Origin of the sequence: Pseudomonas sp. USTB-Z (assembly GCF_019691255.1) — a bacterium.
Taxonomy (GTDB): domain Bacteria; phylum Pseudomonadota; class Gammaproteobacteria; order Pseudomonadales; family Pseudomonadaceae; genus Aquipseudomonas; species Aquipseudomonas alloputida.
In genome coordinates, this window is the sequence record NZ_JAECZP010000004.1 from 285340 (window position 1) to 342204 (window position 56865).

55 protein-coding genes, 1 tRNA gene and 1 pseudogene (2 of these 57 cut by a window edge) are annotated in these 56865 nt (G+C 61.5%); 29 read left to right on the forward strand and 28 right to left on the reverse strand.

Annotated features, from left to right (window positions below):
• Window positions 1-495, reverse strand: partial view of an L-serine ammonia-lyase gene (locus I8746_RS07210; RefSeq protein WP_121783533.1) — the start only. Its footprint begins 882 nt before the window's first position; the window shows 495 of its 1377 coding nt (coding positions 1-495); its start codon is at window positions 493-495; the stop codon falls past the left edge of the window.
• A 146-nt stretch (window positions 496-641) separates the two neighbouring features.
• Between I8746_RS07210 and I8746_RS07215 the strand changes: the two genes are divergently transcribed.
• Window positions 642-1583, forward strand: coding sequence for a LysR substrate-binding domain-containing protein (locus I8746_RS07215; RefSeq protein WP_012052371.1), 942 nt, complete (start codon window positions 642-644; stop codon window positions 1581-1583).
• 33 nt (window positions 1584-1616) lie between these two features.
• On the opposite strand, the gene I8746_RS07220 is transcribed toward I8746_RS07215, so the two are convergent.
• From I8746_RS07220 to I8746_RS07270, 11 genes are all read right to left on the reverse strand, one after another.
• On the reverse strand, window positions 1617-3038 hold the full coding sequence (locus I8746_RS07220; protein WP_004374281.1) for an undecaprenyl-phosphate glucose phosphotransferase: 1422 nt from the start codon (window positions 3036-3038) through the stop codon (window positions 1617-1619).
• Between the two features lie 177 nt (window positions 3039-3215).
• Window positions 3216-3968, reverse strand: a complete 753-nt coding sequence (locus tag I8746_RS07225; RefSeq protein WP_221100390.1) for a WecB/TagA/CpsF family glycosyltransferase — start codon at window positions 3966-3968, stop codon at window positions 3216-3218.
• Complete coding sequence (locus tag I8746_RS07230) at window positions 3968-5155, reverse strand: glycosyltransferase family 2 protein (protein ID WP_221100391.1); 1188 nt, start codon at window positions 5153-5155, stop codon at window positions 3968-3970. Before I8746_RS07230 ends, I8746_RS07225 begins: the two co-directional genes overlap by 1 nt.
• The gene (locus I8746_RS07235) at window positions 5152-6354 is read right to left on the reverse strand and encodes a glycosyltransferase (RefSeq protein WP_221100392.1); all 1203 of its coding nucleotides are present in this window, start codon (window positions 6352-6354) and stop codon (window positions 5152-5154) included. The genes I8746_RS07230 and I8746_RS07235 overlap by 4 nt, the downstream gene beginning before the upstream one ends.
• A gap of 49 nt (window positions 6355-6403) precedes the next feature.
• Window positions 6404-7408 (reverse strand): VirK/YbjX family protein, encoded by a 1005-nt coding sequence (locus tag I8746_RS07240; protein WP_221100393.1) that lies wholly within the window; start codon window positions 7406-7408, stop codon window positions 6404-6406.
• A gap of 9 nt (window positions 7409-7417) precedes the next feature.
• A complete protein-coding gene (locus tag I8746_RS07245; RefSeq protein WP_088513216.1) occupies window positions 7418-8395 on the reverse strand; it encodes a glycosyltransferase family 2 protein in 978 nt (325 codons plus the stop codon).
• A gap of 5 nt (window positions 8396-8400) precedes the next feature.
• Window positions 8401-8925, reverse strand: coding sequence for a serine O-acetyltransferase (locus I8746_RS07250; protein ID WP_014859598.1), 525 nt, complete (start codon window positions 8923-8925; stop codon window positions 8401-8403).
• Window positions 8926-8933: 8 nt separating this feature from the next.
• The gene (locus I8746_RS07255; RefSeq protein ID WP_088513217.1) at window positions 8934-9890 is read right to left on the reverse strand and encodes a glycosyltransferase family 2 protein; all 957 of its coding nucleotides are present in this window, start codon (window positions 9888-9890) and stop codon (window positions 8934-8936) included.
• Window position 9891: 1 nt separating this feature from the next.
• A complete protein-coding gene (locus tag I8746_RS07260) occupies window positions 9892-10500 on the reverse strand; it encodes an acyltransferase (RefSeq protein ID WP_014756650.1) in 609 nt (202 codons plus the stop codon).
• Window positions 10501-10603: 103 nt separating this feature from the next.
• Window positions 10604-12070 (reverse strand): GMC oxidoreductase, encoded by a 1467-nt coding sequence (locus I8746_RS07265; RefSeq protein WP_012052379.1) that lies wholly within the window; start codon window positions 12068-12070, stop codon window positions 10604-10606.
• Window positions 12071-12306: 236 nt separating this feature from the next.
• Window positions 12307-13683, reverse strand: a complete 1377-nt coding sequence (locus I8746_RS07270) for an oligosaccharide flippase family protein (RefSeq protein WP_012052381.1) — start codon at window positions 13681-13683, stop codon at window positions 12307-12309.
• Between the two features lie 95 nt (window positions 13684-13778).
• Here I8746_RS07270 and I8746_RS07275 point away from each other — a divergent pair, with 95 nt between their 5' ends.
• From I8746_RS07275 to galE, 3 genes are all read left to right on the forward strand, one after another.
• Complete coding sequence (locus I8746_RS07275) at window positions 13779-15305, forward strand: O-antigen ligase (protein ID WP_221100394.1); 1527 nt, start codon at window positions 13779-13781, stop codon at window positions 15303-15305.
• 5 nt (window positions 15306-15310) lie between these two features.
• The gene (locus tag I8746_RS07280) at window positions 15311-17911 is read left to right on the forward strand and encodes a cellulase family glycosylhydrolase (protein ID WP_221100395.1); all 2601 of its coding nucleotides are present in this window, start codon (window positions 15311-15313) and stop codon (window positions 17909-17911) included.
• A 105-nt stretch (window positions 17912-18016) separates the two neighbouring features.
• A complete protein-coding gene (gene galE, locus I8746_RS07285) occupies window positions 18017-18982 on the forward strand; it encodes a UDP-glucose 4-epimerase GalE (RefSeq protein WP_012052384.1) in 966 nt (321 codons plus the stop codon).
• 63 nt (window positions 18983-19045) lie between these two features.
• Here galE and I8746_RS07290 read toward each other — a convergent pair whose 3' ends face one another.
• From I8746_RS07290 to I8746_RS07330, 9 genes are all read right to left on the reverse strand, one after another.
• Complete coding sequence (locus I8746_RS07290; RefSeq protein ID WP_012052385.1) at window positions 19046-19852, reverse strand: CpsD/CapB family tyrosine-protein kinase; 807 nt, start codon at window positions 19850-19852, stop codon at window positions 19046-19048.
• An 11-nt stretch (window positions 19853-19863) separates the two neighbouring features.
• Window positions 19864-21426 (reverse strand): Wzz/FepE/Etk N-terminal domain-containing protein, encoded by a 1563-nt coding sequence (locus I8746_RS07295; protein WP_012052386.1) that lies wholly within the window; start codon window positions 21424-21426, stop codon window positions 19864-19866.
• Window positions 21427-21445: 19 nt separating this feature from the next.
• Window positions 21446-22561 (reverse strand): hypothetical protein, encoded by a 1116-nt coding sequence (locus I8746_RS07300; RefSeq protein WP_012052387.1) that lies wholly within the window; start codon window positions 22559-22561, stop codon window positions 21446-21448.
• 24 nt (window positions 22562-22585) lie between these two features.
• Window positions 22586-23143 (reverse strand): polysaccharide biosynthesis/export family protein, encoded by a 558-nt coding sequence (locus I8746_RS07305; RefSeq protein ID WP_004374240.1) that lies wholly within the window; start codon window positions 23141-23143, stop codon window positions 22586-22588.
• Window positions 23144-23404: 261 nt separating this feature from the next.
• Window positions 23405-23581: an EPS-associated small membrane protein EppA gene (gene eppA / locus I8746_RS07310; RefSeq protein WP_004374238.1), complete on the reverse strand. Its 177-nt coding sequence runs from the start codon at window positions 23579-23581 to the stop codon at window positions 23405-23407.
• 249 nt (window positions 23582-23830) lie between these two features.
• A complete protein-coding gene (locus I8746_RS07315) occupies window positions 23831-24373 on the reverse strand; it encodes a helix-turn-helix domain-containing protein (RefSeq protein ID WP_012052388.1) in 543 nt (180 codons plus the stop codon).
• Between the two features lie 76 nt (window positions 24374-24449).
• Window positions 24450-25868 carry a short-chain fatty acid transporter gene (locus I8746_RS07320; protein ID WP_004576289.1) on the reverse strand — a complete coding sequence of 473 codons (1419 nt, stop codon included), beginning with the start codon at window positions 25866-25868 and terminating at the stop codon, window positions 24450-24452.
• 153 nt (window positions 25869-26021) lie between these two features.
• Entirely contained in the window at window positions 26022-26678 is a 657-nt protein-coding gene (locus I8746_RS07325) for a CoA transferase subunit B (RefSeq protein WP_004576290.1), read from the reverse strand.
• A gap of 35 nt (window positions 26679-26713) precedes the next feature.
• Window positions 26714-27412 carry a CoA transferase subunit A gene (locus I8746_RS07330; RefSeq protein WP_004374230.1) on the reverse strand — a complete coding sequence of 233 codons (699 nt, stop codon included), beginning with the start codon at window positions 27410-27412 and terminating at the stop codon, window positions 26714-26716.
• A 140-nt stretch (window positions 27413-27552) separates the two neighbouring features.
• On the opposite strand from I8746_RS07330, the gene I8746_RS07335 reads away from it, so the two are divergent.
• From I8746_RS07335 to I8746_RS07425, 19 genes are all read left to right on the forward strand, one after another.
• Window positions 27553-28458 carry a LysR family transcriptional regulator gene (locus I8746_RS07335; RefSeq protein WP_004374224.1) on the forward strand — a complete coding sequence of 302 codons (906 nt, stop codon included), beginning with the start codon at window positions 27553-27555 and terminating at the stop codon, window positions 28456-28458.
• The gene (locus I8746_RS07340; RefSeq protein ID WP_221100396.1) at window positions 28446-29267 is read left to right on the forward strand and encodes an aldo/keto reductase; all 822 of its coding nucleotides are present in this window, start codon (window positions 28446-28448) and stop codon (window positions 29265-29267) included. The genes I8746_RS07335 and I8746_RS07340 overlap by 13 nt, the downstream gene beginning before the upstream one ends.
• 302 nt (window positions 29268-29569) lie before the next feature.
• Entirely contained in the window at window positions 29570-29899 is a 330-nt protein-coding gene (locus I8746_RS07345; RefSeq protein WP_003254778.1) for a ribbon-helix-helix domain-containing protein, read from the forward strand.
• 94 nt (window positions 29900-29993) lie between these two features.
• A complete protein-coding gene (locus I8746_RS07350) occupies window positions 29994-30215 on the forward strand; it encodes an FmdB family zinc ribbon protein (protein ID WP_003254776.1) in 222 nt (73 codons plus the stop codon).
• Between the two features lie 93 nt (window positions 30216-30308).
• On the forward strand, window positions 30309-32084 hold the full coding sequence (aspS, locus tag I8746_RS07355) for an aspartate--tRNA ligase (RefSeq protein WP_221100397.1): 1776 nt from the start codon (window positions 30309-30311) through the stop codon (window positions 32082-32084).
• Between the two features lie 114 nt (window positions 32085-32198).
• Window positions 32199-32945, forward strand: coding sequence for a YebC/PmpR family DNA-binding transcriptional regulator (locus tag I8746_RS07360; RefSeq protein ID WP_003254770.1), 747 nt, complete (start codon window positions 32199-32201; stop codon window positions 32943-32945).
• Window positions 32946-33130: 185 nt separating this feature from the next.
• Window positions 33131-33655: a crossover junction endodeoxyribonuclease RuvC gene (gene ruvC / locus I8746_RS07365; protein ID WP_003254769.1), complete on the forward strand. Its 525-nt coding sequence runs from the start codon at window positions 33131-33133 to the stop codon at window positions 33653-33655.
• Window positions 33656-33764: 109 nt separating this feature from the next.
• Window positions 33765-34382 (forward strand): Holliday junction branch migration protein RuvA, encoded by a 618-nt coding sequence (gene ruvA, locus I8746_RS07370; RefSeq protein WP_003254768.1) that lies wholly within the window; start codon window positions 33765-33767, stop codon window positions 34380-34382.
• On the forward strand, window positions 34379-35425 hold the full coding sequence (ruvB, locus tag I8746_RS07375; RefSeq protein ID WP_003254766.1) for a Holliday junction branch migration DNA helicase RuvB: 1047 nt from the start codon (window positions 34379-34381) through the stop codon (window positions 35423-35425). The genes ruvA and ruvB overlap by 4 nt, the downstream gene beginning before the upstream one ends.
• 125 nt (window positions 35426-35550) lie before the next feature.
• The gene (ybgC, locus tag I8746_RS07380; RefSeq protein ID WP_003254764.1) at window positions 35551-36003 is read left to right on the forward strand and encodes a tol-pal system-associated acyl-CoA thioesterase; all 453 of its coding nucleotides are present in this window, start codon (window positions 35551-35553) and stop codon (window positions 36001-36003) included.
• 2 nt (window positions 36004-36005) lie between these two features.
• The gene (gene tolQ / locus I8746_RS07385) at window positions 36006-36701 is read left to right on the forward strand and encodes a protein TolQ (RefSeq protein WP_010952367.1); all 696 of its coding nucleotides are present in this window, start codon (window positions 36006-36008) and stop codon (window positions 36699-36701) included.
• Between the two features lie 14 nt (window positions 36702-36715).
• Complete coding sequence (tolR, locus tag I8746_RS07390; RefSeq protein ID WP_003254760.1) at window positions 36716-37168, forward strand: protein TolR; 453 nt, start codon at window positions 36716-36718, stop codon at window positions 37166-37168.
• Window positions 37168-38286: a cell envelope integrity protein TolA gene (gene tolA, locus I8746_RS07395; RefSeq protein ID WP_012051476.1), complete on the forward strand. Its 1119-nt coding sequence runs from the start codon at window positions 37168-37170 to the stop codon at window positions 38284-38286. Before tolR ends, tolA begins: the two co-directional genes overlap by 1 nt.
• 26 nt (window positions 38287-38312) lie before the next feature.
• The gene (gene tolB, locus I8746_RS07400) at window positions 38313-39584 is read left to right on the forward strand and encodes a Tol-Pal system beta propeller repeat protein TolB (protein WP_012051477.1); all 1272 of its coding nucleotides are present in this window, start codon (window positions 38313-38315) and stop codon (window positions 39582-39584) included.
• A gap of 54 nt (window positions 39585-39638) precedes the next feature.
• On the forward strand, window positions 39639-40139 hold the full coding sequence (gene pal, locus I8746_RS07405) for a peptidoglycan-associated lipoprotein Pal (RefSeq protein WP_003254755.1): 501 nt from the start codon (window positions 39639-39641) through the stop codon (window positions 40137-40139).
• A 6-nt stretch (window positions 40140-40145) separates the two neighbouring features.
• Window positions 40146-40952: a tol-pal system protein YbgF gene (gene ybgF, locus I8746_RS07410; RefSeq protein ID WP_003254754.1), complete on the forward strand. Its 807-nt coding sequence runs from the start codon at window positions 40146-40148 to the stop codon at window positions 40950-40952.
• Between the two features lie 168 nt (window positions 40953-41120).
• Window positions 41121-41768, forward strand: a complete 648-nt coding sequence (gene queE, locus I8746_RS07415; protein WP_003254753.1) for a 7-carboxy-7-deazaguanine synthase QueE — start codon at window positions 41121-41123, stop codon at window positions 41766-41768.
• Complete coding sequence (gene queC, locus I8746_RS07420; RefSeq protein ID WP_076403786.1) at window positions 41768-42460, forward strand: 7-cyano-7-deazaguanine synthase QueC; 693 nt, start codon at window positions 41768-41770, stop codon at window positions 42458-42460. Before queE ends, queC begins: the two co-directional genes overlap by 1 nt.
• 60 nt (window positions 42461-42520) lie before the next feature.
• Window positions 42521-42596 (forward strand) — tRNA-Lys (locus I8746_RS07425).
• A 93-nt stretch (window positions 42597-42689) separates the two neighbouring features.
• Here I8746_RS07425 and I8746_RS07430 read toward each other — a convergent pair.
• The 4 genes and pseudogenes from I8746_RS07430 to I8746_RS07440 form a co-directional block, all read right to left on the reverse strand.
• The gene (locus tag I8746_RS07430) at window positions 42690-43649 is read right to left on the reverse strand and encodes a cation diffusion facilitator family transporter (RefSeq protein WP_014589999.1); all 960 of its coding nucleotides are present in this window, start codon (window positions 43647-43649) and stop codon (window positions 42690-42692) included.
• Window positions 43650-43791: 142 nt separating this feature from the next.
• Window positions 43792-44547: a methyl-accepting chemotaxis protein gene (locus tag I8746_RS27485; RefSeq protein WP_370626846.1), complete on the reverse strand. Its 756-nt coding sequence runs from the start codon at window positions 44545-44547 to the stop codon at window positions 43792-43794.
• A gap of 102 nt (window positions 44548-44649) precedes the next feature.
• Window positions 44650-45858 (reverse strand): annotated as a pseudogene (mcpU, locus tag I8746_RS27490) (methyl-accepting chemotaxis protein McpU); the annotation flags it as partial.
• A 66-nt stretch (window positions 45859-45924) separates the two neighbouring features.
• Window positions 45925-47277, reverse strand: coding sequence for an APC family permease (locus I8746_RS07440; RefSeq protein ID WP_014755594.1), 1353 nt, complete (start codon window positions 47275-47277; stop codon window positions 45925-45927).
• Window positions 47278-47723: 446 nt separating this feature from the next.
• Here I8746_RS07440 and I8746_RS07445 point away from each other — a divergent pair, with 446 nt between their 5' ends.
• Together I8746_RS07445 and nadA are read left to right on the forward strand one after the other, a co-directional pair.
• Window positions 47724-49232, forward strand: a complete 1509-nt coding sequence (locus tag I8746_RS07445) for a YdgA family protein (protein WP_161775041.1) — start codon at window positions 47724-47726, stop codon at window positions 49230-49232.
• Between the two features lie 274 nt (window positions 49233-49506).
• On the forward strand, window positions 49507-50565 hold the full coding sequence (gene nadA, locus I8746_RS07450; protein ID WP_003254747.1) for a quinolinate synthase NadA: 1059 nt from the start codon (window positions 49507-49509) through the stop codon (window positions 50563-50565).
• A gap of 171 nt (window positions 50566-50736) precedes the next feature.
• On the opposite strand, the gene I8746_RS07455 is transcribed toward nadA, so the two are convergent.
• Window positions 50737-52173: a M48 family metalloprotease gene (locus tag I8746_RS07455; RefSeq protein ID WP_003254746.1), complete on the reverse strand. Its 1437-nt coding sequence runs from the start codon at window positions 52171-52173 to the stop codon at window positions 50737-50739.
• A 122-nt stretch (window positions 52174-52295) separates the two neighbouring features.
• On the opposite strand from I8746_RS07455, the gene I8746_RS07460 reads away from it, so the two are divergent.
• Together I8746_RS07460 and I8746_RS07465 are read left to right on the forward strand one after the other, a co-directional pair.
• The gene (locus I8746_RS07460) at window positions 52296-52535 is read left to right on the forward strand and encodes a sulfurtransferase TusA family protein (protein WP_003254745.1); all 240 of its coding nucleotides are present in this window, start codon (window positions 52296-52298) and stop codon (window positions 52533-52535) included.
• A gap of 20 nt (window positions 52536-52555) precedes the next feature.
• A complete protein-coding gene (locus I8746_RS07465) occupies window positions 52556-53626 on the forward strand; it encodes an AI-2E family transporter (RefSeq protein WP_003254744.1) in 1071 nt (356 codons plus the stop codon).
• Between the two features lie 117 nt (window positions 53627-53743).
• On the opposite strand, the gene I8746_RS07470 is transcribed toward I8746_RS07465, so the two are convergent.
• Both I8746_RS07470 and I8746_RS07475 read right to left on the reverse strand, forming a co-directional pair.
• Window positions 53744-54217, reverse strand: coding sequence for a peroxiredoxin (locus tag I8746_RS07470; RefSeq protein WP_003254742.1), 474 nt, complete (start codon window positions 54215-54217; stop codon window positions 53744-53746).
• An 11-nt stretch (window positions 54218-54228) separates the two neighbouring features.
• Window positions 54229-54789 carry a glycine cleavage system protein R gene (locus I8746_RS07475; RefSeq protein ID WP_003254741.1) on the reverse strand — a complete coding sequence of 187 codons (561 nt, stop codon included), beginning with the start codon at window positions 54787-54789 and terminating at the stop codon, window positions 54229-54231.
• A gap of 259 nt (window positions 54790-55048) precedes the next feature.
• Between I8746_RS07475 and dapA the strand changes: the two genes are divergently transcribed.
• Complete coding sequence (dapA, locus tag I8746_RS07480; protein ID WP_003254739.1) at window positions 55049-55936, forward strand: 4-hydroxy-tetrahydrodipicolinate synthase; 888 nt, start codon at window positions 55049-55051, stop codon at window positions 55934-55936.
• Between the two features lie 15 nt (window positions 55937-55951).
• Window positions 55952-56865 carry the 5' portion of an outer membrane protein assembly factor BamC gene (gene bamC, locus I8746_RS07485; RefSeq protein ID WP_221100399.1) on the forward strand. The gene runs 208 nt beyond the window's last position, so 914 of the gene's 1122 nt are visible here — the first part of the coding sequence; its start codon is at window positions 55952-55954; the stop codon falls past the right edge of the window.

The following is a 56865-nucleotide window of genomic DNA, read 5'->3' on the forward strand; positions in this document are numbered from 1 at the left end:
ATTCGTTTCGTTTGCCGGCGCATCGATTTCGGCTTGCTCGACGATGAAGCCGCCACCCACCGAAAAATAGGTCTGGCTCAACAGGCTGTGCTGCCCGTCCATGGCTTCCAGGCTCATGGCGTTGGGGTGATAAGGCAGGCTCTCGTCGAGCAGCAGCATGTCACGGCCATAGTCGAAGGCCAGCGGATGGCTACCGTCGAGCATCAGGCAGTGCTCTTGCAGGACCTGTCCGATGCGCGACTCGATCGTGGACGGGTCGATACGGTCCGGCCACTGGCCCATCAAGCCTAGCAGGCACGCGCGGTCGGTGGCATGGCCAACCCCGGTAGCCGACAGCGAGCCATACAGCCGCACTTGCACGCGCGTTACCCGCGCCAGCACCCCCTGCTCACGCAAGGCCTGGGCAAAGGTGGCCGCCGCCCGCATCGGGCCCACGGTATGGGAACTGGACGGCCCGATGCCAATTTTGAAAAGGTCGAAAACACTGATAGCCATGCTAATGCCTGACCCTACCCTGATATGCATCCAGGATAGGGGTGTCTGAAGAAATTGAGCGTTATTGCGAATTTGCGCGATACTGCCGCGCTGGCTCACGGATGACCAACGAAACTTCCTAAGCAAGCCTTTAGTGGTACTAAACGATGCGACGACAACTCAACGGTCAGATGTTCGTCTGGCTGCATGTTTTTGCCTGCGCAGCCCGGCACTTGTCCTTCACCCGCTGTGCCGAAGAGCTGCACATCACCCCGGGCGCGGTCAGCCAGCAGATGCGCCAGCTGGAAGAGCGCCTGGGCTACCGGCTGTTCCTGCGACGGGCGCGCGGCGTGGAGCTGAGCGCCGAGGGGCAACGCCTGGCCCAGACGGTGGCGGAAGCCTACGGCAGTATCGAAGCCGAACTGCTGCGGCTGGACGCGGGGGAAATCCGCGGCACATTGCGTGTGCGTTCGATCCCCTCGTTCCTGGCCAAATGGCTCACGCCGCGCTTACCGCGTTTTCAACAGCGCTACCCGGATATCGAACTACGCCTGGTCGCCGAAGACAGCGCCCAGGCGCTGACCCCGGGTGACTTCGACCTGGCCATCGACCTGAACGATGGTAGCTACCCAGGCATGCTCTCGACGCCGCTGCTGGACGAGCAGATCTTCCCGGTGTGCTCACCTGCACTGCTACGCGGGCGCCCGCCGCTGCACGGCCCCGCTGACCTGGCGCACTACCCGCTGCTGCATGACATCACCGCCTGGCGTGGCAGTTCGGAATATGCCGAGTGGGAGTTCTACCTGGAAGGCATCGGCGCCGCCGGCCTGGATGTGCGGCGCGGGCACACTTTCAACCGCAACCACCTGACCATCGAGGCGGCGATTGCCGGTATCGGCGTGGCGATTGCACGACGCACGCTGCTCAATGACGAACTGGAGCGCGGCGCACTGATCGTGCCCTTTGGTGTACCGATCGCCAACCACAAGCGTTATGTGGTGCATTACCCGCCAGGCGGCTTGAACCAGCCAGGTGCGCGGGCGGTGCATGACTGGCTGGTGGAAGAAGCGCGGGGGTTCAGGGCGTTGCATCCGTTGAACAAGGAATAGCCACTTGGGCGCGCTTGAGCAGGAGCGCTTCGCTCAATAAGCCTGCTTACCGGTGAAGGCATTGAGCGTGCGCACCAGGATCACGAAGTCCAGCCACAACGACCAGTTGTTGATGTACTCGATGTCCGAGTCGACTCGCTGGATCATTTGCTCGATATCCTTGGTCTCCCCCCTGAACCCGCGCACCTGCGCCAAACCTGTCATGCCGGGCTTGATATTGTGGCGGGCAAAGTAGTCAACGATATCCTGCGAATACAAGGTGTCATGTTGCAAGGCATGCGGCCGCGGCCCTACCAGGGACATTTCCCCGGTCAGCACATTGAACAATTGTGGCAGTTCATCAAGGCTTGTACGCCGGATAAAGGCGCCGACCCGGGTCAACCGTGGGTCATTCTTCTGCGCCTGCTTGACCACACCTGCTTCCGGTTGGTGAACATGCATGCTGCGAAACTTCCAGATACGGAACGATTCTCCTGTCCAGCCGGTACGTTCCTGGCGGAAGAACACCGGCCCGCGGCTGTCGATCTTGATGGCCAGCGCAACAGCCAGCAATACGGGTGATGCAAACAGCAAAATCAACGCGGCCAGCACCCGGTCCTCAAGGTTTTTCAAGAACAGGCTCATGCCCGTCAAGGGTGTCTCCGACAAGGTCAGCACCGGAATGCCGGCAATTTCCCGCACGCTGTGGTTGATCAGGCGCAACGAGAAGATATCCGGCACCCAGTTCACCGCAATGCACTTGTCGAGCAACTTGAAGTAAACGTCGTTGATGACCTCGGAGCCACCCAGTGGCGTCACCAGGTACACCGTACGAATGCCGTGTTGGGCCACCAGCTCGTCGAGGTCGCCAATATGCCCCAGCACTGGCAGGCGCTGCTTGCCCTCGGCACTCTCCAACCCCTGCCCATCGCCTTTGTCGAGCAGCACGCAGCCCAGCACTCGTTCGCCAAACCACGGGTTGTTGCTGATTTTCTGATACAGGAAGTTGGCCAGGTCACCGTTGCCGATGATCAGGGCATTGTCCAGGCGCGCATGCGCACTAAAGCGCTTTTGCAGTTCGCGCACGGCAAAATGCAAGAATAGCTGGGCGACATAACCAATGACGAACAGTTGCACCACCAATAGCCGTGAATAGGTTTCGCTCTGTTTGGTCAGGAAAGCCATGACGACCAGGAAGCAAAACGTTGCCGACCAGGCCTTGAACAGGCGGAACGCCTTGATCGAAAGCCCGACGTTGGTGCGGTAGATGGCGTAATGATCATAAATGACTGCCAGTGCGCCAATCAGCAACAGCAGCATGATCACGTAATCGGATGTGATATAGCCGAACTGGTCGTAGATCAGGTACCAGGCAATACCGGTGACGGCAATACCATCGAGGCCGGCCTGAATGGCGTTACTGACACTGCTTCTTCTCTGGAGTAAGGAACGACTGCTTCTGGGTTCGAAAACCATTTCAGACCTCATCAAAATGAGCGTAGCAAGTGCCTTCCATCAAACAGCAAGTTTTGAAAACAGGTTACGCAAAGCCCGTGCAGCAGGCGCGTGGCGCTCTCAAGCGATTGATATCACTGTAGCAGCCACCCGCTGCTGGCGTACCCGGAATCACCGCTTGTGCGATCGTTGACCGATTCATAGGGCCCGCCTGGTCGAAACCGCCGCCCGCCGGTACAGCAGGGTGCGCAACAGGAATAGCGGATTGCCCACCACGTATCGCATGAACAGGCGCTTGGGTTCGCGCAGCAGGCGGTACAGCCACTCGCCCCCCAAACGCCGCAACCATTCGGGGGCACGGCTGACCTTGCCGCCGAGGAAGTCCAGGATCGCCCCACCGCACACGATCAGGCATGGCCCGCCAGTGACTGCCAACTCCGCTGCCACCGCTTCTTGCTTGGGCATGCCCATGCCCAGCACGATCAGCTCGGGTTGCTGCTCGCGGGCCAACTGCAAATAGGTTTCAAGGCTGGCGAAACCATCGTGAACCGACACCGGCACGATGCCAAACTCGGCTTCACAGCGCCGCACGGCCTGGTCCAGGTAGGGTTGCCGGGTGCCCCAGAAGGCGACCTTGCGCCCTCGGTAAGCAGCCATGAGCCTGGGAATGAAGTCAGTGCCGTTCATGTTCAGCCCGGGTTCCAGGCCCAGGCGGCGATACAGAATCGCCATGCCGGCGCCATCGCGCAGCAGCACATCTGCGGCCGACAGTGCCTGGCTGTAGCCACCATCGCGCACCACCAGGTTCATCGCATGGGCGTTGACGAAGCCCAGCACGGTGCCCGTATCCGGCGTAGCCAGGCGGTCGAGAAGGCGCTGCACAGCGGCGCCATCAGCGATCACTTCCAGCTGGTCGATCACACGCTTCCAGCGATTCTGCCACTGATCCATCAGTCGTTATCCCGTTTTGAACGCACCCATTCAACCTGGCGCTTGATCAGGAAACTCAGGTACAAGGGCATTTTCCTGGCCGCGTAAAACGGCGCGTACAACAACACCGAGAACGGTATCACTTCACGGCAGAAGCGCGCCCAGGCCAACGTCACAGCGAAGGCCAGCAAGGCCAAACCGGCAAAGGCGAGCCACGCGGGCGCCGCCAGGCCGAACAGCAGGTACGCCAGCCAGGTCACCAGGTTAAGCCCGAGCAAGGTCAGTACCAGCAACGCCAGGGGCGGCACCAGCAGGTCCAGGGTCAAGGCCGCCAGGCTAGCGTTGCGCTGGGTGATTGCAGCCATCGCCCGTTTGGGTGCGTCGGCAAGCATCAAGCCCAGATGGCCATGCTCCCAGCGGGTGCGTTGGCTGTTGAGGCCTTGCTGGCTGAGCGGGAACTGGCTAGTGACCAGTGCCTCGGGGCAGAAAGCAGGCGGCTTACCCTGCTGGCAAAGGTCCAGGCCCAGCTTCACATCCTCGACCAGATGACCATTGGCCAGGTTGATCAGGCTCAGATCGTGCCAGCCGAACGCCATGCCCGCGCCCATCAGCTGGCATGGCAGGCCCAGGCGCGCCCAGCCGCGTGGCCGCACCAGGTTCTTGACCCGCCAGGCAAACTCGGCAACTTGCACCCGCAACCCGGCACCTGCCGGTGCACGCATCAGGTACAGCGACTGTACCGGGCGGGCGAGTGCGTGGCAGCGGCGCGCCAGGCAATCGATCGCCCCCTCGCCCACCTGGCAGTCGGCATCCACCACGATGACCACCTCGGGCGGCCGCTGAGCCAGATGGCGCACGCCGAAATCCAATGCGTAACCTTTGCCGCGCAACCGCGTATCGTGGCGCTCTACCACTTCGGCGCCGGCCTCACGTGCCAACTGGGCCGTGTCATCCGAACAGTTGTCCGCCACGACCAGCAAGCGGTCGCCGTCCAGCAGTTGCGGCGTAACGCTCGCCAGCATCGCGCGAATGATCAATGCCTCATCGTGGGCGGGCACCAACACCGCCACTCGCGGGCGCTCGCCAATGCCCTTGGGCCTCGACCGCGCCGGCAGGCAAGCCAGCAACACTTGCAGCACCAGCACCAACACCGGTACCAGGACGATGATCGCCAACAGGCCCAGTAACCAACCCAATACACTTATCATGCGTATGCCTTGAAATAGCTGGCCAGCCTGGCCGCCTCGGTGTCGATGTCATGCCGTTGCACCACACGCTGGTAGGCCACCTCGCCCATACGCTGCAGTACCTCGGCCGGTTGCGCCAGGCAGTCGGCCATGGCTGTTGCCAGCTCGTCCACGGCGCCGGCAGGGAACAGCCAGCCGTTCTCGCCAGGCCGCACCAGCTCGGGGATACCCGCTACATAGGTGGTGAGCACGGGCCGGCGCAAGGCCATGGCCTCCATGATGACCACGGGCAAACCCTCGGCGAAACTGGGTAGCACCAGCGCACGGGCGGCCAGGATTTCCTCACGTACCTGCGCACTGCTGATCCAGCCAGTGATACGCACTTGCTGCTGCAAGCCGTGCCGGGCAATCAAGGCCTCGATCTGCTCGCGCATTTCACCGTCACCCGCCAGCACCAGCTCGAAGGTGATCGACCGGGCAGCGAGACAGCGCGCCGCTTCGAGCAACAGCAGCTGGCCCTTCTGTTCGCACAGGCGCCCAACACACACCAGCCGTGGCGCCGATGGCACATCGACTGGCGCCACCTCATGGAAACCACGCTCCAGTCCGCAATGCACCACCTTCACCTTGCCCCAGTGCTCGTGCGCCACCCAACGGTACAGCTGGCTTCGTCCGTACGAGCTCACCGCCGCGACAAAGGCGGCGCGCTGCACCTTCTCACCCATGTGCAAGAACTGTGGTTTGTCGAATTCTTCCGGCCCGTGCACGGTAAAGCTGTATGTCGGCCCGCCCAGGACGTTGGCCAGCATGACCACTTCAGTAGAGTTGGTGCCGAAATGCGCGTGCACATGTGTTGCCTCCCCAGCCTGCAACCATTGCAGCACCAGGCAGGCCTCGGCCAGGTAGACCAGGTGGTAGGGCCAGGCACGGTCGGCCCGCAGGCCAAGGCGCATGGCCAGCCCCAGCGCCTGGAAAAACCGCCGCGGCTGCGTACGCAGTACTTGCCACGTCGGTGCCAACAACCCCTTGAGCCCACCTTGCAATACGTAGCGGGTCTTGCCCCGTTCGGTTGCGTCCTCGGCATCCTGCACCTCGGCGTCCCACCCACGCAGGGCTATACGTTGCACCTCAACCCCCTGGCGCTCCAGCGCCAGAATTTCGCGACGGATGAAACTGTGGCTGACTTTCGGGTACTGATTGATGAAGTAAGCAATATGCATACGAATCCAGATCCAAACCCGCTTGATGACCAACCTTCCCTGGCAACCTTCACTTCAGGCTGTCGACTACGGGCGGCCTGTCTACTGCCGATGCACTCACAGCAAATGCATCCCCCTGTTTTCCTTGTAGTCCAAGGTTGTGGTTGCTGCTTGGCAATGCTGCCTGCAAGCGGGTGAAAACATCGTCAAGCAATGCCTGGCGGCGGCGGTACATCGCCCGTTTCTTGGCCGGAATGTCAGCTTCCGCCCGTTGAGCCGGCGCTAGAGGCAGGGTAAAAAAGTCCTCACGGTCAGACGCTGTGGCGCCATGTTCCTGCCAGATCGCGTCGTAGTTGGCCGCCAGGTCCTGGCCCTTGTCGCTGCCAAAATAGGGATGGCGATGGTGCCGGCAGGCGTCACTGACGGCATACAGCTGCGTCACACCCAAGGTCCTGCCCAGGCATTTCAACGCTTCGAGCAACAGGCTGCGTGGCCGCAACCCTTCGAAGTCCTTGGTCAGGTCACGGTAGATAGCCAGTGAGGTTTCGCTGTCGATACCTTTGTGAATACCCTGCACCGCACCGATGAACAGGCTGGTCTCACCTTGGCTGCAGCCCAGGGTGAAGGCCAGGGATGCCACACGCAGGTCGGCCTGGAACAGGTTCAGCACCAGCTCGCCTTCGCGCTTGAACCAGATTGGCCGGTCCAGTACCAGGCAACAGCCCGGCGAGTGGCTGGACAGGTCACACAACTTCAGGTTTTCGTCGCGCCCCAGCAACAGCAACGCCGGGAACTGCCCAGCCACCTGTTCAAAGTGCGAAGCCACCACATCCAGACGCTGTGGCGCCTCCCAGCATCGGCTGATGTAAGGCCATTGCACGACACCGATACAATCCACACCCAGGCGCTGCAAACCATGTGGGCCCAGCGCCGCCGTCATGCGCTGCATGAACCCGTTCAGCTCAGGCCACTGCCTGGCGATCTGCCGTGCCAACTTGTACTTGTTGTGCATCGCCCGCAACGAGTAACCCGGTTGCAAGGTAAACACGCTTTTCACGAGGGTGCCGAGCATCATGGGTTTCTCTCACTTGTACTCGATCAAAGCCGATTTGCCAGCCGCAAGGCGGTGGCGCAGGAACTTCAGCTGGCCGAGCATTTCCGGGAATTTGCCCAACACCAGAAACACAGCCTGCAGCCAGTTCTCGCGCGTCGACTTGCCGCCGCGGCGGGCCAGGCGCACGGCCTGCAGGGGGTAGATCAATAGCAAGAGCAGGCCCCAGCCGCCCAGCAGCAGGCAGGCCAGCACGATCACCAAGGGTATGCCCAGGCCCCACAACCAGGCCCGACGTGACTCACGCAGCCAATGCCGCTCGGGTGGCTGGCCATGCAGGTAGGCGCCCTCGGCATAGGCGTGCCCAGCACGCAGGCTACGCCGCCACCACTGGCTGAAACGGGTCATGCCGGCATCGTGCAGGGTCATCTCGGCAGCCAGTCGCCAGACCTTCCAGCCGTTGGCCCGCAAACGCACGCACAGTTCAGGCTCTTCTCCGGCGATCAGGTCAGGCCGGAAGCCACCCACAGCAGCAAAGGCGTCTGCCCGCATCAGCGCATCGCCGCCACAGGCCTTGGCCTCACCGACCGGGGTATCCCACTCCAGGTCGCACAGCAAGTTGTACACCGAACGCTGCGGGAAGCGCTCACGCCGGCGACCACACACCACTGCCACGGCGGGGTGCTGCTCAAGAAAAGCCTGCGCCGTGGCCAGCCAGGTGGCATTCACCTCGCAGTCGCCATCGACGAACTGTACCAGTTGCATCGATGGCAACAGGCGCTGCAAGGCGGCAAAACCTTCATTGCGGGCGCGTGCGGCGGTGAACGGGATACTCATGTCCAGCGCCAGCACCGCCACGCCAAGGTTGGCGGCCAACTGCAGCGAACCATCGGTGGAGCCCGAGTCGACGTAGATGACTTTGTCCGCCCCGTGCGCCAGCGAAACAAGGCAGCGCTCGAGACGCTGGCCTTCATTGCGGCCGATTACCACCACCCCGATCACCGTTGCCATAGGCCTCACTCGACCGATGCCGCGGCGGCCGGTTGCCGGGCCTTGATGATGGCCGGCACCCCCACTGCCAGTGAATTGTCAGGCACATCTACCAGCACGACGGCATTGGCGCCGATGATCACGTTGTTGCCGATGCGAATACTGCCCAGCACCTTGGCCCCGGTGCCGATGTCGACGTTATTGCCGAACACCGGGGCAATCGGCTCGTCGACATTCTTCAGGCCCACCACCACGCCGTTGCGGATACGGCAGTCATCGCCGAAGCGGGCATAGCCGCTGACAACGATGCCACCAAAATGATCGATGACGAAGTTGCGCCCGATCACCACCTCGCACGGCAGTTCGATACCGGTGATGATCTGGACGAATTTGAACAGCACCTTGTAGATGAGCGAGCACAGTTTGCGCAGCAGTGCCGGGCGCAGCGTATAGCGCCAGCGGCCAAAGCGGTACACCAGCAATACCCAGAAGCCCTGGGCGCCCCAGTCCCCGCCATGGGCACGCAGGTCGGCGCGAATATTCTCGAACATGGCTCCACCTACCTTGTCGGTTGGCTGGCGTACCGGGTCTTGAACAGCAAAGACCAGGTTGCCCGGCAATGACGCCAGCAGGCCTGTATGGCGCCCCAGCCGCGTCGTTTCAACAGCGCCTTGAGTGCCAGCACCAAGTCGCCCAGCGTCACCAGCAGCATGTGCAGGGCAAGCCCCGCCACCCCGTGATGCTTGCGAAAGTACAGCAACTCGCTTTCGATCTGATAGGACGAGATCTGCCGGCTGGCAGCCTCCAGCTCCGCCACCGACTTGGAGCTTTCGCCACCGATATGCACCACCGTGGTATGCGGGTAGAACACCACTTTCCAGCCCGCTTCCTTCACCCGCTTGCAGTGGTCCACCTCCTCGTAATAAAGGAAATAGCGCGGGTCGAACAAACCCACCTTGTCGAGTACTTCGCGGCGTACCAGGTAGAAGCAGCCGGGCAACCAGTCACACTCGCGCACCGAGGCGTGGTCCCAGTTCATGTCGTCAACCATCTTCACCCCTGGGAAGAACCGCCCCAACCCGGTACGCCCAACGAACACATTGAGCGGCGTGGGGAAGTAGCGACAGCTTGGTTGCAGGTCGCCATCGCGACCCTCCAGGCGCACCCCCAGTACGCCGCACTCCGGGTGGGCATCCATGTAGTCGAGCGTTTTTTGCAGCGAGTCGGCGGCAACGAAGGCATCGGTATTGAGCAGCAAGGCGTACTTGCCCTTGAGGTGCGCCAACAACTGGTTGTTGGCCCGGCCGAACCCCACGTTCTGCTTGTTGCTCAGCAGCAGTGCCTCGGGGCACACCTGGGCCATGCGCTGCACCGAGTCATCGCGCGAGGCATTGTCGACCACCAGGTAACTGGCCAGCCGATCGCTGTCGGCCCGGCGCAGTGCATCGAACATCGGCTGCAGCAGTCCAGCGGTATTGAAGTTGACCACCATGACATCCACTGGTTTGCTAGCCATTTTAGCTGTCCCCGAAGAAATACTGGCGTCTTTGCGCCATCAGTAACGGTTCCACTTCCGGGTCGTAGGCACCGTTGCGCTGCTTCACCAGATCGATCCATGGGTAGGCTTCGCAACGTGCCTCGACCCGTTTGATCAACTGCTCGGTGGTACAAATGAACTCCGCAGGGTTGCCACCATAGACGGTGCCTGGCGGCACGTCCTTGGTCACGACCGCCCCTGCGGCCACGATGGATTCGGGCCCGATGGTCACGCGAGGCATCACGATCGCACCATGGCCGATGAAGCAATTGTCCTTGATGTCGATGAATCCGACCGAATCCAGGTGCTTGCCAAAGCGATGCTCGATCAGCAATACCACCCCGTCATGACCGATCAACGTACAGTCGGACAAGCCCACGCTGTTACCGATACGGACCAGCGACGGGTCGAGAAACTTACAGCCTGTATTGACGTAGAAATTGCTGCCGACCGAATGAAAGTTGCCCCATCGGGCCAGATAGGCCCCCCATTCGAGACCAGAAGGGTTGCAGAACCTCCTGTAAAATTTGCCCCCTCGCCCGGTTGCATGGGCGTAGTGCGCCACTGCCTTGCGTATCCATCCCTTCATACTGCCTGGCCTCGCGATCTGAACAATCTGGAGTATCCTGAGGCGTTCCGGTCTCGTTCTTCTAGGTGCTGACCGCATCGCACTCACCCGTGTACAACCTGCATCACGCAGCGGCGCTGCTGGCCGCTTTCATCTTGTTATCGAGGTGGTCGGCCAGCCGCAAGGCAAATTGCAACAGCGGCATGGTCGGGTTGGAGGCGCCGCCCTTGGCAAAAATGCTGCTGCCGGCGACATACAGGTTTTCGGTACCGAACACCTTGCAATTGGCATCGACTACACCGAACTGTGGCGAGGCGGCCATACGCGTGGTGCCCATGTGATGGGCATGGGGCGCCATTTTCAGCGGAATCGAGGTGTCGTAGACGAAATCGTTGAGTTTGACGAACCCCAGATCCATGTCGGCGAACTGCTTGGCCAGTTCGCTACCAATGCACTTGATGGTGTGCCGATCTTCGGCGCTCAGCACCCAATTGACATTGACCTTGGCCACGCCCAGCGCATCCTTCTCGTCCAGCAGCGAAATACGGCTGTGCAGGTTGGGGAACTGCTCGATCATGGTGCTGATCACGCCGTCACCAGGGCAACTGAACTTGGCGACGAAGGCGACCTTGTTGGCAAACCCCATGTCGCAGGCCAGGCTCTCGAGAAAATACTTCACCTCGGCAGTGCGGCCATAGGTCTGCACATCGGCCAGCAAAACAGCAGTGACATTGCCTTTACCGGCCTTGTACTCGTCGACGAAAGCATCGGTGGTGTAGTACTGGCGCGGCTCTGGGTCCTGCCCGGACTTAAGGATGAATGTGCCCATTTCGATATTCAGGTGTTCCATGAAACACCCGCCGACCAGCCCTTCCTTGCCCACCACGCCTGCGGCCACCAAGGTCTCGCTGTTGAGCAACTGCCGGGCATTCTCGATGGCACCTGTGGCCAGAATGAAATTGCCAGCCACCAGGCGTTGACGATTGCGCTCATAGTCGGACAACACCACCGCAGCCAGGTGGCCGGAAGCCTTGTCGAACTCCAGGTCAACGCAATTACAGTGGATGAATACGTCCAGGCCTGGCGTCTGCTCCAGTGCTGAAGCGTACTTTTGCGCAAAGCGTGTCGGCGTGCTGAGCAGAAAACGGTCCGCCTCGAAGTCACCACCATTGAGGCCGGCATTCATCGCGCGAAAATCCGAGCCAGGCGCCAGATCGACGATCTCCATCGCTGCCGGCAGGAAGCCTTCGATCTCCGAGTAGGGAATTGGCCAACCCGGCAAGTCGCCTGGCGGGGCGACGGCAAAATCCGAGGGGGTGAATGGACGGCAACGGCCAGCCCAGTGATTGGAGGTGCCACCCAGGTAACGCAGGCGGGTTTCCTCGGCATACAGTTCCAGGCCGGTGGATGAGCACGCGTACAAGTCTTGCGAATACGGCGCATATTCGCGCCCCCCGCCTTCGGCGATCATGACGCTCCAGCCGGCGGCTGCCAGGCGCAAGCCCAGGGTTATACCCGCCGGGCCGGCGCCGATGATGCAGAAATCATAGTCGTCGCGCAGCGCCTTCTGCTGCTGAAAGTCCTTGATCATGCTGACGCGTTCCGGAAGTAACGGGACGGCAATACCCAACCGTTGATTACCACAAACCCAGGCTTTTCGACCGTCTTGCTGGCAACGGCCGCCGAGGCGCCAAATACCGCGCCCCCCACACTAAGCAAGACACAACTCTGGAGAAAACCTCTACGACCCAACTGCGCAGTACAAAAAGTGAGCTTCCCCATGATCCCGTGACCTGTAGCCATGAAAGTTACACTCGGCAAACTGCGCTACAGCCAGTTGAAAAAGGCCGTCAACAGTGCCCCGCATAGCGCCCCGACCAGCAACATCGGCAGTACCACCAGCTCACGTTTGAGGCTGAAGATATCCAGTTTGCAGTTCACATACACAACCAGCACCAGCGTTGGCACAGCATGCAGGGCAACCCCCCAGATAGCCCACTCCACCCCGCCAATCGCCAGTAACAGCGGCAACAGCCCCCATAACGAGACCAGGCGGATAATGTTGTCCATGGCCTGGTACTTGGTCAGGCCCAAGGCAATCCACACCTGATGAGCCAAGGTATAGCGCAATACGATGAACGATAGCGAGAGAATCGCCAGCATCGGCCCGGCTTCGCGGTAGCGATCGTCATACATCCAGCCGATCAGCAGCGGGCTGGCGGTCAGGAAACCGCCACAGATGAACAGCACCAGCAGGTCGACCAGCAGCCGAAAGCGCAAATACAGCGCTTTCAGGCGCGGCCTGTCGTCGGCCCTGGCCGCCTCGCTGAAAGCAGGCAGCGCCACCGCGCCGACAATTTTCATGAGCGCGGTCTGCACCGCACCCAGGATCAGCACGGCGATCGAATACACACCCAGTTGCGCCGCCGACATGCTGGCGCCAAACCATATGCGGTCGCCGTACATCGCCAGCACGCCGACCATCGACGACAACAGGATCCAGCGGCCAAACACAATCAGCTCGGTCAGCGCCGAACGGTCCCAGCGCAGGTGGTTGTTGGGCCCCTCCAGGGCGGTATGCCCCAGCACGGTCCAGACGACCGCCGAAACCAGGCCTGATAACACCAGCGCCCAGATCGAATGGGTCAGCAAGCCCAGCACCAGCATCACCACCAGGCCAGCCAACTGCGAGGCAAGGTCGACCAACACCACGCGCTTTTGTTGGAAAGTTCGTACCGCCACATCTATCTTGGTGGACTGGAAACCCCAGATGGCCGCCGACAGGCCGGTGACCGCCAGTACCATCGGCAGTACGGGCGCGGCATAGGTAGAGTCTGCCGGCCAAAGCTCAGCCAGTTGCGCCAACCAAGCCCCCAGGGCCAGCAGCAGGGTAAGGGCAAACAGCAGGAAACCGCGGATGATCTGCACGGTCCAGGCGGTATTGAGAAAATCTGGATCGTCACCACGGTGGCTCTGGATGATGTTCTGCCGCAGGCCCACATCGGAAAGCAAATGCAGCAGTATCGAAACAGTGGTGGCAATGACCATCACGCCGAACATTTCCGGCAGCAGCAAGCGGGCCATGATCAGATTGCCGCCCAGGCGCATCACCTGTGAAGCCACCTGCGAGACCAGGTTCCATGACCCGGCCCTCAGGGCCCGCTTGCGCAGGCTCGCGGCGGCTGACACATCAATCGACGGCATGACTTCAATCTCTGACTGATTGGCTAAAAGTCACTATAGTTTCAATTAGCCACGATGCTAGCCGTTGCCCACCAAGGGAAAGGTGTACATAGCCGATGCCTGAACATTTTCGTGCGTTGATCGTCATCCTGTTTTTGGCGAGCGTGGTCTTCCTGATGGCCCGGCGGCCTGCCACCGACCTGATTCCGCTCAGTGACTACAAGCGCCGGCGTAATCTGTGGTTCCTGCTGACCCTGCTGGCTTTTTTCTCGCACAGCTTCTGGCTGTACCTGGGCGTGGGCGCGGTCGTCCTGTTGCTGGCCGGGCGCCGCGAGCACAACCCCATGGCGCTGTTCTACATGCTGCTGTTCCTGATCCCGCCAGCGTCGGTACAGGTGCCCGGGTTTGGCGTGGTCAATTACCTCGTTGACCTGAACCATATTCGCCTGCTGAGCCTGTGCGTGCTGCTGCCGGCCGCGCTGCACCTGCGCCGCCAAGGTGACACCCTGCGCTTTGGCCGCACCTGGACTGATAAGTTGCTGGCGGCCGGCCTGCTGCTGCTGAGCGTGCTCTATTTGCGCGAAACCACCCCTACCGACACGCTGCGCCAGGCGCTGTACCTGTATGTCGACGTACTCCTGCCGTATTACGTGGCCAGCCGTGGCCTGCGTCAGATCAGCGACTTCAAGGACACCCTGCTGGCCTTCGTACTCGTCTCTTTCGTCATGGCGCTGATCGCTGTGGCCGAGTATGTGCGCCACTGGTTACTGTACAGCGCGCTGGTCGACGCCATGGGCGTGCCATGGAGCATGTCCGGTTACCTGAGCCGCGGCGGTGCGCTGCGGGCGAGCGTCACCACCGGCCAGGCGATCGTACTGGGTTACGTGATGAGCGTGGCCATCGGCCTGTTCCTGTTCGTGCAAGGCTATGTGCAACGTCCGCTGCACAGGGCCATGGGCGCCCTGCTGCTGGCCGCCGGGCTGTTCGCGCCATTGTCGCGTGGCCCGTGGATCGGCGGCGTGGTCATCGTGGTGGTGTTCATTGCCCTGGGCAAAGGCGCCGTCAAGCGCCTGGCGCTGCTGGGTGCGGCTGGCATGCTGGCGTTGCCCTTGCTGACCGTCGTGCCTGGCGGCGACAAGGTGCTGGACCTGCTGCCGTTCATCGGCAACCTCGAGAAAGAGAACATCACCTACCGCGAGCGGCTGATGGACAACGCCTGGATCGTCATCCAGCGCAACCCGCTGTTCGGCTCCTTCGATTTCCGTAACACACCCGAAATGCAGGCGATGATCCAGGGCGAAGGCATCATCGATATCGTCAACACCTACATCAATCTGGCGCTGCGGGCCGGCCTGGTCGGGCTAGGCCTGTTCGTGGCGTTCTTTGCCGTGCTACTGCTGGGTATCCGCAGGGCCATGCTCAGTTTTGCCGACAAGGATGACGAGCGACGACAGCTCGGCCGGGTGTTGCTGGCAACGCTGACCGGCATTCTGGTCATCATCTTCACCGTCAGCAGCATCACCTTCATCCCGGTGGTGTACTGGTCTATCGCAGGGCTGGGCGTGGCCTACATCCAGATGGTTCGCCGCCTGCACAACAGCCCGGCCGTGGAGCTGGCAGAACCCGACCTACAACCCAGGTAATGTTCATGAATAGGCTGTCCCTGCGTCATTACGTGCGCCTTTCGGCCATTGCCGGCCTGGCCCTGCTGCCGCTGGCCAGCTGGGCTTCAGACTGGCAGGTCAGTGTCGATGAGCAAAATGGCTTGCCTACCGTGACACACGGCGGTGGCCCGGTCATGAAGGCCAAATTCGATTTCTGGGCTGCCAACTGGAGCTGGACCGGTTTCTATACCGACTTCAAGGTCAATGGCCCTTACCACTACACGCTGCGGGGCAAGAACAAGGAACTGGACTTCGACCTGCAGGCTGACATCCGCAAGGAACAGGCGCAAACCCTGAGCTGGGCCTTCGACCTCGACGCCCACAGCCGCCAGAGCGGTGTCATGGGTGGCGGCCTGGTGTTCCAGTTCGACCCGGCACAAATCGCCGGCAACATGGGGGCCCCGCAGTTGCTGCCCGACAACCGCGGCTGGACGTGGGGCAAGGCCGACCAGGGTCGACGCATCGAAATGCGCTTCGACCCGCCACTGGCCAAGGTCTATTTCGAGCGCGGCAACCCGTCCGAGCTGCGCGCATTCCTCTACAAGGACCCGATCAGCGCCGGCCGCCAGCAGCTCAAGGCTGTGCTCAACGTGACCGGCGACATCGAACTCGGCCCGACGCCCACCGAGCGCTTCGGCCTGGCAGACCCCGCCAAGTGGCCTGATGACCAACTGGACTGGCGCACCTCGCCGGTGGACCTGTCGTTCCTCAACGCAGCGGAAAGACCCGCCGGTAAGCGTGGCTTCGTCAAGGCGGTCGGCGACCAGTTGATGTTTGCCGACAACACCCCGATACGCTTCTGGGGCACCAACCTGTCGGCCTACTCGCTGTTCAAAAGCCCCGACGACGAAATACGCCAACAGGCCAAACGCCTTTCGGCACTGGGCTTCAACCTGGTGCGCCTGCATCACCACGACTCGCCCTGGGTCAGCCCCAACGTCTTTGGCGACGGCACCTTGGTGCGCGATACCCAGCAGCTCAGCGCCGAATCGCTGCGCAAGCTCGACCTGTGGATCAAGTCACTCAAGGACGAAGGCATCTACATCTGGCTGGACATGCATGTGCAGCGTGCGTTTACCGCCAACGACAATATCGAAGACTTCAAGGAGCTGCCCGAGCAGGATGGTCGCGTCGACCTGAAGGGTTACGCCTACGTGAACGACAGTATCCAGCAAGCGATGAAACGCTTCGCCGAGCAGTACCTGACCCATGTGAACGAATACACGGGCCTGGCCTACAAGGACGACCCGGCCATCGCCGCCGTGCTGATCACCAACGAGAATGACCTGACCCAGCATTACGGCAACGCCCTGATGCCGAACAAGGATGTACCGCGCCACAGCGCACGCTACATGACGGCGGCCAAGGCCTTTGCCAAACAGTTTGACCTGCCCGCCGACCTGACCTGGCGTGCCTGGGAGCATGGGCCGTCGAAGCTGTTGCTCAACGAGCTGGAACAACGCTTCAATGCCGACATGATCGCCCACTTGCGCAGCGTGGGCGTGAAAGTCCCCATTGCGACCACCAGCACCTGGGGCGGCAATGGGCTTAGCGCACTGCCGGCACTGAGCGTTGGTGATGTCATCGACGCCCACAGCTACGGCGACGCAGGCCAACTGGAGAAGAACCCGCTGACCAGCGACGGCATGATCGACTGGATTGCTGCCGCCCAGGTCGTCGGCAAACCGCTGACCGTCACCGAGTGGAACGCCGAGCCCTTCCCGCTGCCGGACCGTCACTCGCTCCCCATTTACATCGCCGGCACTGCCAGCCACCAAGGCTGGGACGCCATGCTGCAATACGCCTACAGCCAACAAGCATTCAACCCAGGTTGGCGCACGGCGGACAACTGGCACGCGTACAACGACCCGGCGATGATCGCCACCCTGCCCGCCGCTGCCCTGCTCTATCGCCGTGCGGACGTAAAACCCGCCACCACTCGCTACGTGTTCGCACCGACACCAGACACCCTGTACAACCAGGAAATCACCCCGCGTAACTCACCGCTGCTGCGCACGGCCATGGAAAAGGGCCAGTTGCAGATCGCCCTGCCACACACGCCGCAATTGCCCTGGCTAAAACCCGCGCCCATCCCGGCAGGCGCGCAAGTGCTGCATGACCCGGGGCAATCGCTGCTGGCCGCCGATGCCACCGAGTCGGTGACCGATACAGGCGAGCTCAGGCGCAACTGGCAACAAGGCATCTACACCATCGACACGCCACTGACCCAGGCCGCCAGCGGCTGGCTGGGCGGCCGCCCGGTCAACCTGGGTGCCATTCAGGTACAAGCGAAAACGCCTTACGCCAGCGTCGTGGTCCAGAGCCTGGACGGCAAGCCACTGGGCCAGTCGCGCGAGCTTCTGCTGTCTCTGGGCACCCGTGCCATGCCCAAGGCCGATGACAAGACGCCGTTCAATGTCGAGCCCCTTGAAGGCCGCCTGGACATCAAGGCACCCCCCGGCCTGAAACTGTTCGCCCGCGATGCACGGGAACAGCTGAAGCCGCTGCCAGTGGCCTACAAGGATGGGCAATACACCATTACCTTCGACGGAACCTACATGTCCAATTGGCTATTCTTGAAATAGAGCATATGGCCATCTACGCTCAGGTCACCTGTAGCTGATCATCCCACCTGCACGTGTCAGGGAGTGTTCACTGCGTCTGTAAACAGCAGATTCCAGGAGGTGGGGATGAAATATCTGGTTGTGGGTGGTGCGGGCTACATTGGCTCGCACATGGTCAAGCACCTGCTCGCCGCCGGCCATGAAGTGCTGGTGGCGGACCTGGTCTCACCTGGCCCCGGTATCCAGTGGGCCAAGCTCGACATCGCCGACGAAGCCGCACTGGATGTGCTGTTTGGCGTGTGCCGCTTCGATGCGGTATTCCACTTCGCCTCGTTCATTCAAGTGGGCGAGTCGGTCAGTGCCCCCGGCAAGTACTACCAGAACAACGTCGCAGCCACCCTTTCCCTGCTGCAGGCCATGGTCAATGCCGGCATCAGGCACTTGGTGTTTTCTTCGAGTGCCGCCGTATACGGCAACCCGCAGTACGTGCCGATCGATGAAGCACACACCAAGGGGCCGATCAACCCGTACGGGTTGAGCAAATGGATGGTCGAGCAGATTCTTGAGGACTTCGACCGGGCCTATGGTTTGAAGTCGGTATGCCTGCGCTATTTCAATGCAGCGGGCGCTGACCCGGAAGGCCAGCTAGGCGAGCGTCATGAACCGGAAACCCATCTGATCCCGTTGATCCTGCAGGCTGCATCTGGCCGGCGTGAGGCGGTGACAGTGTTTGGTCGCGACTACGACACACCGGATGGCACCTGCATACGCGACTACGTGCATGTGGCAGACCTGGCGGCGGCCCATGCACTGGCAGTGGATTATTTACTGGACGGTGGCGAGCGTGCCGCGTTCAACCTGGGCAATGGCCTGGGCTTTTCGGTGCAGCAGGTGATCGATACGGCCCGGGCAGTGACCGGGCGACAGATCAATGCCCTTGACGCACCGCGTCGCGCCGGCGACCCGCCACGGCTGGTGGCGGATGCGAGCAAAGCCATGCAGGTGCTGGGCTGGCGTCCGGCATTCGCCTCGCTGGAGCAGATTGTTCGGCATGCGTGGCAGTGGGAGTTGCAGTATCCCTGGGAGCGCTGAGTTGCCCTCGGCTTCCTGTAGGCGCAGCACAAGGCGGCGTCTACAGGCGCATTGCCAGAAGGCTCAGTAATAGGTGCGCGGCTGTTCGTCAGCCTTGTTCAACACTGTCCCGATCAGGTTCACCGTGCCCAGGTGATGCAGGCAATCCTCGATTTCCTTCTTGTTGTTCATTCCGTTGGCCACCACCAGCAACACGCAGTCGAACTTGGGTAACACGGTGATCGCATCGTCCGAGCTGAGCAGCGGTGGCAAATCGAAAATGCAGATGCGCGATTCGTAGCGGTTGCGCAAATCACCAATCAGGTTGTTCACCTTGGGCGAGGACAGCATCTCGGTCGACAGGGGCACAGGTACCCGCGTTGGCAGCACCACGAAGCGCGGCAAGGTGGGGTTGACCAGGCAGTCCTGCAACTCGGCCTTGTCCGTCAGAAACTCGTTCAGTGCCTGCTCCATGGGCAGCCCCAGGTAACTGCCGACCTTGGGCCGACGCAGGTCGAAGTCCACCAGCAACGCAGTCTTGGTGGTGTGGTGGGCAATACTCATGGCCAGGTTGATCGCCAGCATTGTCTTGCCCGCTTCCGGCGTTGGCGAGGTGATGGCCAAGGTGCGCCAGCCGTTCTCGTCCATGGCCCTGAGCACCTGCGTACGCAACAGGTCGATCGGCCCGTTCATGTTGGAGTTCTTGTTGTACGCCACGATGCGGTTACGCTCCAGGTGGTCTGCACGCAGCGGCACCACCTTGGTGTTCACGTAATCGAACTGACCCGGCACTTCGGTCAGCGCCGTACCGGGTGCGGGAGACAGTGCCTGGGGAGTACCCGGGGTAACCTGATGAATATTGTTGCCAACAGCCGGCTTGATCCTGTCCATCACTGCTTTCCCTATACAAACCGAGACATGACTTTGTACAACAGCACATCCAGTGGCATGTAGAACACGTGCACCAGCCCTATCATGATAGCTGCCAACGCCAGTGCCGCCAGGATCAGGCGATTGCGCCAGCGCTTGCGGCGGGCCACGTCGGCCCGGGTATCGATATAGGGCAGTGCCACCAGCACCCGTTTGCCCAGCAGGTTTTCCAGGGCGCCAACGCCGCGCACGCGCTGATTGAGCATTTCCAGCAGCATCACCAGCGCACCGCCACCGGCCGGTGCCAGTACCAGGCCCAGCGCAGCGATTTTCTTGCGGTTAGGCTTGATCGGCTTCTCAGGCAACAGAGGAGGCTCCAGCAGCACAAAGCGTTCAGCCTTGTTTTCCTGCTCGAGGCTTTCGGTAATCTTTGCACCCATTTCCTTGGCACGAATCTCTTCGTATTTCTTGCGCGCGTTGTCGTGGTCACGCATCAAGGTCACCAGGCCACGCTCGACTTGCGGTGCCTCGAGGATCTCGGCTTCATAGCCTTCCATTTTCCGGGTCAGCTCACGCTTTTGCTCTGCCAGCGAGGCAATACGCACCTGCGCGGCACTCATCTTGGCGCGGACACGGGCCGCGTCGAGGCTGACCGTGGACGCTGCCGCAGTGCGACCACCACTGGCTTCGAGCGCCTGGATCTTGCGCTTGACCGCCACGACATCCGGGTGGGCGTCCTTGTAGCGGGTCAGCAGCTGCGCGTATTCGGCTTTCAGGCTTGGCAGGTCTTCGGGCAGGTCGGCACGGGTTGGCCGGGCGCCCTCGACAACCTTGGTGGCAAGGCCGGCATTGGCCGCAGACAGCTCCAGTTCCAGGTAGCGCAGCTCTTCCTGGGCAGCCTTGTAGTCACGGTCGACCTCACGGAATTCCAGCTCCGCCCGCGACAGCATGTTCATGCGCAGGGTCTGGTGCTCGGGCAAGGCATTGGCGTGGGCCTGCTTGAAATCGGCCAGCTGGTTTTCCAGGCTGGCCAGCTCGGCACCCAGCTTGTTGGCTTCCTGGGTGAGGAATTCGGTGGTTTCGTTGGCCCGCTCGGTGCGCTGCTTGAGGTTTTCGTTGAGGAACAGCGTCACCAGTTCATCGGCAACTTCCTTGGCCACTTGCGCCTGCTTGTGCTCGAACGACACATTGAACGCCACGGTCGCTTCACCACGACCGCGCACGTAGGTGGTCAGGGTTTCGACCACGATCGCGTTGCGCATCTGGTCGATCTTGTCGCTTTCGCTGAAGCGCTTGTCGGCGAAGAGGTCGTACTTGCCGATGATGCGCAGCAGGTTGTCGCGGGTCATCACCCGTTGGCGGATCACCTCGATGCGCTCATCGGCAAAGCTGGTGTTGTTGGTCGACACCAGTTCAGGCGAAATCTGCTGCGACTCCACCAGAATGGTGCCGGTCGACTGGTAGATCGGCGGCACCATCAACGCGACGGCCACGGTCGCGGCGAGAATGACTGCGGCACTCACCCCTAACACCAGGGCCCTGTCCTTGATAATGGCGATGTAATCTCTGAGGGAGAGCTCGTAGTCAGACTTCATAGGGCCACCTGCCTGCAGTTCAGATGTCGGGGTACCTGTACGTCAACGTCAAACCAACGATCGTAGCGGTCGCATCCGGTACATGGTCCTGCTGCCGTTCCTTGTACATCAGCGACAGGCGCAGGTCCCAGTAAGGCGAAAACTGGCGGCTGGCCCATACGCTGTACGTCTGCAGCGTGTTGGGCGACTGCCCTTTGCTGTCTTGCCACGCGGCGTCTGCGCCGACCCGGGACAACTCGGTCAGCGCATAGCTCCACACACCGCGCACCTGGTCCAGTTCGGCGAAGCCGCCTTCAGCGCTTGCCACCGTGCTGCGCTCGGCGGTGAAGCTGGCGTCGGCACGCGGGCCGGTGTACAGCAACGCAACCCCACCCTCCCCGCGCCGGCCGCCGTCGTCACCTGACACTTGGTTGACGCCAACATGGGCATCGGCGCTCAAGCCTTCGGCAAGCTGGTATTTGATGCCGACTGCCGGGCTGTAGCTGTTGGAAGCAGTGGCGGTAAGGTCCTCTTCGGGCTCATAGCGCCGGGCACCAAAACGGGTATACAGGTCAGCCCGCTCACTCCAGGCGTAAGTCCAGGTGAAGACGTTCGCCAGTTCGTCGTAGCCCGTCAGCGTGCTGATGTCGTAACGGGCACGGCTGTAGGTGGTTTCGTTGCTCAAGGTACTGCGCTCGGTCACCGCCTGGCTCCAGTTGCCAGTCAAGGTGTAAAGCTTCTGCGTACCGTCGGTGGTAATCACCCCGGTATCCAGTACTGTCCCCGACAACGTCGAGCTTTCGTTGTAGCGCCCCACCAGGCCGAACCGCCCCCGCTCGGTGGTGCGCTGCCAACCCAGGCTGATATCAGGGTCTTCACGGTCATCGACGATATCCGTATCGGACGAGCGCAGCAGATTCATGCCAAGCCCCAACCTCAATTCGTCGCGGTCAAAAGTGCCGATCAGGGTGTAATCCGGCGCGATGATCGTGCGCGTTATGCCCTTTTCCCCCGAGGTCAGCAGCAATGGGTTGCTGTCGTATTCGACGGATGTCGGTACCACCACCGTAGACTGCCAATTTGCCGCCAGTACCGCGTCCGTGAACGGCAAGACCAAGATTGCCGTTGCAATGCGAGTTGTTCTAAGAAGAGGCATTAAATGTTCTTATTAAAGGCAAGATCAAGGAACGACCAGCGTATCGCCAGCCTGAAGTTGGATGTTGGTGGACATGTCCCGCCCAGACACCAGGTCCTTATATCGCACGGGCAGGATCTTTTGGGAAGCACCGGTGCCGCGGACCACCTTGATTTCGCTTTCATCCGCAAACTTGTCCAGGCCACCCGACATGCTCAGCGCCTGCAATACCGCCGTGGGGCCTGCCATTTGCACAGGCCCAGGCTTGATCACTTTGCCCTGCACATAGACCATATTGCCGGCAATGCTTTTGACGACAACGCTGACGTTAGGGTCGGGGAGGAATTTTTCGAGTTTGGCAGCGACCTGCTTTTCGACTGCCGTCACGTCCAGCCCGGCAACATTGATGCGCCCGGCCAAGGGGAAGGTGATACTGCCATCGGGAAGTACGGTGGCTTCTTGACGCAGGCTGTCTTCCTGCCACACCGATACCATCACCACATCGCCGGGGCTGAGCAGGTAAGCAGCACTGCTCTGGTCGGCGTTACCGGCACCAGACCACACCGTCAGCATGCAGAAAGCGGCAAACATTGAACGCACCATGAGGGTCCCTCCGGCCAAATGGCCCGACAAAGAGCACTGAATGAGAACAACACACCAACTCTCGCTCCGCTTCACGGCGCACTGCTGCCGCGATGGCCTCGACCTTCCTGGAGGCCCTTGCCTTGACGCTGCAGACGTGGCTGCAACGCCTTGTAAATGTTGGTCCTACGGGCTACTGGGAATATAGCAACGGTTGGAGAATTCACAAGCCATGCTTGTGGCCTCGCAGCAATGGGTCACTTTAGGTACCCGGTATACGGCTCAGATCTTTCTGCGGTTGGCAACGGCAACAAAACCGACCACAGCAAAGGCAAAGAACCAGCCTGCAGTTGAAACAGGAATGATACTGTTCTGATTTATATACGAATCCGCTGCGCGGGCAGCACCACTTAGCATCACCAGCAAGAACATCGATTTGATTATCAGAGTCGTGCGCATACTCCCCTCCTAAAAACAGGAAAATCAATTAGTTATTGGCGCTGTGCTGCGGGAGTTGTTTCGTTGTTGACTTGAGCTTATGGGCACAATGACACTACGTCAATGATCCGACACCATAATAAAATTCAATGAGCGATGGGCGCATTCGTCAAAAAAACGGCATGCAGATTATGCAAGGGAGGGATGATGCGATGAACATGGCGTTTCACAGCTGAGAACACGTGGGGGGCATGATTGCCCCCTGCGGTTTCATTCGTCTGCGTGGTGAACCACAACCAGTAACTGCGCCGGTGTCGCACCTACCGAGCGCAGGCGGTGCGGCGTCTGGGCATTGAAATGCAGGGCGTCGCCCTGCTCCAGCAACACCCGCTCACTCATGAAATCCACTTCCACCTGGCCTGCGTGAACAAACAGGAACTCTTCGCCCTGGTGTTCCTTGAACGTGGGGTCGCTGAACTCGGACGGCGGCTGAATCAGAAACGGCAGCAGGCTGCGCTGGCCAACCTGACTGGTGAGGGCCGCGTACCCCGGCCCTTGCCCATCGCCTACCAAGGCCTGGCGCTCGGTACGGCGCACCAGGCTGTAGCGGCTCTGCCCGGTCTGTTCTTCGGCGAACAGCTCTTCGACATTGACATTCAGTGCCCTCGCCAGTTTCAGCGCCGCAGCGATCGAGGGCGTGTTGAGGCCGCGCTCGACCTTGGACAGGTAGCTTTTGGTCATGCCAGTCTTTTCGGCCAGCATTTCCAGGGTCATCCCCAGTTTCTTACGCAGCAGTTTCAATCGGATAGACATGTGACGCGGGTTTCCCAGGCTGAGGCAGCCATGATACGCGTCTGAAAGCTGACGCCAAGTCTCCAGGGGCCTTGAATCAAGGCATCACGGGCGGCACATACTGCAGCGTTGTACCCAGCGCCCACAGCAACACCAGCACCAACGGCACATGCACCAGCAATTGCACGAACGAGAAACCGATCAGGTCGCGCGCCTTGAGCCCCAGCACGCCCAGCAGCGGCAGCATGTAGAACGGGTTGATCAGGTTCGGCAAGGCTTCGGCCGCGTTGTAGATCTGCACGGCCCACCCCAGGTGGTACTGCAGGTCGTTGGCCACCAGCATCACGTAAGGGGCCTCGATGATCCACTTGCCGCCGCCTGAAGGGATGAAGAAGCCCAGCACCGCCGAATACACGCCCATCAGCACGGCATACGTGTCATGGGTGGCAATCTGGGTGAAGAACAGTGAAATATGGTGGGCCAGCGTCTGTTCATCGACGCCCTTCACCTGGGTGAGGATAGCGGCGATCGAACCATACAGCGGGAACTGGATGAGCACACCGGTGGTGGTCGGTACCGCGCGTGCCACCGCGTCAAGGAAGCTGCGTGGGCGCCAGTGCAGCAAAGCACCGAGCATGATGAACAACAGGTTGTAGGTGTTGAGCCCCGAGATGGCGGTAATCGCAGGTTTTGTCGCAAACTCCTGATACAGCCAGCCAGCAGCCAAGGCCACCAACAGCAGGATCAGGATTGGGCTGTGTTCCAGCCACTCCCCCGGGCGCGTGCGTTGCGGCGCGGGTGGCGCTGTGAAGCTGGGGTCGACACCGCAGTCTTCTGCGCTACGTGCGCTGTTCGGGCCCGGCGCAGTGGCATAGGCAATCACCAGCGAGACCACCACCAGTGCCGCCAACATCACGCCGGACTGCCAGAGAAAGATGGTTTCGGTAAACGGGATCACTCCGGTTATCGACAGGATTGAAGGTGGCAGGCTGGCCGGGTTGGCCTGCAGCTGCGCCGCCGAGGATGACAGGCCCAACGCCCACACCGCACCCAGGCCCAGGTAAGCGGCCGCACCCGCAGCGCGGTAGTCCATCTTCAGGTCGGTGCGCCTTGCCAAGGCGCGCACCAACAAACCTCCAAACACCAGCGACAGCCCCCAGTTGAGCAAGGAGGCCAGCATCGAGATCAGTGCTACCCAGCACACTGCCGAGCGCCCATTGCCGGGGATGCGCGCCAAACGATCGATCAGCCTCGCGGCGGGCGGCGAGCTGGCCACCACATAACCGCCGATGACCACGAAGGCCATCTGCATGGTGAACGGTATCAGGCTCCAGAAGCCGTCGCCAAACGCCTTGGCGGTGTCGGTCGGTTTGGCGCCCATGGCCAGTGCGCCGATACACACCAGCAGCACCGCCAGCGCGGCGAACACCCAGGAGTCGGGGAACCAGCGTTCAGCCCAGTTGGAGCAGCGCAAGGCAAAGCGCGCGGAGCGGCTGTCTTGAATTTCAGCGGCCACGGTTGAATTCCTTTTATTGGTTTTATGGGATGAAGCGGTATTGCCAGGCAACGCAAAAAACCTGTGGGAACGGGTTTACCCGCGAATGCGGCGGTCAATGTACCGACGCATTCGCGGGTAAACCCGCGCCTACAGGTGAGATCACGTCATGCCTTAGAAGGTCATTTCCTTCACGTCATCCGGCACGATCAGTTTGCCGGCGGTTTTCTCGATGATTTCCTCGACGCTGACCCCAGGCGCGGTCTCGCGCAGGATGAAGGCGCCGTCTTCGATTTCCAGGTAGGCCAGGTCGGTCAGCACCTTGCGGATGCAGCCCGCACCGGTCAACGGCAGGCTGCACTGTGGCAGCAACTTGGACTCGCCGTCCTTGGAGGCGTGGGTCATGGTAACGATGATGTTGTCGGCGCCGGCCACCAGGTCCATGGCCCCGCCCATGCCCTTGACCAGCTTGCCCGGAATCATCCACGAGGCGATGTTGCCCTGCACGTCCACCTCGAAAGCCCCCAGTACGGTCAGGTCGACGTGGCCGCCACGGATCATGGCGAACGATTGTGCCGAATCGAAAATCGAGGCGCCGCGGCGGGCGGTGACCGTTTGCTTGCCGGCATTGATCATGTCGGCATCGAGGGTGCTTTCGGTGGGGAATTCGCCCATGCCGAGCAGGCCGTTTTCCGATTGCAGCATCACATCCATGTCGGCGGGTACATAGTTGGCCACCAAGGTGGGGATGCCGATGCCCAGATTGACGTAGTAACCGTCCTTCAGTTCACGGGCAACGCGTTGCGCCATCTGTTCGCGGGTCAGTGCCATGGTCAGGATCTCTTTATTGTTCGGGTGGATGGCGCTCAGGCCTTGACGGTGCGCTTTTCGATACGTTTTTCGAAGGTGCCGACGATGACACGGTCCACGTAGATGCCCGGGGTGTGGATTTCGCTTGGCAGCAACACGCCGGGTTCGACGATTTCTTCCACTTCGACCACGGTGATCTTGCCGGCGGTGGCCGCCAGCGGGTTGAAGTTTTGCGCAGTGTTGCGGTACACCACGTTGCCGTAGTGGTCGGCCTTCCAGCCCTTGACGATGGCGAAGTCACCGGTGATGGACTCTTCCAGGATGTACTTGCGGCCCTTGAACTCGCGGACTTCCTTGCCGTCGGCAACCGGGGTGCCATAGCCGGTGGCGGTGTAGAACGCCGGAATGCCGGCACCACCTGCGCGCATTTTTTCGGCGAGGGTGCCCTGTGGGGTCAGTTCCACTTCCAGCTCGCCACTGAGCAACTGGCGTTCGAACTCGGCGTTTTCGCCCACGTAGGAGGCGATCATCTTGCGAATCTGCCGGTCTTCCAGCAGCACGCCCAGACCAAAACCGTCAACGCCGCAGTTGTTGGAAACCACGGTCAGGCCCTTGACGCCACGCCGCTTGATTTCGCTGATAAGGTTTTCCGGGATGCCGCACAGGCCGAAACCACCGGCCAGTACCGTCATGTTGTCGGTCAGGCCTTCGAGGGCCTGTTCATAGGTTGCAACGCGCTTGTCCAGTCCGGCCATGCTGATCCGCCTTTTGTAGTTGTTTAACCGACGAGGCTGTCGGTGAGCGTGTGCAGACATCTTCACCGCAAGCGACTGATTTGTTAATTTTGTTTTCGTCATCGATTGATAATTTTTACAAAACAAACGATAGGCCCGACATGAACGTCAAACAATTGCGCGCCTTTGTTGCCGTGGCCAAGTACCAGAGCTTCGCCCAGGCCGGTGAACACCTGCACGTTTCGCAACCGGCACTGAGCCTGACCATCAAGGCGCTGGAAGAAAACCTCGGCGGCGCCCTGCTCAGCCGCACCACGCGCAGCGTCAGCCTGACTGCCGAAGGCGAAGTGCTGCTGCCACTGGCACGCCGCCTGCTGGCCGACTGGGACGACACCGAAGAGATGCTGCGCCAGCGCTTTACCCTGCAATTGGGCCGTGTGTCAGTGGCGGCCATGCCGGCTTTTGCCGGCAACCTGTTGCCCCACGCGCTCAAGGTGTTTCGCCAGCGCTACCCCAAGGTCAACGTCACGGTGCACGACGTGATCAACGAACAGGTACAGGAACTGGTACGCCATCGCCGCGTCGAACTGGGCATCGGCTTCGAGCCGGATAACATCGATGGGCTGGACTTCCACCCGTTGTACATGGACCGCTTCGTTGCGGTAGTGGCCGCCGACTCGCCCTTGGCGCTGCTGCCCCAGGTCAGCTGGGCACAGCTGATGGCCGAAGATTTCGTGGCCCTGCAGCGCCCTTCGGCGGTGCGCCTGCTGATGGAGCAGAATGTGGCGGCCCGCCACGGCAAGCTGGCAGTCGCGTTCGAAAGCCACCAGCTGACGACCATCGGCCGCATGGTGGCCAGCGGCCTGGGGGTCAGTGCTGTGCCGGCGCTGTGCATCAACCAGATGCAGGAGCTGGGTGCCCGCTGCGTAACCTTGGTCGAGCCCACTGTCGAGCGGCGCATCGGCGTGATTGCCCTCAGCGAGCACAAGCTTTCCACCGCAGCGCAAGCACTGCTTGAGGTGCTTCTTTCCAATACCCGGATCCCGGAGGTGACATGCGTTACGTAAATCTGGCAGGCACGAGTGTTCCAGCCATCGGCCAAGGCACCTGGTACATGGGCGAAGACCCAGGTCGCAAGGCTGCCGAAGTCGCGGCGCTGCAACAGGGCATCGAGCTGGGCCTGAACCTGATCGACACCGCCGAGATGTATGCCGAAGGGGGGGCAGAAGAGGTCGTTGGCCAAGCCATTGCCGGGCGCCGCGACCGGGTATTTCTGGTCAGCAAGGTCTACCCGCACAATGCCGGCCTGCGCGGCATGGCGGCTGCCTGCGAACGCAGCCTCACCCGGCTGGGCACTGATTGCATCGACTTGTACCTGCTGCACTGGCGGGGTCAGCACCCGCTGGAGGAAACCGTCGAAGGCTTCGAGCGCTTGCGCGAGCAAGGCAAGATCAAGCGTTGGGGCGTGTCCAACTTTGACGTCGACGACCTGCGCGAACTGCGCAACCCTGATTGTGCCACCAACCAGGTGTTGTATAACCCGGCCCAGCGCGGCATCGAATTCGACTTGCTACCGTGGTGCGAAAAACGTGGCTTGCCAACCATGGCCTACTGCCCGCTGGCTCAGGCCGGGCGCTTGTTGCAGCACCCGGTACTGGCGGAAATTGCCGAGCGCCATGGCGCCACACCGGCCCAGGTCTGCCTGGCCTGGGTGACCCGCGATGACGGCGTGATCGCCATCCCCAAGGCGGTGGCGCCCGAGCACGTGCGGCTCAATGCGGCGGCGGGAGCGCTGACCTTGACCGGTGAAGACCTGCGGGCGATCGACCGGGCGTTCCCTGCACCGACGCGCAAGCAGCGGTTGGCGATGGTGTAGGCGAGCACAAGCGGGACCAGGACGCGACCTTTGGGAGCAACTGTCTTGCTCAATTTCTAAAAGGCGGCGCGATCCCTGTGGGAGCGGCCTTGTGTCGCGATAGGGCCGCAAAGCGGCCCCAGCAATCTATGCATGATGCCGAGATCCTGGGGCCGCTGCGCGGCCCTTTCGCGACGCAAGGCCGCTCCCACAGGCTCCGCTTGGCAATCCGGTATTTGCGAAGGAACATTTTGCCGCTGCTTTAAGCTCGCCCGTCAGCGCTTCATAGGCCACCTGGTACCTGTGACGAGGAAGTGTGGCGCATGATGCAAGCGAGCAAACGTATGGCTGGCCAGGGCAGCTGGCCAGGAAAACAGTGCATCGACCCGTTCAAGGCGGACTTCGACATGTTGCAGACGCAGCCGGTGTCACGTTCCGTGCGGCTTAACGGCTTTTCTACCTGCCTGCGCCTGGAGGCTGTCTACTGGGGTATCCTTGAGCGCATTGCTGCTGCCAACCGTTGTTCGGTCAGTGCCGTGTTGTCCTACGTGGACCGTGAAGTGCACCTGCGCCAGGGCGGAGTGCGCAATTTCAGCGGGCTGATCCGGGTAATCTGCGTGGCGTGGCTGCAGGACCCGCCAAGTGTGCGCTGATCGCCAGGCGGGCTGCGCAGTGCTTGCTAACCATATATAATCCCGCTTTTTGCTGCCCCCCGGCAGCCAGCGTTATGGTTGACGAGAGACACCCATGCCCCTTTATGACTATCAATGTGCGTCCTGCGAGCACCGCATGGAAGTGCTGCAGAAGATCAGCGCCGCGCCGCTGACCGATTGCCCGGCCTGTCAGGCGCCGGCACTGAAAAAGCTGCTGTCGGTGCCAGGCTTTCGCCTGAGCGGTAACGGTTGGTACGAAACCGACTTCAAGACCGGGGCGAAAAAGAATCTGGCAGGCGGCGACAAGGCCGACTGAGTTGAATGCTGTGACCGGGTCTTGCAGTATTAGCCCTCCGGGCGGCCAAGGCCTCCACCGAATACACGAATCACGAGAAGCGAAACCACCATCATGATGCGCAGCCATTATTGCGGCCAACTGAACGAGAGCCTGGACGGCCAGGAAGTCACCCTTTGCGGCTGGGTCCATCGTCGCCGCGACCACGGCGGGGTGATCTTCCTCGACATCCGTGACCGCGAAGGCATGGCCCAGGTCGTGTTCGACCCGGATCGCGCCGAAACCTTCGCTGCTGCCGACCGTGTGCGCAGCGAATACGTCGTGCAGATCACCGGCAAGGTCCGCAAGCGTCCTGAAGGTGCAGTGAATGCCAACATGGCATCCGGTGCCATCGAGATCCTCGGCTACCAGCTGAACGTGCTCAACGAAGCGGAAACCCCGCCGTTCCCCCTGAACGAATACTCCGACGTCGGCGAGGAAACTCGCCTGCGTTATCGCTTCATCGATCTGCGTCGCCCGGAAATGGCCGACAAGCTGCGCCTGCGCTCGCACATCACCAGCAGCATCCGTCGCTTCCTCGACGAAAACGGCTTCCTCGACGTCGAAACCCCGATCCTCACCCGAGCCACGCCGGAAGGCGCGCGCGACTACCTGGTGCCAAGCCGTACCCACGCCGGTAGCTTCTTCGCCCTGCCGCAATCGCCACAGCTGTTCAAGCAGCTGCTGATGGTCGCTGGCTTCGACCGTTACTACCAGATCGCCAAGTGCTTCCGTGACGAAGACCTGCGTGCCGACCGTCAGCCGGAATTCACCCAGATCGACATCGAGACCAGTTTCCTCGATGAAAGCGAGATCATGGGCCTGACCGAAAGCATGATCCGCAAGCTGTTCAAGGAAGTGCTCGACCTGGAATTCGGCGAATTCCCGCACATGACCTTCGAAGAGGCCATGCGCCGCTACGGCTCCGACAAGCCAGACCTGCGTATTCCGCTGGAGCTGGTTGACGTTGCCGACCAGCTGAAGGATGTCGACTTCAAGGTGTTCGCCGGCCCGGCCAACGATCCAAAGTGCCGCGTTACCGCCCTGCGTCTGCCAGGTGGTGCCAGCATGCCGCGCAGCAAAATCGACGAGTACACCAAGTTCGTCGGTATCTACGGTGCCAAGGGGCTGGCCTACATCAAGGTCAACGAGCGCGCCAAGGGCGTCGAAGGCCTGCAGTCGCCGATCGTCAAGAACATCCCTGAGGCCAACCTCAACAACATCCTCGATCGCGTTGGCGCCGTAGACGGTGACATCGTGTTCTTCGGTGCCGACAAGTTCAAGGTGGTCAGCGAAGCCCTGGGTGCGCTGCGTATTCGTCTGGGTCACGACTTCGAGCTGCTGACCTGCGAGTGGGCGCCGATGTGGGTCGTCGACTTCCCAATGTTCGAAGAGAACGAAGACGGCAGCTTCACGGCATTGCACCACCCGTTCACCGCGCCGAAGTGCACGCCGGAAGAGCTCGAGGCCAACCCGGCCACTGCCCTGTCCCGTGCCTACGACATGGTGCTGAACGGTACCGAGCTGGGTGGCGGTTCGATCCGTATCCACCGTAAAGAGATGCAACAGGCAGTATTCCGTCTGTTGGGTATCGAGGCAGAAGAACAGGAAGAGAAGTTTGGCTTCCTGCTCGACGCTCTGAAGTTCGGGGCACCGCCTCACGGTGGCCTGGCGTTCGGCCTGGACCGTCTGGTCATGCTGATGACCGGCGCTCAGTCGATCCGTGAAGTGATCGCGTTCCCGAAAACCCAGAGCGCCGCATGCGTCATGACCCAGGCCCCTGGCATGGTCGACGCCAAGGCCCTGCGCGAGCTGCACATCCGACTGCGCGAACAGACCAAGGTCGAGTAAGCAGTCCCCGGGCGCATCCACATGGATGCGCCTTTGCGTTTCGACGCAGGTATTTTCCCGTCCCGCCCCGTCATGGGGCGGGGCTGTTTGTGATTCAAAGGATTCGGAGTCGTTATGGCTGGTCATTCCAAGTGGGCGAACATCAAGCACCGCAAAGAGCGCCAGGATGCCAAGAGGGGCAAGGTCTTCACCAAGTGGATCCGCGAACTGACGGTCGCTGCCAAGCAGGGTGGCCCTGATCCGGCATCCAACCCGCGCCTTCGCCTGGCGCTGGACAAGGCGTTGGGCGCCAACATGAGCCGCGACATCATCGATCGTGCCGTGGCCCGTGGTGCTGGCACCAATGAAAGCGACAATGTCGAAGAGCTTAGCTACGAAGGTTACGGCCCGGGTGGCGTGGCGATCATGGTCGAAGCCATGACCGACAACCGCAACCGTACCGCCGCGGCCGTGCGCCATGCCTTCACCAAGTGTGGCGGCAACCTGGGTACTGACGGTTCTGTGGCCTACCTGTTCGAGCGCAAAGGCCAGATCAGCTTTGCTCCGGGCGTGGAAGAGGACGCGTTGATGGAAGCGGCAATGGAAGCCGATGCCGATGACGTGGTCGCCAACGACGACGGCTCCTTCGACGTGTTCACCTCGTTCAACAGCTTCTATGCCGTGCGTAATGCCTTGGAAGAGGCTGGCTTCAAGGCCGCTGACGCGGAAATCGTCATGCAGCCGACCACCAGCGCCGAACTCGACCAGGACGGTGCCGAAAAGGTGCTCAAGCTGATCGACATGCTCGAAGACCTGGATGACGTGCAGAACGTTTACTCCAACGCCCAGATTTCCGATGAGATCATGGAAAACCTCGGCTAAGGTGATTTGGCATTTTGTGCCAACTCTGAGCGTTTGATAGCGCCTGTGCCGGCCCTTTCGCGGGTAAACCCGCTCCTACAGGTATTACGCCCATTTCAAATGTGGTGCAGTACCTGTAGGAGCGGGTTTACCCGCGAAAGGGCCGGCGCAGTTTGTAGAGATGCATCATTTTTTCGACGGGCTTTATGACTCTGATTCTAGGTATCGACCCCGGCTCGCGCATCACCGGCTATGGCGTGGTACGCCAGACCGCCCGTGGTTGCGAGTACGTGGCGTCGGGCTGCATCCGCACCGGCAGCGGTGAGCTGCACGAGCGGCTGCAGATTGTTTTTCGTGGTGTCAGTGAAATCATTGCTCAGCACGGCCCGGTGACCATGGGCATCGAACGGGTGTTCATGGCCCGCAACGCCGATTCGGCGCTCAAGCTTGGCCAGGCACGTGGCGCGGCTATCGTCGCCGCCGCCGAGGCTGGCCTGGAGATCGCCGAGTACAGCGCCACCCAGGTCAAGCAGGCCGTGGCCGGCACGGGTGGTGCCAACAAGGAGCAGGTGATGATGATGGTCATGCACCTGCTGAAATTGACGCAAAAACCGCAGATCGACGCTTCCGATGCCCTGGCCATCGCCCTGTGCCACGCCCACACCCGCTCCAGCCTGGTGCCGCATGGCTTGAGCACAGCGCGGCGACGCGGCGGGCGCTTGCGTCTGTAAGCGCTTCATGCGCTGATACACATTTTGTTCGGGTGATGCATTCACCTGCTGCATTTGCTGATAGGGTTGAGCGGTCTTTGACCGGCTCCCCGAGAGGAAGGATCGGAACGTGATTGGACGTTTGCGCGGCACCCTGGCGGAAAAACAACCGCCTCACCTGATTATCGACGTCAACGGCGTGGGTTACGAACTGGAAGTTCCCATGACCACGCTGTACCGTCTGCCCAAAGTGGGTGAAACCGTCACGGTGCATACCCACCTGGTCGTGCGCGAAGATGCCCACTTGCTCTACGGCTTTGCCGAAAAACGTGAGCGCGAGTTGTTCCGCGAGCTGATCCGCCTGAACGGCGTAGGGCCTAAGCTGGCCCTGGCGCTGATGTCCGGGCTGGAAGTGGATGAACTGGTGCGCTGCGTGCAGGCCCAGGACACCTCAGCCCTGGTGCGCGTGCCGGGCGTCGGCAAGAAAACCGCCGAGCGCTTGCTGGTCGAGCTCAAGGACCGTTTCAAGGCCTGGGAAACCTCGCCGGCCATGTTCACCCTGGTGTCCGATGGGCCTTTGCCGGTTGCCAGCGAGTCCAGTGCCGAGGCCGATGCAGTCAGTGCCTTGGTCTCGCTGGGCTACAAGCCGCAGGAAGCCAGCAAGGCAATTGCCGCGATCAAGGACAAGGCCGGCCTGAGCAGTGAAGAGCTGATCCGCCGCAGCCTGAAAGGGATGATTTCCAAGTGATCGAAGCCGACCGCCTGATCGCCGCCAGTGGCCGCGACCGCGAAGAAGTCCAGGACCGTGCGATTCGCCCGCTGAGCCTGGACGAGTACATTGGCCAGCCGGTGGTGCGCGAGCAGATGGCGCTGTTCATCCAGGCCGCCCGCGGCCGCGGCGAATCGCTTGACCACACGCTGATCTTCGGCCCGCCCGGCCTGGGCAAGACCACCCTGGCCAACATCATCGCCCATGAAATGGGCGTGTCGGTGAAGAGCACTTCGGGGCCGATTCTCGAGCGCCCCGGCGACCTGGCAGCCATGCTGACCAACCTCGAGCCGCACGACGTGCTGTTCATCGACGAAATCCACCGGCTGTCGCCTGTGGTCGAAGAAGTGCTTTACCCGGCCATGGAGGACTTCCAGCTCGACATCATGATCGGCGAAGGCCCGGCAGCCCGTTCTATCAAGCTCGATCTGCCACCCTTCACCCTGGTGGGGGCTACTACCCGTGCCGGCATGCTGACCAACCCGCTGCGTGACCGCTTCGGTATCGTTCAGCGCCTGGAGTTCTACAACGACAAGGATCTGAGCACCATTGTCAGCCGCTCGGCCAACATCCTTGGCCTGGCCATCGAAGACCAGGGGGCCTACGAGATCGCCCGCCGTGCCCGTGGCACGCCGCGCATCGCCAACCGCCTGCTGCGCCGCGTGCGTGACTACGCCGAGGTGCGCGGCAAGGGCCAGATCACCAAGGCCGTGGCTGACATGGCGCTGAACCTGCTGGATGTCGACGAGCGTGGTTTCGACCATTCGGACCGTCGCCTGCTGCTGACCATGATCGAGAAGTTCGACGGCGGCCCGGTGGGCGTGGACAACCTGGCTGCAGCCATCAGCGAAGAGCGTCATACCATCGAAGATGTGCTTGAGCCGTACCTGATTCAGCAGGGCTACATCATGCGCACGCCACGCGGCCGCGTGGTCACCCGGCATGCCTACCTGCACTTTGGGCTGAATATTCCCGGGCGCTTGGGGGAGGGGGGCGATTTTTCCGAGCCAGGCGATGAATGACAGATCAAAAGCGACTTTTCGTGGTCCTACCGCTGGCATGCCCTGGGTGCGCTGGCAATAAGACATTAATGAAGAAAAAACAGTTGCCACAGCGGATTGGCAAGCTGAGGAGTAAGCACTAGAGTATGCGCGCGCAAAATCAGCTCGAACCGTTCGCACACCGGTGTCGCGTCTATTACGAAGATACCGATGCGGGCGGCGTGGTGTATTACGTCAACTACCTGAAATTCATGGAGCGCGCGCGCACCGAACGCCTGCGGCACCTGGGCTTTTCCCAGTCGCAGCTGGCTGAAGACAACCTGCTGTTCGTGGTCCATTCCAGCGAAGCGCGCTATCACGCGCCGGCGCGGCTGGATGACGAATTGCGGGTGACCGCGCAAGTACTTGAACTCAATCGCGCCAGCTTGCGTTTCGTACAGCAGGTCTGGCGGGAAAAGGATGAAACGCTGCTTTGCGAAGGGCAGTTCCTGGTGGCTGCCGTGCGCGCCGACACTTTCAAACCCCGAGCCCTACCCCCCCAGCTGCGCGACGCCTTTGCGGCGGACGGCTCGGGTAATCAATCGAATGCAGGAGAATAAGCGTGGAAGCTAACGTCGTCGACCATACCTCCATGTGGAGTCTGGTCAGCAATGCCAGCGTGGTGGTACAGCTGGTAATGCTGACCCTGGTGGCCGCCTCGGTCACCTCATGGATCATGATCTTCCAGCGCAGCACCATGCTGCGCGCCGGTCGTCGTGCGCTGGATGCCTTCGAAGAGCGCTTCTGGTCAGGCATCGACCTGTCCAAGCTGTACCGCCAGGCAGGCAGCAACCCAGACCCGGACTCCGGCGTGGAGCAGGTGTTCCGTGCCGGTTTCAAGGAGTTCTCGCGCCTGCGCCAGCAGCCGGGTGTTGATCCGGACGCTGTCATGGAAGGTGTTGGCCGTGCCATGCGTGTGGCCATCTCGCGCGAGGAAGAAAAACTCGAGCAGAGCTTGCCGTTCCTGGCCACCGTTGGTTCGACCAGCCCGTACATCGGCCTGTTCGGCACCGTATGGGGCATCATGAACTCCTTCCGTGGCCTGGCCAGCGCCCAGCAGGCCACCCTGGCCACCGTTGCTCCGGGCATCGCCGAAGCACTGATCGCTACCGCCATCGGCCTGTTCGCGGCAATCCCGGCTGTCATTGCCTACAACCGTTTCGCCGCGCGCAGTGAAGTACTGATCGGCCGTTACTACACCTTCGCCGACGAGTTCCAGGCGATCCTGCACCGCAAAGTGCACACCAGCGAAGAGTAATCAGGTAGAAGCCCATGGCCCGAGTTCGCCACAAACGCAAGCCCGTCGCCGAGATGAACGTGGTGCCCTACATCGACGTGATGCTGGTGCTGCTGGTCATCTTCATGGTGACGGCGCCCATGCTCAACCAGGGCGTGAAGGTCGACCTGCCCAAGGTTTCCAGCGAAGCCTTGCCGCAGGACAACAACGTCCAGATCCTCACCATCTCCATCAAGGCCGATAAAACCTATTACTGGAACCTCGGCAGTGAAGTCGATACCGACAAGCAGATGGACAAGGCCATGACCTTGCCGGCCATGACCGACGCCGTCACCAAGATCATTGCTGCCGGCCGTGACCAGGGCAAGCAGACCCAGGTGTTCATTCGTGGCGACAAGGCTGTCGACTATGGCGCGGTCATGGGTGCCATGGGCGGGTTGCAGAAGGCCGGTGTCGGTAACGTTGGCCTGATTACCGAGGCGCCCTGATGCAACAGCGAGAGCCATCCGCCTCGGAAAGCTACTTCTGGCCCAGTGTCTGGGCCATCGGCCTGCATGTGCTGGTGTTTGCCCTGCTGTTCGTCAGTTTTGCCATGACGCCTGAGCTGCCGCCTTCCAAGCCGATCGTTCAGGCTACCCTGTACCAGCTCAAGTCCAAGAGCCAGGCAACCACCCAGACCAATCAGAAGATTGCCGGGGAGGCGAAGAAAACCGCTTCGCGCCAGACCGAAGTCGAGCAGCTGGAACAGAAGAAGGTCGAGCAGGAGGCCGTGAAGGCCGCGGAACAAAAGAAAGCTGACGCCGCTCAAAAGGCCGAAGAGGCCCGCGAAGCCGCCGAGGCGAAAAAAGCTGAGGATGCTGCCAAGGCCGCCGAAGCTGCCAAGGCTGCCGAGGCCAAGAAAGCCGCCGAAGCCAAGAAAGCCGACGAGGCGAAGAAAGCCGCCGAGAAACAGCAGGCCGACATCGCCAAGAAAAAGGCTGAGGACGAAGCCAAGAAAAAAGCCGAAGAAGAGGCCAAGAAAGAGGCTGCTGAAGAGGCGAAGAAGCAAGCCGCCGAGGAAGCCAAGAAAAAGGCAGCCGAAGAGGCCAAGAAGAAAGCAGCCGAGGACGCCAAGAAGAAAGCGGCGGCCGAGGACGCGAAGAAGAAGGCAGCTGAAGAGGCCAAGAAAAAGGCCGCTGCAGATGCCCAGAAGAAGAAGGCACAGGAAGCGGCCCGCAAGGCGGCAGAAGACAAGAAAGCCCAGGCACTGGCCGAGCTGTTGTCCGATACCACCGAGCGGCAGCAAGCGCTGGCCGACGAGCAGGGTGACCAGGTGGCCGGCGACTTCGACGACCTGATCCGTATGCGCGCGGCCGAGGGCTGGGCACGTCCGCCTTCCGCGCGCAAGGGCATGACGGTGGTCCTGCAGATCAACATGTTGCCGGACGGTACCATCACCAGTGTCAGCGTGGCCCGTTCCAGTGGTGACGGCCCGTATGACAGTTCGGCGGTGGCTGCGGTGAAGAACATTGGTCGTTTGACCGAGATGCAGGGTATGAAGCCGAGCGATTTCAACCAATATCGTTCGTTCAAGATGACATTTACACCTGAGGATCTAGCGTTGTGATTAAACGTCTGAGAGGACTGCTGGTCATGCTCTGCTGCGTGGCAGGCATGGCGGTGGCAGAAGAAAAGAACATCCTGGTTACCAGCGGCAGCGACCGGGCCACGCCCATCGCGGTAGTACCGTTCGGTCTGCAGGGCGGCAGCGTGCTGCCCGAAGACATCGCCGACATCATTGGCAATGACCTGCGCAACTCTGGCTACTACTCGCCAATTCCGCGGCAGAACATGATCAGCCAGCCGTCGCAGGCCAGCGAAGTGATCTTCCGTGATTGGAAAGCGCTGGGTGCACAGTACGTGATGGTCGGCAGCATTGTGCCGTCGGGCGGTCGCCTGCAGGTGCAGTACGCGCTGTTCAACGTCGCCACCGAGCAGCAAGTGCTGACCGGCAGCGTGGCGGGCAGCACCGACCAGCTGCGCGACATGGCGCACTACATTGCCGACCAGTCGTTCGAGAAGCTCACCGGCATCAAGGGCGCGTTCTCTACGCGCATGCTGTACGTGACGGCCGAGCGTTTCTCCACCAACAACACCCGCTACACCCTCCAGCGTTCGGACTACGACGGTGCGCGTGCGGTGACCCTGCTGCAATCGCGTGAGCCGATCCTGTCGCCGCGCTTTGCGCCAGATGGCAAACGTATCGCCTACGTTTCGTTCGAGCAGAAGCGCCCACGTATCTTTGTGCAGAACATCGATACTGGCCGCCGCGAGCAGGTGACCAACTTCGAAGGCCTGAACGGTGCGCCAGCCTGGTCGCCGGACGGTTCGCGCCTGGCGTTCGTGCTGTCCAAGGACGGCAACCCGGACATCTACGTGATGAACGTGGCCTCGCGCCAGATCAGCCGTGTTACTGCAGGCCCGGGTATCAATACCGAGCCGTTCTGGGGTAAAGATGGCAACACCCTCTACTTCACTTCCGACCGTGGCGGCAAACCGCAGATCTATAAACAGTCGGTCAGTGGTGGTGGTGCCGAGCGCGTAACGTTCGTGGGTAACTACAACGCCAACCCGAAACTTTCGGCGGACGAAAAGACCCTGGTAATGATCCATCGCCAACAGGGCTTTACCAACTTCAAAGTGGCGGCACAGGACTTGCAGCGCGGAAGTGTAAAGATTCTGTCTGAAACAAGTCTTGATGAGTCTCCCACTGTTGCGCCAAACGGCACCATGCTAATCTACGCCACCCGCCAGCAGGGCCGGGGAGTCTTGATGCTCGTGTCGCTGAACGGCCGCGTGAGGCTCCCACTTCCTACCGCTCAAGGCGAAGTCAGAGAACCGTCCTGGTCCCCTTACCTGAACTGATTGCGGCGTAATACATTTTGCTTAACACACTGGGGTTTCATTAGGAGTTTCACGATGGAAATGCTGAAGTTTGGTAAATTTGCTGCGCTGGCTCTGGCCATGGCCGTAGCTGTAGGTTGCTCCTCGAAGGGCGGTGATAACGCAGGCGAAGGCGCTGCTGTAGACCCTAACGCTGGCTACGGTGCCAACACTGGCGCTGTTGACGGCTCCCTGAGCGAAGAAGCCGCCCTGCGCGCAATCACCACCTTCTACTTCGAATACGACAGCTCGGACCTGAAGCCAGAAGCCATGCGCGCTCTGGACGTTCACGCCAAGGACCTGAAAGCCAACGGCAACCGTGTTGTTCTGGAAGGTAACACCGACGAGCGCGGCACCCGCGAGTACAACATGGCTCTGGGTGAGCGTCGTGCGAAAGCCGTTCAGCGCTACCTGGTTCTGCAGGGCGTTTCCCCTGCTCAGCTGGAACTGGTTTCCTACGGCGAAGAGCGTCCAGTTGCTACCGGCAACGACGAGCAGTCCTGGGCTCAGAACCGTCGCGTAGAACTGCGTAAGTAAGTTCTTATGCGTATGTGCCGCCGTGTAGTAACCGTCCTCGCACTCAGCCTGCCGCTTGCGGCCTGGGCTGAGGTCCCTGTAGTAGATGACAACGCAGGCAGCTATCCGCCTGCGGGTTATGGCACGAGCGGCGCCTATGCCGGGTCAGGGGCTTCGGCCCCTGCCTCTGCACAGGGCCAGCTGTTCATGCAGCTGCAACAGATGCAGGATCAGCTTTCCCGCCAGCAAGGCATCATCGAAGAGCTGCAAAACGATGTGTCGCGCATGAAGCAGGAAAACCTGGAGCGTTACCAGGACCTGGACCGTCGCATCAACAGTGGCGCTGCGCCTGCCGCAACCCCTGACAATTCCTCCGGTGGTGGTGCGTCCAATGCCGCCCCCGATGCCGCAGCAGGTGCTGCTGCGCAACAACCGGCCGGCAGTAGCCAGCCCGGTGATCCGGCGAAAGAGAAGCTCTATTACGACGCAGCTTTCGACCTGATCAAACAGAAAGACTTCGACAAGGCCAGCCAGGCGTTCAACGCCTTCCTGCGCAAGTACCCCAACAGCCAGTACGCCGGTAATGCCCAGTACTGGTTGGGTGAAGTGAACCTGGCCAAGGGTGACCTGCAAGGCGCCAGCCAGGCCTTTGCCCAGGTCAGCCAAAAGTACCCGAAGCACAGCAAGGTGCCAGATTCGCTGTACAAACTGGCTGATGTCGAGCGCCGTATGGGCCATACCGACAAGGTAAAAGGCATCCTCCAGCAGGTCGTCACCCAGTACCCCGGCACCTCTGCCGCTCAACTGGCCCAGCGTGACCTGCAGAAGCTCTAGGCGTTGTCGCTGTACCGCTCGAAAGAAACCCGCGCCAGTCGCGGGTTTTTTCGTTAGAATCACTGCCCTTTTTTCGTAAACACGCTGCTGCGGATAACGCGATGTCGAGTCCGCGACAGTGCCTGACGGAGGCGGACAGCCTGTTTAGCTGTCACGCCCGTGGCGAGCATGCAAGACACATTACGCATCACCGAAGTCTTTTACTCTTTGCAGGGTGAGACGCGAACGGCCGGGCTGCCTACGGTATTTGTGCGCCTCACCGGTTGCCCCCTGCGTTGCCAGTACTGCGACAGTGCCTATGCCTTCAGTGGCGGTACCGTTCGCACCCTTGATTCGATCCTTGAGCAAGTGGCCGGCTTCAAGCCGCGCTACGTGTGTGTCACCGGTGGTGAACCGCTGGCCCAGCCCAACGCCTTGCCGTTGCTGCAGCGGCTGTGTGACGCCGGTTACGAGGTGTCGCTGGAGACCAGCGGCGCGCTGGATATTGCCGGCACCGACACCCGCGTCAGCCGTGTGGTCGACCTGAAAACCCCAGGCTCCGAAGAGTCGCACCGTAACCGCTACGAGAACATCGAGCAGCTGACGCGCAACGACCAGGTCAAGTTCGTCATTTGTTCCCGTGAGGATTATGACTGGGCGGTATCCAAGCTGATCCAGTACAACCTGGCAGAGCGTGCCGGTGAGGTGTTGTTCTCACCCAGCCATCATCAGGTGAACGCCAGTGACCTGGCTGACTGGATCGTTGCTGACAACCTGCCCGTACGCTTCCAACTTCAGCTGCACAAGCTGCTGTGGAACGACGAGCCCGGACGTTGATTGAGGAGCACGTACACATGACAGAAAAACGCGCAGTAATCCTGTTGTCCGGCGGCCTGGACTCGGCCACCGTGGTTGCCATGGCCAAGGCCGAAGGCTACAGCTGCTACACCATGAGCTTTGACTACGGCCAGCGTCATCGCGCCGAGCTGAACGCCGCTGCCCGCGTGGCCCGCGACCTGGGTGTGGTCGAGCACAAGGTGATTGGGCTGAACCTCGACGGCATCGGCGGTTCGGCATTGACCGACAGCAGCATCGACGTGCCGGAAGCCCCGGGTGAAGGCATTCCGGTCACTTATGTGCCGGCGCGCAACACCGTGTTCCTTTCGCTGGCGCTGGGTTGGGCTGAAGTGCTGGAAGCGCGCGACATCTTCATTGGCGTCAACGCCGTCGATTACTCTGGCTACCCGGATTGCCGTCCCGAGTTCGTCGAGGCCTTCGAGCGCATGGCCAACCTGGCGACCAAGGCTGGCGTAGAAGGGCAGGGTTTCCGCATCCAGGCGCCGCTGCAGAACATGAGCAAGGCGCAGATCGTGCAGGCCGGTATGGCCCGTGGTGTGGACTACAGCCTGACCGTTTCCTGCTACCAGGCCGACGATGACGGCCGCGCCTGTGGCAAATGCGACAGCTGCCGCCTGCGCGCCGACGGTTTCAAGGCCGCCGGTATCGAAGACCCGACTCGGTATTTTTGAAAAAATCGTGATGGGGTGTTGAATTCTCGTTAGAAATCAGTATTATACGCGCCATCAAATGGGTCGTTAGCTCAGTTGGTAGAGCAGTTGGCTTTTAACCAATTGGTCGTAGGTTCGAATCCTACACGACCCACCATACGCAGTACGTGAAAGCCCGCTACCAGAAATGGTCGCGGGCTTTTTCGTTTGCGCTACGGGTTTCGGAAAAAGGGCGCAGAACGCCCACCAATTACTCGGCCCATTCCGGGTCGCCAGTGAACACCACGGTCAGCCAGCGGTCCGGCCCTTCTCCGCCTACCGCGTCGCCAATCTCGTTGCGCCAGGCATCCCATTCATCGATGGTCTTCGCCGCCATGGTTTTGGGCACGATGAAATACAGTTCGATCTCCCGCGAACGCCCGACCTTGGCGACATAGGCGCGGTAAGACTGCAGGCCGTGGCGAGCGACGAAGGCCTTGGCCACCTCATCTACGTGCAGCTTGAGGTCGCCAGGGGTGACCAGGAAGATTTCAGACAGCGCCTGACGCACCACCGACATCGGCAACGGCACGATCACCAGGCACACCAGCGCCAGCACCGCCGGGTCAATATAGGGTGATACCCATTCCAGCGAAGTGCCTTGCACGGCATAGCCAAAGCAGAAGGCGATCAGCAGTGCGGCAGTGATGCTGGCCGACATCACCCAGCCCTTGACGTCCATGCGCACGAAGTCTGACTTCAGTTTGCGGTTGGCGCGGGCCTCGATGACGGCGATGGTCACGCAGGTGATCACCGTCAGCGCCGCGTAGACCATGGCAATGCCGAACTCCAGGTGGCGCCCGCCTTGCAGCAGGCTGCTGACGGCATTGATCAGCGCGTAGATGGCCACGCCGCCGAGCAGAATGCCGTTGAGCGCCAGTACCATGGGTTCCAGGTGCCAGAAACCCATGGTGAAGCGCTCGCGCAGCTTGCGTGACATCTGCACGCTGGTGGTGTGCGAAGTGATCAGCTTGACCACCACCAGCGACAGCCCGCTCATGCTGGCGTCGACCAGCGAGTACACACCGTCGAAGACGATGGAGAACGAGCCGGAGGCAAGGCCGAAGGCGATGCCGATGGTGGCGATGAACAGGGTGGCGGCGATCGAGGTGCGTAAAAGCCCTTGTTCGCTGGTGATGTCGAAGAAGGTGGATCGGGTTGGATTAGGCATAAGTTGTGCTCAAGAATAACAATGGTGCGGTGCCTGTCAGGGCCTCTTCGCGGGCACGCCCGCTCCCACAGGAACTGCACAGCCCCTTAGGGTTACGCCGAACCTGTGGGAGCGGGCGTGCCCGCGAAGAGGCCCTGACAGGCTAAACGCGAAACTGCTCCATTAGCGCTTGCTGCTGGTTGGCCAGCCGGTTCAGGGCCTGACTGATGCGTGCCGATTCATCGGCCTGTCCGGCCAACGATTCTGTCACGTCTCGAATGCCGGCCACGTTACGGTTCACTTCCTCGGCCACCGCACTCTGCTCTTCCGCCGCCGAGGCTATCTGCAAGTTCATTTCGCTGATCACCGCCACGGCCTCGCCAATACGCTGCAGTGCCGGTAATGCCTGCTCCATGCGTGCGGCGCTGTCCTGGGCCTGGCGTTGGCCTGCATGCATGGCCCCCACCACGTCCTGGGTGCCTTGCTGAAGGCCTTCGATGACCTGGCGAATTTCCTCTACCGAAACCTGCGTGCGCTGGGCCAGGCCGCGCACCTCATCGGCAACCACGGCGAAGCCACGCCCGGCTTCGCCTGCGCGGGCCGCTTCGATGGCGGCATTCAGTGCCAGCAGGTTGGTTTGCTCGGCAATGGTGCGGATCACTTCAAGCACCGAGCCGATTTGCCCGCTGCGGTCTTCCAGTGCACGGGCCTCGTCCATGGCAGTGTTCATGCCTGCGGCCAGGCGGTCGATGCCCTGGCGCGTGCTGTCCACCAGTTGCAAGCCTTCCTGGCTGGCCTGATCCGCGGCGCGTGCGGCCTGGGCCGCCTGCGAGGCGTTGTGGGCGACATCCAGAGCGGTGGCGCTCATTTCATTGGCCGCTGTGGCCACCTGTTCGATTTCGCGATGCTGCTGCTGCATGCCGTTGCTGGTCTGGCTGGCGATGGCGGCCGATTGGTCGGCGGTGTCGCGGGCCTCCTGCAGCGACCCTTTGACCTGAGCAATGACCGGTTGCAACTTGTCGAGGAAGCGGTTGAACCAGGCGGTGAGCAGGCCCAGTTCATCCTGGCGGGCGTAGTCCAGGCGACGGGTAAGGTCGCCTTCGCCACTGGCAATGTCTTCCAGGCGTGCCGCCACGGCCAGGATTGGCCGGCTAACGCCGCGAGCGGTCAGCCACACCAGCAGCAAACCCACGATTGCCGTGCCAAGGCCTATCAGCAGGCTGGTGAGGTTGGCATTCTGGTTATGGGCATCAAGGCGCTGGTTTAGGGCTACGGCAGGGGCCTGCAGCACGCTTTCCGGCACTTCCAGCCATACCTGCCACGGGGCTGTGTCAGGGATTGGCGTGAAGGGGTGGGCCACGCGCAGCAGGCCGTCGGCTACCGCATTTGCCATGGGCTTGCCGAGCGTGCTGTCGTCGCGACTGTTGCCCGCCAGCAGGCCGGCGGCGGTGGCGATACTCACCTGGCTCTGGCCGTCGAACAGGTCGCGGCGGCCGTCCACACTCAGTTGCTGCAGGTTGGCCAGGCCGATGTCCAGGCCGACCACGCCGACTACCTTGCCGTGTTCCAGCAGTGGCAGAGCGATGCTGGTCATCAGCACCTGACGGCCGTTGACCTCGTCGAGGTACGGTTCGAGCATGCAGGTCCTGGCGGTGTCCTGCGGGCAGGTCAGCCAGCGGTTCTTCGCCGCGCCGTTGCTGCCGATGCTGGTGTCACCGAGCATCGTTTCCGGCATGGCTTCAAGTTCCAGGGTGCCGGGGCTTGGTTGGGACCAGTACAGCGAGAAACGCCCGCTCTCATTGCTGCCCAGGGCGTCCTGCCCGAGGTAGTGGCTGTCCTGCTGGTCCAGGGCATTGGGCTGGAACACCAGGTACAGGCCAATCACATCCGGGTTGCCGGCCAGGCTAGCACGCGCCTGGCGGGTCAGTTCGGCGCGCAGGTCGCTACCACCACGGTCCTTCAGCACCTGTACCAGGCGGGCAAAGCCATTGCCGTACTGGTAGGCGTCCATGAAGTAGCGCTGGATACGCAAGGCCTGGGTTTCGGCGTGGGCCTGCAGGCGCTGGCGGGCGCTGTCTTCGAGCATGGCAGTGTTGGCCTGGTTGACCAGGGCGGCGCTGCGATGGGCCTGGGTCAGCGAGGTGGCTACCAGCAAGGCGACAATGGCCAGCAGGCACAGGCCGGCGAGGAGTGTGATCTTCCACTGGATGGAGAGGCGACGCAGCGGCATGAGGGCTTTCCTTTTCAAACAAATGCAACGCCCGCGATCAGGCGCGGGCGTTGTTGGCAGCGTGGGTCATTCGGCGACGTAGTTGGGCGGTGCCGCGCGGAAGGCTTTGGTCAGCCAGCCCAGGTAGACCAGCCCGAGCGCAGCCCAGATGCCGCCAAACATCAGCGAATGTGCGTTCAGGTCCAGCCACAGCGAGACGATGATGCAGAAGCCGATGGTAGGCAGAACCAGGTACTTAAACTGGTTGCTCAGGCCTTTGCGATTGCCTTCACGCAGGTAGCAGTGGTTGATGACCGACAGGTTGACGAAGCTGAACGCGACCAGGGCGCCGAAGTTGATGATGGAAGTGGCGGTAACCAGGTCGAAGAAGATCGCCGACAGCGAAATCAGCCCTACGACTGCAATGTTCAGCACTGGCGTCTTGTAGCGCGAATGCAGGCGGGCGAAGACGCTGGCCGGGATCACGTTGTCGCGGCCCATTACATACAGCAGGCGTGACACGCTGGTTTGCGAGGCCAGGCCCGAGGCGATGGTGTTGATCACGGTGCAGGCAATGAAGATCGACTGGAAGAGCTTGCCGCCAACGTACAGGGCAATTTCCGGCAGGGCTGCTTCCTGGTCGTGGAAGCGGGCCATGGTCGGGAAGTAGGCCTGGATGAAGTACGACACGGTGATGAACACCACACCGCCAATCAGTGCGGTGAGGAAGATCGCCCGGGGAATGGTCTTGGCCGGATCGCGGGTTTCCTCGGACAGGCAGGTGACCGCATCAAAGCCCAGGAACGAGAAGCACAGGATGGTTGCACCGGCGGCCAGGGCACTGAACTGGGTCTGGCTGTCGGCGAACGGTATCAGGCTCCAGGTGGTACCCAGCCCTTCGCCCTGGTCCAGGCCGCGCACGCACAGGTAGATGAACACGGCGATGATCGCCACCTGTACACCCACGAACAGCAGGTTGAAGTGGGCCACCAGGTTTACGCTGCGCATGTTGATCAGGCTGATCAGGGTGACGAAGCCGGCGACCCACATCCACTCAGGTACTTCCGGGAACATGGCCGAAAGGTACAGCTTGGCCAGTAGCGCGTTGACCATCGGCAGCAGCAGGTAGTCCAGCAGTGAAGACCAGCCCACCAGGAAGCCCACGTGCGGGTTGATCGCGCGCTGGGTGTAGGTGTAGGCCGAGCCCGACTGCGGGAAGCGTTTTACCAGGGTGCCATAGCTCACCGCGGTGAACAGGATGCCGGCCAATGCCAGGATGTAAGCGCTGGGTACATGGCCAGCGGTGATCCCGCTGACGATGCCGAAGGTGTCGAACACGGTCATCGGGGTCAGGTAAGCCAGGCCGATGATGATCACGTGCCAGAGGCGCAGGGTTTTGCGAAGTTGGCCGTTGCCGGAAGCGCTGTGGTCAGGCTGCATGCTGGCATGGCTCCTGCTGCTGGGCGTAAACGACGGGCACGGTGTATTGCGCATGCGGCAAGGGCGAGCGGGTGGGCTCCATATTGTTCACCTTTTATGTTGGAGCGGCGGAAGGCGCGGTGGGGCGCGCAAAGTGGTGAAAATAAAAAACGATGGGTAGGTGGGTGTCAAGTTAAACATGACAAGATGTTGCAAAATTGAAATATTTATCGATTAAATACGGGATTTGTTCGGTTGTTGCGCGTTTTTTTGCGATTCTGATCAATTTGAGTGTTCGTAAAAATTAACGAGTCCTTTGCTTGTTTCACCTGGCTGTCGGATGTGTCCGAAAAATGGCATTTCTCGAGCTGGGCCAGCGCTCGGCCCAATCGGGGGTGGTACTCTTCGATTTCTGCGTGGCCTCTGGCCGCCTTCGAAGCCCTTACGGACAGCAATCGGTTCTATTCATGAAGAAATCAGTTGGCATCCTTTCCGGCCTGGCTATCGCCATTGCCGTCGCAACCACCGCAGGCGCCTGGTACACCGGCAAGCAGCTGCCGGCAGAGCTGGACAACGCCCTAGCACGCAGCAACGCCGAACTCAAAAAGGCCCTGGTCAGTACCGGTGGTAGCATGAGCATCGAGCGTGTGTCGCTGGAGCAGCATCTCTTCAGCAGCACTGCCCAGTACCGGCTCAAGGCTCGCGACATCAACGTGGGGCAGGGCGAGGTGATCAATTTTGACGTGGGCGTGACCGACCAGATCGAGCACGGCCCGTTTCCCTGGTCGAGGGTCAGGGCACTGAAGCTGATGCCGGTAATGGCGGTCAGCAACAGCACGCTGCAGAAGGATGAAGCCGTCGCGCCATTGTTCGCCGCTGCGGGTGAAAAGGCCCCGATCAGCGCACAGACCAGCCTGGGTTACGGCGGCAGTGTGGTCAGCCAGGTTCAGCTGGCGCCGCTCAAGTTTGACGAAGCGGATGGCAACACCTTCGACTTCTCGGGTATGCAGTTCGAAGTCAGTGGGGACAAGGAGGGCAAGGCCTCCAAGTTCCGCGGCCAGGCCGACAGGCTGGTGATGAAGCGTGTGCATGACGACCAGCCGCCGGCCACGTTCGAGCTCAAAGGGCTGACGTTTGGCGGTAACCTCGCAGCCACCGCGCACGATGCCATCTATGTCGGTAACGTCGATCTGGCGTTGGCTGAAGCCAAGGTCACACTTGGGCCGAAACAGCAGGTGCTGTTGATCAAGGGCCTGGAACAGAGCGCCTTGCAAACCCTTGAAGGCACGGACACCGTAGGTGGCCGCGCGGCGTACAAGGTCGGCGACATCAGCTGGGATGGCCGCGCGGTAGGCAAAGCGCAGATGGCGGTGAGCGTGACTTCGGTAAACGCCCCGGCGCTGCAGGCCTTGTCGAAGTGGTACCAGTCGCACTTGCCGGAGTTCGAGGCCGCCAGTGCGGCTGGCCAGCCGGTGCCGCAGATCCAGATGGACGACGCCGAAAAGGCCCGCTTCCAGGGGGACTTGCAGAAATTGCTGGCCGCCAAGCCCAAGCTGGCGGTGGAAAACCTGTCGTTCAAGACCGCCAATGGCGAGAGCCGCTTCAACCTGTCGATGGACCTCGCCGCACCGGCCAGCTTCGACCTGCCGCCGGACCAGCTGAGCAAGCAGATCATCACGGAGGTGAAAGGCAAGCTGTCGCTGTCCAAGCCGATGATCGGTGACCTGGCGACCTTGCAGGCCTTGCTGGATGGCCAGACCGATGCGCAAGCGATTGCCATGCAGTCGAGCCAGGCGGGGGAGATGGTCGGTATGATGGCGCTGCAGAGCGGCATGGCCACCGTGCAGGGCGATGATGTGGTCAGCAGCCTGCACTATGCCGATGGCATGGTCGATTTCAATGGCCGAAAAATGACCGTGGAAGAATTTGCCATGTTCATGGCGGCGCATCTGGCGGCCCTGTCGCCGCAGGGGTGACGGTTTCTCCTGTTGCAGTCTCTTCGCGGGTGAACCCGCTCCTACCAGGATTTCACAGTGTAGGAGCGGGTTTACCCGCGAAGAGGCCAGCACAGGCAACACAAAAACCCCTTTAGTAATCGCTGGATTGTCTGTAGCCTTCGGCCTCCGATAATAATCCGCGCCCGCAGAGGGCTGTGGCGGTCAGCATGCCGTCCGGCACCCTTAGCCGATCTGCCAGGGCCGGGTGATACACTCGATTTGACGCGCAAGCGCGCCTGCAGGTCCAGCGATCATGACCCAGATTTCCGAACGCCTTTTGGTTCAGGCCCACCTCGACGCCAAGCAGCCCAACCCGCTGACAGCCGAGCAGGAGGCCGAATACCGTGCGGCCATCGCTGCCGAGCTCAAAGCCCAGAATGCCGTGCTGGTTGCCCATTACTACTGCGACCCAGTCATCCAGGCGCTGGCTGAAGAAACCGGCGGCTGCGTGTCCGACTCGTTGGAAATGGCCCGTTTCGGCAAGAACCACCCGGCCGAAACGGTCATCGTGGCCGGTGTGCGCTTCATGGGCGAGACGGCAAAAATCCTCACCCCGGAAAAGCGCGTGCTAATGCCGACACTGGAGGCCACTTGCTCGCTCGACCTGGGCTGCCCGGTAGAAGAGTTCTCGGCCTTCTGCGACCAGCACCCTGAGCGCACCGTGGTGGTCTACGCCAACACGTCCGCAGCGGTGAAGGCACGCGCCGATTGGGTGGTGACTTCGAGCTGTGCCCTGGAAATTGTCGAAAGCCTGATGGACAACGGCGAAACCATCATCTGGGGCCCGGACCAGCACCTGGGCCGTTACATCCAGAAGCAGACCGGTGCCGACATGCTGCTGTGGGACGGTGCCTGCATCGTTCACGAAGAGTTCAAGTCGCGCCAGTTGGCTGACATGAAGGCGCTGTACCCGGATGCTGCGATCCTGGTGCACCCCGAGTCGCCGGAAGCGGTGATCGAGTTGGCCGACGCGGTGGGTTCCACCAGCCAGCTGATCAAGGCTGCCCAGACCCTGCCGAACAAAACCTTCATCGTCGCCACCGACCGCGGCATCTTCTACAAGATGCAGCAGCTGTGCCCGGACAAGGAATTCGTCGAAGCCCCCACCGCCGGCAACGGCGCGGCATGCCGCAGCTGTGCGCACTGCCCGTGGATGGCGATGAACACCCTGGAGCGGGTGCTGGATTGCCTGCGTAATGGCACCAACGAGATTTTCGTTGACCCGGCGCTGGTGCCCAAGGCGATCAAGCCGCTTAATCGCATGCTGGACTTTACCCAGGCGGCGCGGCTGAAGCTTTCCGGTAACGCTTGAGGTTGCCGGGGCCGCTTTGCGGCCCAATCGCGACACAAGGCCGCTCCCACAATGATCGGCGTATGCAGGGTCATGTGGGAGCAACTGTCTTGCTCAATTTCTAAAAGCTGGCGCGATCCCTGTGGGAGCGGCCTTGTGTCGCGATTGCGGCGCAAAGCGCCCCCAAAATCCTCAGCGCCCCATCATTTCCTGAACCATGCGCCGTTGCTCCATGATCTCGCGCTGGCGCTGGTCAATCTGTGAGGCCAGCGGGAAATTCCCACCCGCCCGGCGCTTGGCGTAATCCAGCTGCTGGATTGCCTGATCAAAGTCGCCGACCAGCGTGAAGTACTCGGCACGCGCCCGGTGCAAGCCAATGGTATTGCCCGACAAGCCACGCACCTCGGCCATGTCGTACCATACATCCGGATCATCCGGCCGACTCTTCACCAGCTCGTTCAACACCTTCTCGGCCTCAGCCGGCTTGTTCTGTTTCACCAGCAGGTCGGCACGCACCTGTTTCAACGGGTAGTTGCCCGGGTACAGCCCCTGCATCCGCTCGGCGCGCTGCTGGGCGTCGGCAAGACGGTTGTTGGTGATGTCCAGGTCGATCTGCGCCAGGTTGTAGGTGATGTCGTTGGGCGCCTTGGCCAGCAGCGGCTTGAGCATTTCACGGGCCTCGTTCAATTGCCCGCCCTTGATCTGTGCCAAGGCCAGGCCATAACGTGCGGCATCCAGTTTTGGGTCTTCGTCCAGCTGGGCGCGGAAGCGCTTGGCGGCAAGCCCCGGCGTGCCTTCGTAGGTCAGTGCCACCCGGGCGCGGATCAGCTGGTAGCGCATGCTGTCTTCAATACCACCCTGGGGCGCCTGGTCGGCGCGGTTACGGGTGTCGGCAATACGTGATTCGGTCACCGGGTGGGTCAGCAGGAACTCCGGCGGTTTGGCGTCATAGCGATACTGGCGTGCCAGGCGCTCGAACATGGTCGGCATGTTGCGCGGATCGTAGCCGGCCTTTTCCAGGTTCTGGATACCGATGCGGTCGGCTTCCTGTTCATTCTGGCGCGAGAAGCGCCGTTGCTCCTGAATGGCCGCCGCCTGGGTGCCGGCAATCATGCCGATGCCCGCATCGCCGGCGCCACCTGCGGCCAGCACGATGCCGGCCAGCAGCGCTGCCATCATCGGCAACTGCATACGCTGCTGGGCCTCGACACCCCGCGCGAAGTGGCGTTGCGACAAGTGCGCCAGTTCGTGGGCCAGTACCGAGGCATATTCACCCTCGGTCTGAGCGTTGAGGAACAGCCCGCCGTTGACCCCTACAATGCCACCCGGGGCGGCAAAGGCGTTCAGCTCGCGGCTGTCGATCAGGATGAACTCCAGGCGCCGGTCCTGCAGCTGGCTGGTTTCGGCCAGCTTGTACACGCTGGTTTCGACGTAGTCCTTGAGCTGTGGGTCGTTGAGCTGATTGACCTGGCCGCGCAGCAGGCTGAGCCAGGCACGGCCCAGTTGGTGCTCCTGTTGCGGCGAGACGATCGCAGAACTGGCATCACCCAGTGATGGCAGGTCGTCAGCATGGCCGGGAAGGGCCATCAGGCAGGCCAGCGTCAGCAGGGTAGGGCGCAGTAGATTCATGCATGAAGCTCGCGTCGGATCAAAGATACCTACTGTAGCGGGCTCACACGTTGGCGACCAGTGGCGCTATCCTAGCCAGCCATGCCAAGAAGCACCCTGGCGATGCCTTTGGAGACCCTGCGATGAGTAACACCCTGACCTGCGACGCCGAACTGGACGCCAGCGGGCTGAATTGCCCTTTGCCACTGCTCAAGGCCAAGATGGAGCTCAATCGCCTGGCCAGTGGCGCGGTGCTCAAGGTTATCGCCACGGACGCAGGCTCCCAGCGCGACTTCCGCACTTTCGCCCAGTTGGCCGGTCATACCCTGCTGCAAGAAACGGCCGAGGCCGGTACCTATACTTACTGGCTGCGCAAGGCCTGAGTCTTTTCCAAGGATCGTCAATGTTCAAAGTGCTTCGCGACTGGGTGCAGCGCTACTTCTCCGATGAGGAAGCGGTGGTGCTGGCGGTCCTGTTGTTCCTGGCTTTTACCGCCGTGCTCACCCTGGGCGGCATGCTCGCGCCGGTGCTGGCGGGCATGGTGCTGGCGTTTCTGATGCAGGGGCTGGTCAACGCCCTGGAGCGCGTGCGCGTACCGACACGGCTGGCGGTGATGCTGGTGTTCGCCTTGTTCATGGGCGCACTGGCGGTGTTCATGCTGGTGCTGGTACCGCTGCTGTGGCATCAGCTGATCACGCTGTTCAACGAGCTGCCGGGCATGCTCGGCAAGTGGCAGTCGTTGTTGCTGCTGCTGCCGGAGCGCTATCCGCACCTGGTGTCGGACGAGCAGGTATTGCATGCCATCGAATCGGTGCGCGGTGAAATTGGCAAGTTTGGTCAATGGGCGCTGACCTTCTCGTTGTCCAGCCTGCCACTGCTGGTCAATGCCATGATCTATCTGGTGCTGGTGCCGATTCTGGTGTTCTTCTTCCTGAAGGATCGCGAACTCATTGGCCGCTGGGTCAGCGGCTACCTGCCGCGCCAGCGCACCTTGCTGAACCGGGTGGGCAGCGAGATGAACCGGCAGATCGCCAACTACATCCGCGGCAAGGGTATCGAGATTCTGATCTGCGGCATTGCCACTTACATTGCCTTCATCAGCCTGGGGCTCAATTACGCAGCGCTATTGGCGTTGCTGGTGGGGCTGTCGGTGGTGGTGCCTTACGTGGGCGCGGTGGTCGTGACCGTGCCGGTGACCCTGATTGCGCTGTTCCAGTGGGGCTGGGGCGACCAGTTCATCTACCTGATGACGGTGTACGCGATCATCCAGGCGCTGGATGGCAACGTGCTGGTACCGCTGCTGTTCTCCGAAGCGGTGAGCCTGCACCCGGTGGCGATTATCTGCGCGGTGCTGCTGTTTGGCGGGCTATGGGGGTTTTGGGGGATATTCTTCGCCATCCCCCTGGCGACGCTGATCAAGGCCGTGCTGGATGCGTGGCCCAAGCAGGAGCCTAGCGTTTCACCGATGCTTTGAATGTCATTGGGGCCGCTCTGCGGCCCTTCGCGGGCACGCCCGCTCCCACTGGGCCCTGCACAATTCCTGTGGGAGCGGGCGTGCCCGCGAAGGGCTGCAAGGCAGCCCCATTCAATTTCAAGCCTTGTTCAAGGCTTGGGCGGCCGCCAATACGGCATCCACATGCCCGGGCACTTTCACGCCACGCCATTCCTGGCGCAGCACCCCGTCCTTGTCGATCAGGAAGGTGCTGCGGTCAACGCCCATGTACTCCTTGCCATACAGCTTCTTCAGCTTGATCACGTCGAACAGCTGGCACAGGGCCTCGTCCTTGTCGCTGATCAGCTCGAACGGGAAGCCTTGCTTGGCCTTGAAGTTCTCGTGCGACTTGATGCCATCACGCGACACACCGAATACCACGGTATTGGCCGCGGCGAAGGCGTCGTGCTGGTCGCGGAAGCCCTGGCCCTCGGTGGTGCAGCCTGGGGTGCTGTCCTTGGGGTAGAAGTACACCACCACCTGCTGGCCCTTTAGTTCGGCAAGGCTGACGGTTTGCCCGCTGGTGGCCTGGGCCTGGAAGTCGGCGACAGGTTGGTCGAGTGCTACAGCCATGATCGGTTTCCTTACATTGGGTTCTGGGGACGCCATGGCTCGATCAGTGCGTCGAGGTTCAGGGCATCGGCAAAGTCCAGGAACTGGTCGCGTAGCCAGCTGATCTGCGTGCCGGCCGGCAGAATCACGGTGAACTGGGCGTTGAGCATGCTGCTACCGGTTTGCGGCGCCAGGTAGGTGTCGCAGGTCATGGCTTCCAGCTCGACGCGGTGGTCAAGGAAGAACTGGCACAGCTCGTTGATGATGTCCGGGCGGTAGGCAGCGCTGACGTAGGCTACATACGGAAGGGCCTGCGGGCGCACTTCCTGGTCCGCGCTGCGGACCACGTCGAGGGTCAGGCCGTGCTTCTTGCCCAAGCCTGGCAGGGTGGACTCGAGACGTGCCAGGGCGTCCCAGCTGCCGCCCACCTGCAGCACCAGGGCGCTGGTCTCGCCGTGGCGGCTCAGGCGCGAGGTGACCACCGCGCAGCGGTTTTCGAAGGCAGCGCGGCTGAGGACGTTGGCCAGCTCCATGGGGTTCGGGCCCAGGGCACTGATGACAAGGAATTGTTCGCGGACGGTGGGGGTGGACATGCAGCATTCCTAAAGCGATGAGCGGTCGGCACAGGACGGGCAAAAGCCTCCTGTCGGCAGGGCCCGGGGCTCGCATGCGAGGTCTTGGACGCTGGCGGGGAGCAAGGTCGACGGCCCGGCGGGCCGCGCTGCACCGATCAAAGGGCCAAGGGTAGCGAAATAAGCCGCCGAGGGGAATGCTCCACCCGCCTGCTTCGCTTGTGCAAGGTCGATGCCCCCAGTACCATTACCGCTCTCTTTTTCCGGCAGGAGCAGTTACATGATTGCGGGCAGTATGGTGGCATTGGTCACACCCATGGATGCACAAGGGCGTGTTGACTGGGGCAGCCTCGACAAACTTGTAGACTTCCACCTGGAAAACGGCACCCATGCGATCGTCGCTGTCGGCACCACCGGTGAGTCGGCCACGCTGGATGTCGAAGAACACATCCTGGTCATCAAGCACGTGGTCGAGCGCGTCAAACGCAGCGCCAAACCGATTCCGGTCATCGCCGGCACCGGTGCCAACTCCACCGCCGAAGCCGTGCACCTGACCCAGAACGCCAAGAATGCTGGCGCCGACGCCTGCCTGCTGGTTGTGCCGTACTACAACAAGCCAACGCAAGAAGGCCTGTACCAGCACTTCAAGCACATTGCCGAAGCCGTCGACATCCCGCAGATCCTCTACAACGTTCCCGGCCGTACCTCCTGCGACATGCAGGCCGAGACCGTGATCCGCCTGTCGACCGTGCCGAACATCATCGGCATCAAGGAAGCCACGGGCGACCTGGCCCGCGCCAAGGCCATTCTCGATGGCGTCAGCAAGGACTTCATCGTCATGTCCGGCGACGACCCGACTGCCGTCGAGCTGATCCTGATGGGCGGCAAGGGCAACATCTCCGTCACCGCCAACGTCGCTCCGCGCGAAATGGCGGACCTGTGCGAGGCCGCCCTTGAGGGCAATGCCGAGAAGGCCCGCGCAATCAACGAAAAACTCATGCCGCTGCACAAAGACCTGTTCTGCGAGTCCAACCCGATCCCGGTGAAATGGGCGCTCGTCGAAATGGGCCTGATGCAAAAAGGTATTCGCCTGCCACTGACCTGGCTGAGCGAAGGCTGCCACGAAAAAGTCCGTACTGCCTTGCGCCAGTCCGGCGTACTGGTTTAAGAGGAAGTACACCGCATGAAGCGACTGGCTGGTCTTTCCGCCCTTGCCCTGATTATCTCCACCACCAGTGGGTGTGGCTGGCTGTGGGGCGAGGATGGCTATTTCCGCGACCGCGGCAGTGACTACCTGCAGGCGCACCCGACCGCGCCGATGCAGCTGCCGCCGGACGCCAGCAACGTCAAACGCCTTGACCCGCTGCTGCCGATTCCGCGTAACGTCGCTGACGATACCGTCAAGGGTGAGTTTGAAGTGCCTCGCCCGCAACCGTTGACGGGCGGTGCCGCCCAGGTCACCGACTACAGCCTGCAGCGCAGCGGCAGCAGCCGTTGGGTGCTGGCCCAGCATTCGCCAGCCGAAGTGTGGCCGGTAGCCCGGCAGTTCTTCGAGGACAACGGCTTCCGCATTGCTGAAGAGCGCCCGCAGACGGGCGAGTTCAACACCACCTGGCAGCGTTTCGACGAACTGTCGGCATCGCTTGGCCAGCGTCTGGCCAGCACTGCCAGCAGCGGTGACAGCGAGGTGCGTGTGCGTGTGCGCATGGAGCCTGGCGTGCAGCGCAACACCTCCGAGGTGTATGTGGTCAGCGTCGAGCGCCCGGCCGGCAGCACTGCCGAGCCTGCGTTCCCGTCCAACTCCAGCAATACCGGCACCGATGCCCTGCTGGTCGACGAAATGCTTGCCAGCATGAACCGCAGCGCCGAGAAGGGCGGTTCGGTGTCGCTGCTGGCCGCGCGCGATTTCGACGCCCCAAGCCGCGTCAGCCTGAGCGAAGACGGCAGCGGCAACCCGGTGCTGTACCTGGGCTCCGACCTGGACCGCGCCTGGTCTGGCGTGGGTCGTGCGCTGGAGCAGGGCGGCGAATGGCGTGTTGAGGACATCAACCGCAGCCTGGGCCTGTACTACATCAACCTGTCCGAAAAGCCTGACGA

Bases quoted from the DNA above. Each gene is read 5' to 3' on its own strand.
- I8746_RS07215 (WP_012052371.1), top strand. From the start codon at position 642: ATGCGACGACAACTCAACGGTCAGATGTTCGTCTGGCTGCATGTTTTT.
- I8746_RS07220 (WP_004374281.1), bottom strand. From the start codon at position 3,038: ATGGTTTTCGAACCCAGAAGCAGTCGTTCCTTACTCCAGAGAAGAAGC.
- I8746_RS07225 (WP_221100390.1), bottom strand. From the start codon at position 3,968: ATGGATCAGTGGCAGAATCGCTGGAAGCGTGTGATCGACCAGCTGGAA.
- I8746_RS07230 (WP_221100391.1), bottom strand. From the start codon at position 5,155: ATGATAAGTGTATTGGGTTGGTTACTGGGCCTGTTGGCGATCATCGTC.
- I8746_RS07235 (WP_221100392.1), bottom strand. From the start codon at position 6,354: ATGCATATTGCTTACTTCATCAATCAGTACCCGAAAGTCAGCCACAGT.
- I8746_RS07240 (WP_221100393.1), bottom strand. From the start codon at position 7,408: ATGATGCTCGGCACCCTCGTGAAAAGCGTGTTTACCTTGCAACCGGGT.
- I8746_RS07245 (WP_088513216.1), bottom strand. From the start codon at position 8,395: ATGGCAACGGTGATCGGGGTGGTGGTAATCGGCCGCAATGAAGGCCAG.
- I8746_RS07250 (WP_014859598.1), bottom strand. From the start codon at position 8,925: ATGTTCGAGAATATTCGCGCCGACCTGCGTGCCCATGGCGGGGACTGG.
- I8746_RS07255 (WP_088513217.1), bottom strand. From the start codon at position 9,890: ATGGCTAGCAAACCAGTGGATGTCATGGTGGTCAACTTCAATACCGCT.
- I8746_RS07260 (WP_014756650.1), bottom strand. From the start codon at position 10,500: ATGAAGGGATGGATACGCAAGGCAGTGGCGCACTACGCCCATGCAACC.
- I8746_RS07265 (WP_012052379.1), bottom strand. From the start codon at position 12,070: ATGATCAAGGACTTTCAGCAGCAGAAGGCGCTGCGCGACGACTATGAT.
- I8746_RS07270 (WP_012052381.1), bottom strand. From the start codon at position 13,683: ATGCCGTCGATTGATGTGTCAGCCGCCGCGAGCCTGCGCAAGCGGGCC.
- I8746_RS07275 (WP_221100394.1), top strand. From the start codon at position 13,779: ATGCCTGAACATTTTCGTGCGTTGATCGTCATCCTGTTTTTGGCGAGC.
- I8746_RS07280 (WP_221100395.1), top strand. From the start codon at position 15,311: ATGAATAGGCTGTCCCTGCGTCATTACGTGCGCCTTTCGGCCATTGCC.
- galE (WP_012052384.1), top strand. From the start codon at position 18,017: ATGAAATATCTGGTTGTGGGTGGTGCGGGCTACATTGGCTCGCACATG.
- I8746_RS07290 (WP_012052385.1), bottom strand. From the start codon at position 19,852: ATGGACAGGATCAAGCCGGCTGTTGGCAACAATATTCATCAGGTTACC.
- I8746_RS07295 (WP_012052386.1), bottom strand. From the start codon at position 21,426: ATGAAGTCTGACTACGAGCTCTCCCTCAGAGATTACATCGCCATTATC.
- I8746_RS07300 (WP_012052387.1), bottom strand. From the start codon at position 22,561: ATGCCTCTTCTTAGAACAACTCGCATTGCAACGGCAATCTTGGTCTTG.
- I8746_RS07305 (WP_004374240.1), bottom strand. From the start codon at position 23,143: ATGGTGCGTTCAATGTTTGCCGCTTTCTGCATGCTGACGGTGTGGTCT.
- eppA (WP_004374238.1), bottom strand. From the start codon at position 23,581: ATGCGCACGACTCTGATAATCAAATCGATGTTCTTGCTGGTGATGCTA.
- I8746_RS07315 (WP_012052388.1), bottom strand. From the start codon at position 24,373: ATGTCTATCCGATTGAAACTGCTGCGTAAGAAACTGGGGATGACCCTG.
- I8746_RS07325 (WP_004576290.1), bottom strand. From the start codon at position 26,678: ATGGCACTGACCCGCGAACAGATGGCGCAACGCGTTGCCCGTGAACTG.
- I8746_RS07330 (WP_004374230.1), bottom strand. From the start codon at position 27,412: ATGGCCGGACTGGACAAGCGCGTTGCAACCTATGAACAGGCCCTCGAA.
- I8746_RS07335 (WP_004374224.1), top strand. From the start codon at position 27,553: ATGAACGTCAAACAATTGCGCGCCTTTGTTGCCGTGGCCAAGTACCAG.
- I8746_RS07340 (WP_221100396.1), top strand. From the start codon at position 28,446: ATGCGTTACGTAAATCTGGCAGGCACGAGTGTTCCAGCCATCGGCCAA.
- I8746_RS07345 (WP_003254778.1), top strand. From the start codon at position 29,570: ATGATGCAAGCGAGCAAACGTATGGCTGGCCAGGGCAGCTGGCCAGGA.
- I8746_RS07350 (WP_003254776.1), top strand. From the start codon at position 29,994: ATGCCCCTTTATGACTATCAATGTGCGTCCTGCGAGCACCGCATGGAA.
- aspS (WP_221100397.1), top strand. From the start codon at position 30,309: ATGATGCGCAGCCATTATTGCGGCCAACTGAACGAGAGCCTGGACGGC.
- I8746_RS07360 (WP_003254770.1), top strand. From the start codon at position 32,199: ATGGCTGGTCATTCCAAGTGGGCGAACATCAAGCACCGCAAAGAGCGC.
- ruvC (WP_003254769.1), top strand. From the start codon at position 33,131: ATGACTCTGATTCTAGGTATCGACCCCGGCTCGCGCATCACCGGCTAT.
- ybgC (WP_003254764.1), top strand. From the start codon at position 35,551: ATGCGCGCGCAAAATCAGCTCGAACCGTTCGCACACCGGTGTCGCGTC.
- tolR (WP_003254760.1), top strand. From the start codon at position 36,716: ATGGCCCGAGTTCGCCACAAACGCAAGCCCGTCGCCGAGATGAACGTG.
- tolA (WP_012051476.1), top strand. From the start codon at position 37,168: ATGCAACAGCGAGAGCCATCCGCCTCGGAAAGCTACTTCTGGCCCAGT.
- tolB (WP_012051477.1), top strand. From the start codon at position 38,313: ATGCTCTGCTGCGTGGCAGGCATGGCGGTGGCAGAAGAAAAGAACATC.
- pal (WP_003254755.1), top strand. From the start codon at position 39,639: ATGGAAATGCTGAAGTTTGGTAAATTTGCTGCGCTGGCTCTGGCCATG.
- ybgF (WP_003254754.1), top strand. From the start codon at position 40,146: ATGCGTATGTGCCGCCGTGTAGTAACCGTCCTCGCACTCAGCCTGCCG.
- queE (WP_003254753.1), top strand. From the start codon at position 41,121: ATGCAAGACACATTACGCATCACCGAAGTCTTTTACTCTTTGCAGGGT.
- I8746_RS07430 (WP_014589999.1), bottom strand. From the start codon at position 43,649: ATGCCTAATCCAACCCGATCCACCTTCTTCGACATCACCAGCGAACAA.
- I8746_RS27485 (WP_370626846.1), bottom strand. From the start codon at position 44,547: ATGCAGCAGCAGCATCGCGAAATCGAACAGGTGGCCACAGCGGCCAAT.
- I8746_RS07440 (WP_014755594.1), bottom strand. From the start codon at position 47,277: ATGCAGCCTGACCACAGCGCTTCCGGCAACGGCCAACTTCGCAAAACC.
- I8746_RS07445 (WP_161775041.1), top strand. From the start codon at position 47,724: ATGAAGAAATCAGTTGGCATCCTTTCCGGCCTGGCTATCGCCATTGCC.
- nadA (WP_003254747.1), top strand. From the start codon at position 49,507: ATGACCCAGATTTCCGAACGCCTTTTGGTTCAGGCCCACCTCGACGCC.
- I8746_RS07455 (WP_003254746.1), bottom strand. From the start codon at position 52,173: ATGAATCTACTGCGCCCTACCCTGCTGACGCTGGCCTGCCTGATGGCC.
- I8746_RS07460 (WP_003254745.1), top strand. From the start codon at position 52,296: ATGAGTAACACCCTGACCTGCGACGCCGAACTGGACGCCAGCGGGCTG.
- I8746_RS07465 (WP_003254744.1), top strand. From the start codon at position 52,556: ATGTTCAAAGTGCTTCGCGACTGGGTGCAGCGCTACTTCTCCGATGAG.
- I8746_RS07470 (WP_003254742.1), bottom strand. From the start codon at position 54,217: ATGGCTGTAGCACTCGACCAACCTGTCGCCGACTTCCAGGCCCAGGCC.
- I8746_RS07475 (WP_003254741.1), bottom strand. From the start codon at position 54,789: ATGTCCACCCCCACCGTCCGCGAACAATTCCTTGTCATCAGTGCCCTG.
- dapA (WP_003254739.1), top strand. From the start codon at position 55,049: ATGATTGCGGGCAGTATGGTGGCATTGGTCACACCCATGGATGCACAA.